Below are 56090 nucleotides of genomic sequence, written 5' to 3'. Positions count from 1 at the left end.
GACTTGATAATCAGCAGTAGAAGGGTGTTGGTGTAAACGTTGGGACGTTTGACTATGTATAGGCTTTTGTTTCATACTTATCTCGCTTAATTGCAAAGCCCCGTCGCCGTCCAAAGTTTCGGGGCTTTTTATTGTCTGCGAGACAACAATACTACTTTAAGTAGAAAATAGTCAATATTTAAAATACAAAAAGTAGAGATTTGCTAAATTAAAAATCCAACATAAAGTTGGATTTTTAATAGAATCTTTTAAATTTCATTTATATATACAGAGTATAAATGCCATTGACGAACTCCTTTTGTCCTATCATCAAGGTTTACAGGGTGATCATAAAGTAAGCTTACGTCTTGATTATAGATATTAGCAAACAAAGCTGTAGCTATAGTGGTTGGCTTAGGACCTAAGGGAGCTATGAATATTTTTTTACCATCTTCAGCAGCTCGCTTATAAAATCCTAGAAGCTCATATGATGAGCTAGGATCAATTGCCGAGCAAAAATTGAGTTCAAAATTTCTATTATCACTTAAAATATTTAAATGAGGAATAATTGACTCTAGTTCCCATCCTGACTGAAAAGCAGGGCTTCCAAAAATGATCTTAACTTTTTTGTTTTGTATCATTTGAAATTCTTCTAAAGCAATCTCCATGCGAGATGGATCAAAACCAACAAAAAAAATTCCATATTCTAGATCGTCACTATGTAAATCTGAAACTGCTCCAGGTATAGGTTTGAAACCGATAGGGTAATGAGAAAGTTGATAAATATCATCTTGATCATCTTTCGTATAAGATTCAGGTTCTATATACAAAATTTTAAAATTAAAAACTTTAGATGCAATTAATGCTTTAATTATAAAGTATAATTCTGCTAATCCTAATGTAGTGGAATCAATAACAAAAAAATCTTCAATATTAATTGTAGGAGAAATACTATTCCAGGCATCTAATGTATTTTTGTTAATTAGTGTCTGCATCTTTTCAGGTAAATATTCTACTAAATGAAAAATGTGATTATCTTGATCATTGAAAATATTTTTTAAAGCAGTACCTCGATCATCAATACACTTCCCATGAAAAATATGAATTTTCTCACCAATAATTTTGGGATCAAAATTTATATAAGTGTCAGTATATAAGTGCGTTCTAAAAGTTATCATTAAATTAGACCTAATTGAATTTGTTCATTATCCTTAGAAAAATTTTGCTTAGTTAATTTATTATGCAACTTACGATAATCACTTTCGTTTCCAGATATAAGGCATTCAAAATCTTCAACAGAAATTTCAATTTTTCGCTTTTTTCTATAGCTAATATTAAAATATGGTGCATAAATTGGATTTAATATAAAATCGCGAATATCTTGGCCTATACCATTTTTTGATTTTGTTTCTACAACTTCTATTAGGATACTATGCTTTTGTGCTTCAGAAATGAAATCTAATTCATAAGTACTAAATGAACGATTGCCAGAATTAATGGTGAATTGATTCTGTTCTGGTTCACTTAATAACGGATTTTCTTGTAATGCCTTAAAGATTCCACCAATACGTAATGTAAAAATCCGCAAATGTTCTCCAAATTTTCCTAGAGTTCGAATCTCTTTTATCAACTCATTTGAAGCTTCATAAGCTGCTTGTGATTGAATTTCTGTAGAAAAATGATCATTTGAAAGTTCAAACATTTCATTTATTTCTAAAGTTTTATAGCAAAGAATCAAAAAGTGTCGTAAATTTCCATTAGCCATTGTATAAAATGTATTGAAACCACTATAAAGAGGACAGATTGTATTATATGGTCGATATAGTTCTAATAATGCGCCAAACAAATTGTTGTGAATCCAGTCATTGAATTTTGAATTTCTGCCATGTAAGAAGTCTATAAATTCACTGATTACACTATCAATGTTATTTGTTCTTCTTGCTAGAATAGATGGAAGAACAATTAAAGCTTCATGGTAATTAGAATACTCTTCAATATAACTAGTAATGTTATATTCTTTATCTTTTAAAGCTTTATTAATCCTTTCTATTAATTTGTCATAAATTCTAGGAATTTTTAATGCATCAATAGAGAGTTGCTTGTAAGTTTTATCAGGAAATTTTTTAGACATTTCTGTTAAAATATATCGCATATAAGCATCATGTTTTCTGGCACTTATCATCCTTTCATTTGTAACAATTTGAACATTATTTGATGCAGGATCACCAAAAGCTAGTATTAAATTAGTTAGAAAAACTTCAGAAAAGAATAGTTTACGCTCATCCTCTTTCATTAATTCATCAAGATTTCTATAAAAGTAATCATGAGTTGCATTAATTGACTCTGAGCCTAATGTCATATTTTCATCAATAAATACTTTAGATGTAAAATTTACAATAAATGGTCTTTGCGAATGTTTTAAAATGGTATTCATAAATCTTCTTTGATATTTAAGAAGATTCTCAATTTCATCAATATAAATGTAGAAATTTACATTTGAAAGCTTCGGATTATTTTTTATATCACTAATTAATGTGTCAATAAAATATCTACCAGGAGGTAGGGTAGGTTGTTGAATTACCTCGATATTAGATATCCAGCTGTTAAAAATTCTTATTTTAGAGTTTAGATACTTCTCAAGTTCAGTTATTGTTGTAGGAATATTTAGTTCAAAATCTTTTAAAGATGTTAATTGAAGATCTAAATAATCTTGAGAGCTAAAATCTTGATAATTACTTGTTGAAATTGTATATAATGCTTTACATATTTCTAAACTGACTACCAAAGTAAAATAATTTTCAAAGATATTGATCCATTCTGCTTCAGTTTTATTTCGTTCATTCATTGCATTACAAAAATGTGTATCAATCCTCCAATATATCCCAATATGTTCGAGTTCATTCTCTGGAATTTCTACACGTTTACGTGAAAATCTAGTCTGGTATGACAAATATTTTAAAAGCATGGTTTTACCACAGCCACGCTTACCGACAAAATACGTTGATTTTGTAGAAGATTTTAATAGAAGTCTTTCATAATATGGGGGAATAAAAAAATTACCCCAAATATCTTCTTCGTGTTCTTCAGCACGAGTTTTTGTTAGCAATATATGATTTGATGTATCCATAATTATCTACTCAAAAGCTGATCCCACGTTGAGGAAGTGTCACGTAGAATTTGTATAGTATTGTCAGGTGTTCCATAGGAGTATGCCAATAATAATGCTTGGTGATTGTGACCTAAATGTTGCTTATTGCTAAAGTCTGCACGTTGTGAAACTCTTTCTAAGATTTCTAAAGGATGTTGATATCTATAATCCCAGAAGCTTGAGCGTATCCATTGTTCACTAAGATAGCTGAAAGAAGAAGTTTTTCTAATAATTTCGCCATAAAAGATTTTAAGATTAGGAAATAAATTTTTTAAATAATCTAATGCTTGTTCATGAGCTAGACCAACTATCAGAGCGGATTGATGATTGGGGTTTATTAACAGACTTTCATATTTTTTTATAATTTCTTCCATTTGATTTCCAGTCAGTATCGCATCATCAACTAATAAATAGCCTTCATTTCCGCTTAATGTATTTCCAAAATATTCAGGGTATTTTAAACGATCTATGGGGAAAAAAGATTTTAACAAATTTGTTATTATTTCACCACTTTTCCCGGGTTTACCTAGTCCTTCATAATGAAAACTTGGGGGGCCTGCATAAAACTTAAGCCCATTAAAATCTTTACAAATGGCATGATTCCAAGTCAACCGTTCTCTATCAAGATTGGTCACAAAATGATTCGCAGCATTTCGAAGGGCTTGCTTTAATAAAAAAATCATTTGCTGGTCATCTTTAAAGATTAAATGTCTTAAGATGAGATGACCAAGTAATATTTCTTCTTCTGTTTGAAACTGTCTAAGCCATATTTTTATCTGATCATAGCTTATACGACCACGGATACCTATATCGCTCAAACCTTGAATTTGTTTTTTTAGTTGATAAAGCTTGGATTGGAATTCCATTTTAATTTAATCTACCTTTAAATTTAATATTTTTTCATAAGTAATAAATTTAGCACTAGTTCCAGAAGCACTATTCTTTAGTTGCATTTTTCCCTCTTCACTTAATAAAAACTTAAGAATAAATTTTTTATTATTAAGTTTTGGTCTAATTAATATAACGCTATCTGATATTTCAATATAATCATTTTCTACTACTGCTATTTTCTCAAAATGATTTCGACCTACTCTTGAAATTAATATGTCACCTTTTTTAGCAAAAGTACCGTTTTGACGACGATTTACTATGAAAGATAAGGGTATGCTGGTGCTGTTTTTATTAAAATCTTTAGTGTGAAATACATTTAAACCTTGTGACTTAATTTGTTTTGAATTTACAACACCCCTTTGTAGCTTTAATATGTAGTCTTTTAATAATTTTTTATTTCCAAAGTTGGTTTCTATTGTCCAATTTTTGTCGATCAATTTCGATGACCGATATTTCTTTTCTAAAATAGATCCACATGGGTTAATTTTTTTCATATTTATTAGATAATTAGTAGATGGCTTAATTTTTTTTATAATTACAATATGTGCAATAGTCTCAGTTTCAGAAAAAGTATGTGGGGGCAATTCTATGATTTTGCTCACTGTGAATTCATTTAGTAAATGATTTCTTATTAATATCCATTTGGAATTTGTTAAAATTCCATTTGGTAAAATTATTGCAATGACTCCATTTGTTTTGGTTGCTTTTAGCATTTTATCTAAGAAAATAAAAGGAGAAGGGATCTTGAGGTTTTTAAATAAATTTTTTTCTAAAAACACATTTTGACTATAATCAAAATCTAGTTTGTAGTAAGTATATGGCGGATTACTTAAAGCAATGTCATAAAAATTTTCCTGTAATTCTAACTCTAATATATCATTTGTAATTAAATTTAGATTTGCTAGATTCTTATCTTTTAGAGTTTTTATAGCAATAGGATCTATATCAACCCCTAAAAAAGTTGAGTTAATAGATTTCTCTAAAGCACTATAAATTAAGTTGCCAGTTCCACAACCTAAATCTAAAATATTTGCATTTTCAATTTTTCCTATCGTACCAATTAATAGGTCGGCAATATGCTTTGGAGTGTAATATCTTCCCCAATAGTCACTTTTTTTTCTAACATGCGATGTCTTTAATGATGAAATTACTTCTTCATTAAAGTTAACATTGCCAAGTAATAGGTTCGGTGCATTCATACTTTACTAAATTCTTTATACTTGTTTGAAAATCAAACTTCTCTATATAAACCAACAACTTTACCAATCAATTTGCATCCTTCACGCAGTTCCATGATTTTTTCTAGCCATTTCGGGTTTAAAGGTTCTAAATACATACCATTGCTTTCTACGATTAGTTTCTTGAAAGTTGCTTCTGTTTCTCCCTCGCATCCAACAATAACTAAATCACCTGTTTTTAAATCATTTATTTGAAAGTCTGGATTTACGTAAATTTTGTCACCAGGACGGAAGTCTGGAAGCATTGATTCACCCACAACAACTAATCCATATCCGTGTTTTCCGCATTTAGGATTGGGTGGCAACCATTCTTGAAAATGTGTGCCTGTTGGAACGCTTTCTACAGATGTCCAAGTACCAGCTTGTACCCATGAAATTACTGGTATTAATCGACCTGCAATTGGGAATGGATTTAAAATATTACTATCTAAGTTTGTACCGTGATCCAAGTAACTAATATCAGTTTGAAATGCATCAGCTAAAGTTTGAAGTTTTTCTTCTCTTGGTTTTGCTGTACCTAGTGTATAGCGACGAGCCATCTCATAGGTTACGCCAATAGTATCTTTTAACTGATTAACAGTTTTGATAGGCGAACCTTCTTTTTCCATCAGTTCCTTTAACCGATTGGCAAAATCCAAGTATTTAGGCTGTTGCATCGGAACTTGTCCATTTTCTACATAAGGTAGAATTTTATCTTGAATTTTAGGTTGCACCAATTCTATTTTAGGTTGTATATTATATTCTACTTTAAGTAGTGATTTCGGTTGCATTATGTCCACTCCAAAAGAAGCATTGATAAAAGCTATCAAAATTGCTGGTAGTAAATCGGCATTAGCTAGAGGAATAGAAATTACCCCTTGGGCTTTAAGCAAATGGAATTTCGAAAAAATTCCTGAAGATCGTTGTCTGCCAATTGAAAAATTTACGAATGGTCGGGTTAAAGCTGAAGAGCTTAGACCAGACATTAATTGGCTATACGTTCGTTCTACTCAAAATAGTAGCCAGATCGACATCTAATAAAAACGTTCAAAAGGACTCGCAATGAACATATTAGATGCGGCTTACCACACGGTTCACGACTTTAAAGGCGGGGCAAATGCGCTTGCATCACGCATGGGCATCAAAAGCCCTGCGGTACTCAACAGCAAGGTCAACCCAAACACTGAAACGCATCACCTGACTTTACTTGAAGCTTCAAAACTGATGGGTATAACAGGGGATTTTCGAATACTCCAAGCGATCTGCGCAGAACATGGCAAAGCAGCCATCGACTTACCAGATATACCTGAAAGCAAAAGAGACAGTTGCCTGATGGATACCTTTCTCAACATCGGAATCAAGAAAGGCAACGTAAGCAAGCAATTTAGAGAAATGCTTGCAGATGGGCGAATAACAAAAGGCGAGGCAATCGACATGGCCAAGGTCATTCATGACATGCATGTATTACTTGCCACGTTGGAACAACAAATTCATGCATGCATTCAGGGCAAATAAAAAACCGCTTCCTGTTATTAGCAGCGGAAGCGGTTTTATGACCTTTTATTCATACTTGCTAAGCGAGACAAAAATATGAACGAACACAATCTAGCAAAACCGTCTGGCAAAGATAAACACAATTCCGATGATTCGACGCAAATCATTTTGATCATGGGCGCAGATCGCCACATCGAAAACCATATTTCTAAAAACTGCCGTGTGATTAGCAATGACGTTTCTAAATTTCTGAGTAGAGCTTTAAACGCTCAAAAGGAGATGACATGAGCCATTACTCAACCTTAAAAGGGCTAGGAAGGGCGATTGCTTACTTTCCACAGCTAGGCCTGTACCTTGGCAGCCCACTCGCAGGCATCTTTCTAAGCCAGCTTGTTTACTGGCACGATAAAACAGACCATGAACTTGGAGTATATAAAACCTCTGAAGAATGGCTGAAAGAAACAGGCATGACCTATAGCCAGCAGAAAACAGCACGTAAATTGCTTAAAGACCTCGGCATTTTGTTTGAAACAGAAAAACGTCTGGAACATAAACTGTATTTCAAACTTGATATTGAAGCCTTCGATGAATGGTTCGAAAACTGTATTTATTCAGAAGAAAATGGCGAACAACAGATCGTAAATCCCCGAACGCGAAATCCTGCATTCGGGGAAGAGCAAAACTTACATTCGGGGGAGAAGAAATCCTGCATCCGCGGTGATAGAAATCCTTCATCCGTTAATACAAAGATTACTACAGAGATTACAGCAAATAATTCTTATGTCCCTCCGCCTGAAAAACCTTCGCCTAAACCAAAAATATTTGATGCCAGCAGTATGGATCTATCCCAATACCCAAACGTCGATCGGGATGCATGGCTCGGATTTGTCGAAATGCGAAAGACCATCAAAAAACCACTGACGGAACGGGCAGCCAAAATCATCCTGAAAAAACTACGGGATGATTTCAAAGATCAGGCCAATGTCATCCTCGACCAGTCGACGGTGAATAATTATCAGGATATTTACCCCCTGAAATCACCAACAGCCAAACAACCGTACTATCACGGGCAGCAACCCTACCAGAAGCGATTTGGCTTGGATGAGCCTGTACCGGCACCGATGCGTGACGTAGGAGATTATCCATGAGCAACATCGAACTTTTTCAAAGTGCATTTGCCGTGAATTTTCCAGTTGAAATTGCGGAAATGGTTCTAACCCGACTCGAAGATATCTACGGCCCCGAGTTCCAGAAAACCTATGGGCATCTGAGCAACGAGAAGCTCCGTAATTTGACTTGTACGGTGCTCAATGGATTGACACCAATCGAATTACAGCGCGGTTTGAACCGGATGAATTCGGAAAAATGGTGCCCCAAGCTGCCTGAATTCCGGAGCTGGTGTGTACAGGCCGGTGAGTGGTGGACAGCAGAACAGGCATGGGCCAAAGCACTGAATTTCAGTAATGACCCTGAATTCAAAATTACCACCTTGGCAAAGCGATGTCTGGAGGAGGTACAGCATGTTCTGGCCAATCAATCACAACGGGCGGCACACAAGGCATTCATCGATATTTATCAGGACTATCTGGTGCAAGCGCAAAAAGCTGGACGGGTTCAGGTGATGTGGATTCCGAAGAAAACGATTGCTGAGCCAAAGGCGCGGAATCACAAAGGGGTGCCATGTCCTGCGGATTTACTCGCACAGGTCAGTGGTGTGAATAAATACAAGACCTCTACGATGTCAACGTAGCGCTCTAAGACTAAGAGCCATGCGCCAAGAGAGTAGCGATCAATGAGATTAAGCATTGCCGAATATAAATCACTGATCAAACCCAAAGCTAGCAGGAAGAGCAAGCCCAGAGTTAAACCTAAGCAGCAAGAACCAAGTGAAGGCGAATTAATCCTGATGCGAGATCTAAGAGCCTTAAGCATCGGCTTTGAACATGAATACAAGTTTCACCAAACACGGAAATGGCGGGCAGATTTTCTGATCAGCAATACCAAGATCCTGATTGAGGTTGAAGGTGGGATCTGGTCGCAGGGCCGCCATACACGTGGCACTGGTTATATCGGTGACATGGAAAAATATAACGCAGCAGCAATTCTAGGATTTCAGGTTTTACGGTTTAGCACACAACAAGTGAAATCAGGTTTAGCGGTTCAACAGATAGAGCAATTGGTAAGAGGTACAAAATGACATTGGTGATTGAAAAGATGCATATCATGCAGGCAATTGATTGGTCACGATTCGATTTAGAAGGCTGGTTATACCAGTTTGGTGCTTGGCTCTATAGTCATACTGGTCCATGTGGAAAGAGTATCAATCCAATTGCCGTGGCAATGGATAATGCAGCTAAGACCCGACGCGCCAAAAAGCTGACAAAGAAGAAAAGTAACCAAGTTATTGCTGATTATATTTCTGATACTTCTTCTGAACTATCACGACCAAAGCGAGGCAAAGTCACTTGTGAAATTAATGACAATGAAGCACGTGCTGTACAGCGTCTCATACTGGATATGTTTGGCCGGAGCGAAATCATGGACGAATGGCTGGATGCTGTGGTTGATCGTTACTTTCGTGGGCAATCATGGTCAGAGATGGCCAATGATGATCGGACTCAAAATGATGCTAGACAAGACGTTAAGTGCGGTTTGGCAGCGTTGCATTGTAAGTATGGGTTTATTGGGTATTGAGCAAAACAGTAAATATTGATGTGTAGAAATATAAGTGAATATAAATTTTTAGCGATAAATTTATAATTTAAGTGATAAAAATTTATATTTTCCTCATAATTTTATAAATATGCTTATAAAATTTATCGTTTAAGCGATAAAATTTAGCAATTGCTAAATAAATTTATCATTTAAGTGATAATTCTGGAGTTTCGGTTTGTATGAATGAAGATTTGGGCGGTGTAAGACTGACACCTGAACAATTGAAGCAAGCTGGTGAGCTACTTTATGGTAATCAATGGCAAAGTGATTTAGCTAGGGCAATCAATGTTGATTCAAGACGGATTAGACAATGGATATCTGGTCAGAGACCAATACCGGTAGGTTTGTGGCAAGAAATAATTGAACTTTTAAAAAATAATAGTCGTGATACAGCAACGTATGCAGATAGCTTAAAAGCTATTCATGATTCATTTAAAGCAGAGACTCAAAAATAGTATAACTTGACATGATCCTAAAATTAGGTACATTGTGTTATTGGAAGCATGCTCACATGGGGCGGCTTATTATCTATGGTGTGATATATGAGTAATCTAATTTTTAGAACAGTACAATTCCATTCAGTCCCAAAAATTGAACTTGTAAACAACATTGCTGAATAAGGGGATACATATGAATATGAAATCCTCGAATCGATCATATGATGCCAGTGATGTTGCAGATGGGTATGCTTTGGCTTATGAGCAGGTTGCAGATCTAGCCGCTATGATTGGTGCTGTTCGTCATCTATGTGACAAGAACATTGAGTATGTGGGTAAAGTCTATGATGTGCCTGAATCTGTGTTCCAAGAACTGAAACGTGTTTTTAATATAACTGAAGGATTGATTCAGGACTCTTTAGAGTTTAGCAAGGCGCAGGAAGATTCTTATAAGTGTTAAAAAATAGAGCCTGTCGAGAGATGGGCTTGAATTTTCTATAGTCTAACAATATTATAATTTAGCTTTTTAATTTTGAATAAAGTTGTAGCTTAAAAGTGGCAAGAGAATTGGCTTTAGTCATTTAGATTTTTCAGTGGATTTGTATTAGTATAAATAGAGCTTTGCAAATAAGCAAAATAGCTTTAAGGTATATACTTTAAAATCAACTAAAAGTTTTAATATGCTTCCAAGGGGGGAGGATGGACATTTATTTAGATCATAATGTGATTTGTGATTATATTTCTAACAAAGATGAAGATAAAGATCTTGTGGAAAAAATAGACAGTTTATTAAATATTCTTACCTTAAATCTTCCTTATAGCCCAGCTCATATGGAAGAGGTCGCAAATATAAATAAGTCGAAAAAATTAAGTAGCGATGATAAACTTAATTTTATTGTTGAAAAATTAGAGGCAATTTCAAAGATAACTCACAATTATACGTACCATCCTGGTAATGATGAAATTAAAAAAACTAGTGAAACTCCATTTGAATGTTTTACTAGAGTTATAAAAGATTATGATCTAACCACAGGAATAGCTGAAAAAAATCAGGAGAACTTGTTTTGTAAAAGGTTTGAAGTCGCAGAAGAGTATAGAATAAAAAACTTATATGATTATGAGGCTGAAGAAATTTTTGAAAGTGAACTAGTGAAAAATTCTTTACTAAAGTTTTGTTTTAATAATTCAGAAATAGTGGAAGATTTAAAAAACCATGATAATAAATTTCATAAACTATTATTTAGAATAGATAATTTAGTAAATTTTCTTGAGTTGATTGGATATTATCCTGATGTTAAGAAAAATAGCAGATCTAATATGCACGATATTTCCCATATGATATATGCTTCTAAAGCTAATTATTTCGTTAGTAATGATAGGAAAATGAGATATAAAGCAAAAGCTATTTATAAATTTTTAAACATAGATATTAAAGTACTAGATAAAGATGAGTTTATTAATCTTAATGTGAAAAAATAATTATTTAGCGGAAATATGATCCACGAATATTAAATTATAATGACCGAAGTGTAATTAATAAATTAAAGTTCATCAAAAGGTGGGCTTTTTTCTTTTCTGTGTTATAAATTTATCTCCAATAATTAAGGGGGTAAAATGGATAATGTTTATGTAGTTTCTAGCTTTGAGTTTGCAAATGGTAAAGTTTTGCATCCACAAAACGCTTATACAATAGCAGTGTACAATGCTGCGGAGAAAAAGCATGTTCGCGATGTAAATCATGTATGCAGAAAACTAGAAGTAAGTAAATGGTGAATCAATTCCATTCTTGGTCGAAGAAGGGCTAACTGATGAAGAAGCTTATGCTTTATTAGATCAGTTTATTTAATTTGATAAAGACCTTCTTCGGGAGGTTTTTTATGCCCTGTCACGGGTGGAGCTCTAGCCCAATTAGATTTTGTTACTTTTGCTTGAGAAGACTGAGCGGATGTTGAGTCTACAAGATGTTGAAGAATTATTTTAAATTAATTACTATAATTTTATTTTTAATAATTTAAAAACGGCATTTAATAGTGAATAGAATAGTTTTTTGCTTAGATGAAACCGCAGAAAAATTACTTTTTGATGAATTAAGAACTGGTAAATATTGGTTCATGAGGGAAGACGAAGCCAAAAGAATGCCTTTTAAGCATTCTACAAGATACACCTTTGATATTATTGCTTTGCCAGCTGATATTATTCCAAAAATTAATACTCTATATTTTATGCTCGAGCTTTTAGAAAATATTAATGTTGTGAAGTATTCACTACGTGTGACTTAACAATGTAGGTGAGGGTGTGAATCAAGCAGTGTTCACCATCAAAGACCACTCAGACAAAACTAAAACTCTATCTTATCTGCACACAAACTACAGCCAGACGAATTTTGAAGGTAAGCTGCTTGTAGTGACGATCAAACCTTTTGAGAAAGACAAGTCAAATGCTCAAAACTTTTATATTGATTTATGGATGACACAATGGATAAAACATCAAGGCACTGATAAAGATTCAGAGCATCTCTACTTCACAAAAGAAATTCTTAGCACGAATCTATGATCGTGATGATGTGGAGCAGTATAGGGCCATATTTACCGCTGTAAAAAAGCTTAGAGAAGATTACCACTCAATACATCAGCAAGTCGCTGATGGGTTGAATGAACTGATTAGCACTTCAGATGCATCAATTGCCCAATTGACTGAAGACCTAAACGCATACATGCATTTTGTTTGAAAGAAAGGTGTTACTTAGAAAGCCCTGATGATTTGAGATAGTGTTACTTAAATTTAAAATTTTGTGTTGTATAAGTCAAAAGATTGTTAAAAATTAGTCTGATATGTAAGATTGATAATTTAATATTTCTTGAAATCGGGGTAATGCATGTGTGATTTTGAACTTTCAGAAATTATTGGCTTAATTCAAATAGCAATTGGAATTATTGCGATAGTTTTAGCTATTTTAGGTTACAGAAAAGTTTTAAAACAAATAGACATATCAAACAAACAAACCAATCTAACTATAGCTCAAGTAAATAGCTTAAATAAAGAACGTCAAGCTGATCTTAAAATTAGCTTGCTTTCAGAGCTAAATTTACAAATTAAGCAACTAATAGAAATCAAGCACAACTATGAAAAATTAACAATAGACCTAGGGAATCTTTTAATTTTACTAAATACCGATCCGGTAAAGTTTGCAAATGTAATATCAAATATGCCAATTTTTGAACAAATATTTGAAAGAACAAAAAGCGAAAGAACTATTGTCGTTGATAATAGATTAAAAGGTTTGGAGGAGCTTTATGATGATATTTATGGAAATGAAGTAGACGTTAGTACTTTAGAGAAAACAATTCAAGATACTTATAAAAACAATAGAGAGATAGATGGAATTACAGTTGAATTAAACCAAATTTTACTTGCAATGGAGAAATTGGAAAATAGTGCAACTCAGCTAAGATAAATACAGAAACCTGCATAGAGCAAGTTTTTTATTGGATAAAATTTATGAACGAAGTCGGATTTGTTATAAAGCAACACACTTATCCACCAGAATGAATCTTAGTTCAAGACACATCAAAATTTGCACCGTTACCATGAATTATGGCGATGGATAAAGTCTATCTTTCTCAATCCTAAACATAAGTTGTTTAACATTGATCATGCGCACTTGGGTTTTTCTACTATCCACAAATCACAGTGTTTTAAGAGTATGTAGCAACGCTCGTTTGCTTGTATATAGTCTATGATTTAAAATTAAACTAGGTAGCATGGTTTGAACATGCTACCTAGAGGTTTACGATCGCTTGATGCCATTGTCAAATGCTAATCCGCAAAGGCTCAACAACCTCTATTTAATGTGTATCTGCCAAGAAGAACTAAATAGAGAGTAGCTGTTTAATTGTGTCTGTATTCAATGTGAGTACAGTCACAAGATAGATGTTTAAAACCAGGTTCTTAAGAATCCGATCCTTTAACTTAACGCTTAAGGTGAGATTGAATTGCATTTTTTTGCTCCTTCTAGGATCAGTTGAATAATGAACTTGATCCTAAACCAATTTTTTCGAAACACAAGACACTGAAAACCAAATAAACAACTGTTTTTTTTGAGTTTTTTTGGATTGTGGGACAGTCGTGTTTTGAGGAAAAGGTATATGATTGAAAAATTAGAATATTTTTTAATCAATTTTATGAAAATTAAATAAAAACAATTGTTTATTGTTGGTTGTGTTATTAATTTTAGCTAATTAAAAACTTTTAGATAAGAGAAGTAAATCAAGCCTTTTTTTATTTTTTTTACAAATAGTTACAACTTGGTTGGTCTATTTCCCGAATTTTAATCATATTCAGGATAAGTCGATTAAATTTTAGATTTGATAACGTTTTATTGGTTATTTCATTGTCAGTAAGAATTCTTCATTTGCAGTTTTAGGCGATCCGCCTCAGCATTCACAATATGCATCTTCTTATGACAATTCGGGCAAAGTGCTACAGTATTCTCTACAGTATCAGCACCGCCGTGTGCTAACCATTCAATGTGGTGAGTCTCCAGGTAGGGTTCGCCATTTGCATCTTTAAACGGTGCAGGCTGCTCACATAGCTGGCAAATACCATTGGCCAAACGTTTTGCTAATTGAGCGATCGAATCTGAACGGATGAAATATTTAGTCTGGGTATTACGATAGCTGACTTCAATCTGTGCTGAGGCTTTGGCATCCGCGATAAGTTGCTCAGTCGATTTTCTTTTATATTTACGTTGTTTCTTCTGACTTGATTTAACGATAGTTTCGGCACTAATTGTGATGCGAGTATCTAATAGTTTAAGAGGGAAGATCCAAACGGTGCGATCTTGCTTATTCGCATCCGGCTGAACTTTCTGATAGGGCTCACTGATAAGGGTAACAGGGCCCTGGTAAATATATTCTTTATCTGTGAATACTTCGAATAGATGAACCGAAACGCCGTTAGTATGACTCTCTGCGAGCGTTTTATTCTGGCTTTTAAGTTCTTGGACCCCAACTTGTCCCATACCTGTGTAATGAAGCTCATCACCAATCCATCTATCTTCATAGATGGATTCAACGTGATTCGAAATGATCACTAAGGTATTTGTCTTAAGAGACCGGCGCATTCCACCTTGTGGCGAACAACCAAAATATTCACAAAGTCCTGCATTGTCTAGAACGGTGCCAGGCTTTAAAGTTTTTAAATCTTTTGTCATGCTTAAATCTTGTTATTTAGTAAATATTGGACAATAGGTAGATCGGCAGCAGCCCAATCTAGTTGTTCTAATTCATCAATTTGACACCAGTTGATATCCTGGTGTTCATGTATTACCAATTCATCAATGCTCTTGGCTTCACATAAATAAGTGGCCAGTTCAATCTGGAAATCTGGATAAGAATGCTCAACAGTAAGAAGATAGCTCTTCACACCAATAGCTAGATTCAGCTCTTCACGGATCTCACGTATTAGCGCTTGTTCTGCTGTTTCATTAAGCTCTACTTTACCACCGGGAAATTCATATTTATGCGACAAATATGGAAACTTATGCTCACCTTTAAGTGCACACAAATATTTTCCTTTATGGAGGATTACTGCCGCTACAACGCTTAATTTTTTCATGGTGCTGATTATAAGCTAATTTCTTGTTTTAACGACACTACTTGACCCTGCGCAGGGCAAATGCTATTTTTACGTTATAGTAGTCGAAGTCTAAGTAGATCATTAGATATAAAGCTCATCGAAAGGTGGGCTTTTTAATTGAACAAAATTCGTTAGAATACGGGCATGAAAAGAAACTGCATCAAACCCGAACTCATTGCCTCAATTTGGACAACTGAACAAGATTGCTTCCTAATCGAGAATAGCTCTTTATCAATTGAAGAACTAATCGAAAATTTGCCTTTCTCAGAAGAAGAGATACGAGTACACAAATCTGTACTTGGACTTATACGAAGACAAAGACAGATGAATAGGATGTAAGTGTAAGATTTAGGATGAGTTAATAATCTTTACATGTTGGTGTTTACATAACTATCTAGCTAAAAACATTAAGCTTTATAAAGCACACTTTTTATAATAATTCCACGTGATATAAAGAATCTCTCAAGAAAGGAGATGCTCATGTTAGTGAAAATTGATTCAGAAAATTATATTAATACGAATCATATCGTTGCTGTTTCAGCATTTAGTTCAAACGATGGGAATGTCAAAATTACAATTGATACTTTAACTGCAGCAAGTGGACATGGTCCATATGTTGTCAATGCAACCAATATTGAAGACGCTAAAAGTTTGATAAATCAATTAATCGAAGCAGTCAAATAATTACATAAATGATCCATGTTAGTTGTTGAAGGTACACATCATTTAATTGAATATTAAATAGTCTAATTTAACTAAGGATAAAAGATCATGATTGATGAAAATAAGCCTTTAAATTTTGATGATGACGATGAGCCATTGGATTTAGACGATGAAGAATTTATCGATGGCAAAAGAGAGGATGAGATGTACAACAGCATCACTAAAGATGGTTCAAGTGTAGATCCAGCTGATGATGGTGAAAGACATATCCGTCCTGAAGATGGTGATCCTATAGAGGTTGAAGAGTAAGTAATCTCAAAGCCCAATGAGAAATAAGAGATTATTCAAGATGCTCACTTAACAGTGGGCATTTTCAATTTTATTCAAATTATTCTATCAAAAACGGAATTACAATGTTTACAAATAATTAAACAATTTTAACTTTAAGTTAATAATTTGATTGAAGATAATTTTCTCGCCATAACAAAACAGAGGGTAGAGGAATGCCTCAATATTTACGTATTGCTGATAATATTTACAGGCGTTTTGAAGCTGAAGGGAAATTCAATTCTCCACTTCAGGAGTACTTAAATTTAATTGTTAAACAATTGCGTAAGGACCTTAGAGATACCAACTTAAAAGTGATGTATCACTACATTGATTTTGTTGATGGGTTCCAAGAACTCCCAACTAAAAATCATATAAATATTGATGTTAGCTTGATCCCTAGTTATAAAAATAAAGAAGAATTTATCCTTTGGTTAGCAGGATTTATTGAAAAAAATACAGAAGGTGGCGTTAAGAAAATTCCACCAAGATTTGAAGATATACCGCCTGATATTAATTTTGATTCGGACATATTGAAAGCTTTGACACGTTCTTCAAAGGCAAAATCCTCAGAAGACATTACTGCATATTTCAATAGTCAAGATTATAAAGACCAATATTCAGTCTAAGTTAAAAGCATACAATCTTCAAAAAACCGCCCAAGTGGCGGTTTTTTAATGGGTGAGATTTATGGACACCACTAAATACTTCGAACTCACAAGAAAGCGTGAGTACAAATCAAAGCTAAGAAATACGCCGTTGCCTAAAGCCAAGCAAGCCTACCTAGACACCTTTGAAGATATGGAGCGAGCTCTACAGATCTTTGAGATTAAGTACGAAAAATTGTTCCAGTTTAAGTCTACAAAACACTGGCGTTATGACTTTCACCTTGTTGAGCACAGGATCTTAATAGAGATTTCTGGAGGCCCTTGGTCAGGTGGTCGTAAGGGCAAATTGGCCAATAAAGCTTGGAGCCTGGATAAATATGACCAGGCTTGGGAAAAGGGGTACACCGTTATCAGGATCGAATCATCTACTCGATACAAGATCGATCAATCAGGACCCACACTAATAGAAGCCAGTCATGCTAACCAGTGGCTTAAAAGTATAAAGAGACATAAATTCAATGAGCCAGATCAGACCATTTCCACCGACGGAATTGATGGATAAAGCAGAAGAGGATGAAGCAATTCTCCTTGCACCAGCAGCAGATCTTATGCAGTGGGTGGTAAAGAACTTTTTAACCATTGGTGGACCACTACATAATCCGGATCATGATCATATTGCTGAACTCATCCATGACAGCGATGAGTTTCTTGCATTTGCTTGGGCATCATCAGCATGTGTGGCAAAAAAGCGTATGATACTTGGCCAATGCGAAAAGGTGATGTTCAATCAAGGCGGTTGGCGTAAAGCACGTCAAGAGCAGCAAATGCGGGATTGGTTCGGTTATGTTCCTATTTACCTGATCACCATTGATGCCAGTTTTTGTGAGCAAGCTTCAGATCGAGACTTTTGTGCATTGATTGAACACGAGCTTTATCACATTGGAGTCGAGAGAGACCCTGAAGATGGTGAGCCGATCTACAGTGATATGACTGGTCTTCCAAAACACTATTTAGCTGGCCATGATGTTGAAGAATTTGTGGGTGTGGTCAAACGATGGGGAGCAAGCGAGAACGTTAAGCGACTTGTTGAAGTAGCGAAGCAAGCGCCGTTTGTAAATGATGTAAATATTTCCAAGTGCTGTGGAACTTGTCTTATTAGTTGAGCCGTTTGGCTCATTTTTTTTGCCATGTTTCCTTGATGAGCCTTGATGGATTTTGAATTATGGCAAAGCTCAAAAAAGCCGAGCAACTCTTTATAGTTCGGTCACTTGCGCAATTCATGACACCCACTGAAGTTGTTAAGGACATCAAGGAAACATTCAATATCGATGTGTCCCCGCAGCAAGTTGAAGCCTATGACCCTAATAAGGTTGCAGGTAGAGATTTAAGGAAAGAATTTAGGGATGTATTTGAGGCAACGAGGAATGACTACCTAAAACAACCACTGGGTAAGATTAGTGGGGCAAATGACATTGTTCAGTTGAAGATTCTGAACGATCTGCTTTGGTCAAAAAAGAATAACGTCAGGATGACACTTCAGATTGTTGAGCAGATGCAAAAGATCATGAAAGGGTTTTATGACAAGAAAGGTGGACAGCCAACTAAAGGTAACGGCAGTGAGGATGGCCAGACAAAAGCCGATGTAGAACTTGAGATTAAAAAGTTAGAACTGCAAAAGCTGCAGCGTGAAGTAAATCCACCAGAGCATAGTCCACCTGATGAGGATTACAAAATTGTTTTGAATCCTGATGAGGAGATACCAGATGAGCCAATTCTTTAATCCTCCTGAGGGTTCAGTTCAATTAACGCCTAAGCAAGCCAATATCTATTTATGGGGCTGGCAAAAAGAAGCACGGTTTCGGGATGCAGTGTGTGGCCGCCGTTTTGGTAAAACCTTCTTGGCCAAAGCTGAAATGCGTAGAGCAGCTAGACTGGCAGCACAATGGAAAGTATCCGTTGAAGATGAGATCTGGTATGCAGCACCTACATTCAAGCAAGCCAAGCGGGTTTTCTGGAAAAGATTAAAACAGGCAATTCCTGCATCATGGCGAGCAGGCAAGCCCAATGAAACCGAGTGTTCAATCACTTTAAGAAGTGGGCATGTTATTCGTGTGGTTGGTCTGGACAACTATGATGACCTACGTGGATCTGGATTATTCTTCTTAATTATTGATGAATGGGCCGACTGTAAGTGGGCAGCATGGGAAGAAGTACTTCGACCAATGCTTTCAACCTGTAAGTATGTGGTCAACGGCGAACAGCGGGTTGGTGGCCATGTATTAAGGATTGGTACACCGAAGGGCTTTAACCATTGCTATGACACTTTCATGGATGGCCAGCCTGGACATGAGCCTGATTGTAGAAGCTTTTCTTACACATCCTTACAGGGTGGCAATATTCCTGAGTCAGAGATCATTGTTGCAAAACGCAAGATGGATCCTAAGACATTTAGCCAGGAATACGAGGCAAGCTTTGAAAGTTATCAGGGTGTTATATTCTATTGCTTTAATCGAACGCTAAGCGCATCTAATGAAACGGTTAAGCCGAATGATGTACTACACATCGGGATGGACTTTAACGTTACTAAGATGGCAGCTGTTGTCTATGTTCGGCGTGGTGAGCAGATGCATGCGGTTGATGAGTTGGTGAATCTGTTTGATACACCCGCAATGATTGAGGCAATACAGGAACGCTATCCTGATCATGAGATTGCTATCTATCCCGATGCTTCAGGTGAAAACCGTAAGTCTAGCAATGCCAGTGAAACGGATCTGGCGTTACTCAGAAAGGCTGGCTTTAAGGTCCACGTCAACAGCAGAAACCCTGCTGTGAAGGATCGCATCAATTCTATGAATGGCATGCTCTGCAATACCTTGTCCGAGCGCCGTTTATTCGTAAATGTAACCAAGTGCCCACACTTCGCTAAATGCTTGGAACGTCAGATCTATGATGATTATGGTCAGCCGGACAAGAAGTCGGGCTTTGACCATATGAATGATGCAGGTACTTATCCAATCGCATATTTATTCCCGATCGACAAAAAGTCAGCAGGAATGCGCAGGATTCGAGGAATGGCTTAACCAACGCACCTTTACAGGTGCTTTTTTTATGGTGTTTTTATGGCAGTTACTGATAAACATCCGCAGTATGTTGCTGCACAAAAAAGCTGGCAGATAATGCGTGATGCTGTTGCTGGCGAAGAAGAGATTAAGCAAGCTACTGTACGTTATTTGCCAAAATCAGCAGGCATGATTGAAGCAGAAAAGCAGGGTGATACTGCAGGTGAGATCTATAAAGCCTATGTAAATCGTGCTCAATATCCGTTATGGGTTCAAGACTCATTACGAACAATGATTGGTTTGGTATCTAAGCTTGAACCGAACATAGTGATAGAGAGCAATCTTCTCACAGGGCTGATTAATAACGCCACTAATGACGGGTTTGGACTTAAACAGCTTTTTATCCGTATTTGTGTAGAACTGCTTGAATGCGGTCGTTGTGGCTTATTGGTGGACGTTGATGCTGACGGTGTACCTTACTTTGCTCTGTACGATGCACTATCAATCATCAACTGGAAAGAGAACAGTATTGGTGGTCGTAAGGATCTCAAGCTATTGGTGCTCGAGGAGCAGTTTGATAATAGCGAGGATGAGTTCGGACATGAAACGAAAACCGTGCACCGAGTTTTATCTATGCAGGATGGATCTTTGACAGTACGGCTTTTTGATGGGGCAATACCTGAAGATAAAACCCCTGATTTGGGTGGTAATCAACTGACCTTTACGCCTTTTGTATTCTGCGGTACCACAGATAATTCACCGCATGTGGGTACGGTACCGCTTTTAACCATGGCAAAAGCTGCACTGAAGTATTACCAGTTGAGTGCTGATTATTTCCAGTCATTACACCACACGGCGCATCCACAACCATGGATCAGCGGTCTGGATGATGAATCTGATATTAGTGTCACAGGTGTAATGGCCGTTTGGGATCTACCTAAGGATTCAACCTGCGGTTATTTGGAAATATCAGGTGATGGGATCGATATGACCAAAAAGGAAATGGATGCCCAAAAAAACTCGGCACTCGAAGCAGGAGCCAAGGTCATTGATACCAATGCTCAGGAATCAGGAGAAGCTCGCCGTGCACGTCAAGATGATCAGCATGCAAGCTTACACAGCATAGTGATGTGTGCTGCCGAAGCCATTGAACAAGCCATTAAATATGCGGCTCAGTGGCTCAAGCTGGATCCATCTAAATATGCATTTACGGTTGAGCCAGAATTTATTGTCCAGCAATACGATATCAACCTGGCCAAGCAACTATATGAAGGTGCTTTGGCAGGCAAAAACTCATTTAAAACCTATTGGGAATATATCGCTACAGGCAAGCTTCCAACGCACGAATATGAAGAAGAACTCGACCGAGTTGAGGATGAGCGAAATAGTTTGCCGTTGTAGAGGTGTTAAATGGCTTCAAATGACCATAAAAATCTGATTGAGGTTCTCACTCAGCATCAAGCTTATTTGTATCGAGTCTCATCTCAATCGGTAAATGAATTAACCAGGTTATTTAACTCTGAAAGTCTCTTGATGCTTTCAAAGCTTCGAGATTTGCTAGATGAATTAAATGAGTCTGAGAAAATTGCACTTGCTGGTGGTCAGTACACCACAAAGAACTTAAAAGAGATCCGCGATCTCATATCACAGTGGTTCGCCAGTATAAGCACATCATTGCCAGAGGCCTTCGCTGTTTCAGCAACTGCTTTGGCGGTATATGAAGCAAATTACACTGCCAAGCTGTACGGCGGCAAGATCAAAAAGCCTAATGGGAATAAACTTTATTCTTCAGCGAGGAAAAGGCCGTTAGTAGGCGGTGCACTGGTTGATGATCTGCTGTTGAAGATTACTGAAAGTGCTAGGCAAAAGGTTGAATATGCGATTCGGGATGGCATCAGCAGCGGAAAGACCAATCAGGAAATCATACAACGCATTCGTGGTACCAAACGTCAGAATTATGAGGATGGGATTCTAACTACTTCCAAAGCTGATATAGAACGTATAGTGAGAACGGTACGCAGCCATGTCGCAAATCAAGCTTACCAAGATAGTTTTAATCAGCTTGGTTTTGAATACATGAAACTGGTTGCTACCTTGGATGGGAGAACATCAAACCTTTGTGCGTCTCTAGATGGTACGGTATGGGCGATCAATGATCCTACAAAGCGCGTACCGCCGTTGCATCCTAATTGCCGTAGTATTTTGGTGCCTGTCGACAAAGATGGTTTGTTGGCTGGCCAACGTCCATTCGTGATGGATGAACGTAAGGTTAAAGACATTCCAAAGGATGAGCGTGACCAGCTCATTGGCCAGATGGATGCAAACACCACTTTCAAAGAGTTTTTTAAGAAAACAGATAACTTCTTCCAAAAAGAGTGGTTAGGGCCGAAACGGTACAAGCTCTATAAAGAAGGAAAGTTTGATTTCGATAAGTTCTTTGATCCTGAGGGACAGCTTTACACACTGGAACATCTTAGGAAGCTAGATGGGCTAAAATTTAAAGAGCTTGGAATTTAACAAACGTAGAGGTACTTACAATGTTAAAGGTATCAATTGCCGAATGTTGTTCGCGAAAGGAAGAGCTTGAAAAGGCTTTGACCAATCAGATTGCTGAATTAGTCAATAAGTTTGAAATTGAGACAGGGGTAAATATTCGTGATATTTACCTGAACTTTACTGATGTGTCTGAGATCGATCGACCAGATAAGTATGTATTTACCAGTGTTACGATTAGAACGCTGGAATCTGATTGACTTTTCAATATGTGAATATTGAATTCAGATCCACTTTTCTTCTTAATAAGTAGTCCAAGCAGTAGATAATTATTTAGAGGGTAAAGTGGATCTTTCATTTATTGAGAAATTTAAAATTATTATTGATATTGTTACAAATAAACAAAATCAGAGAGCTGGAGAGGATATCTTTACTAGATATTTTCAATTTTTAAAAGAGATTAAAGAAATTGAAGGTAATTCTGATATTCAGGACGATGATAAACTTGTACTAAAAAATTTGAGAGTGGGTGCTCTTACGGGTGCAGGGAATGCTAGTTATGAGGATTTTTTGCTGTTTAAGAAATTGTTTTCAAATGATAAATTGATATTAAATTACTGGTCATTTGTAAGAAATAGAATTGTTTTTAAAGTGGATAGTTCAACTCATAAAATCAACATTAAAACATGGCCTTACTTTGGTATTCATTTTTTTTATTTAAGTTTTATTTTCTTGTTTTTAATAATATTTGTATCGTTGGGGTTGTTGATTTTTCAACAATTAACATCAATTGATGGAGAGCTTTCATTAAGTTTAACTATTGCATTGTCTTTGGTAGGTTTAATGATGATGATATACGCTGAATTATCAGGAGACTTTCCCTTGGGAGATTCTAGGCAGCCAACTTATAAAAGTCTTCGGCCATTTGATTTGGTGTCTTAAAACCCAAACCCTTTTGAATTCTTCGATGATTATAAAATAACTCAATGTATTTTATAATATCTGCTTTGGCTTCTTCTCTAGTTTGATAGTTGTAATGATGAACTAACTCATTTTTCAATATTCCCCAAAAGCTTTCAATCGGTGCATTATCGTAACAGTCTCCGCGCTTGCTCATTGAACCTTGAAAACCATATTGCTCAAGTATATTTCGATATTCATGGCTGCAATATTGACTTCCTCTGTCTGAATGCACAATCAGTTCTTTGGTTGGTTTTTGATTGTGAATAGCCATATTTAGCGCATTACAAACAAGCTGTGTTGTCATGCGCTCATTTAAGCTATAGCCAACCACTTGCTTCGTGTAAAGGTCTTTTACCGCTGCTAAATACAGCCATCCTTCAACAGTCCATATGTACGTAATATCACTTGACCATGCTTGATTTGGTCTAGTCATTGAGAATTGTTGCTCCAGCAGGTTTTCATAGATCGCTCGATTATGGTCACTATTCGTAGTCCTTTTAAAACGCTTGTGTCGCTTACAATACAGGTGGTTCAGCGCTTTTATCTGACGTACAGCGTACATACTCATTTTTATACCCTGAGCTTGTAAGTATTTGGTTAATCGAATATAACCATAGCTCTGCCTTGTCTCCTCATGGGCTATTTTCACCAATATCGTCTGTTGATTTCGTTGAATCGTTCTTTTGCTCACGCCTCTCTTGAGCCAATCATAAAAACATGAAACTGAAACATGAAGTAATCGAGCCATTAAGGTAATTGGAAAAGAATATCTTTTTTGTTTCATATAGGCGTACCTTACTGACTTTCTTTGGCAAAGTACGCTGCTGCCTTTTTTAAAAATTCACGTTCCATTTCAGCTATTTTGAGCTGTTGTTTGAGTTTTTTATTTTCTTCGAGTAGAGCGTTTAGATCAGGTGAATACTGTTTTGTACCTGCTAAAGTTCCAGCCTTTGCTTTGGTATTCCAATTTGAAAGAGTTTGCATTGAAATGCTAAGTTGTCTAGCTGTTTCCGAGACATTGCCTTGATTGGCTTCAATTAATTTGATGGCTTCAGCTTTAAATTCTGTGGTGTAAGTCTTGTGTTTCTTGCTCATGGTAAACTCCTGATGAGTGTGTTTAGTTTACCAAGTTAAAACCTCCTGTTTTTTCAGCACACATCAATGGCTTATGGTGCCGTTTAAGCATTATGGGAGGAACTAGTATTATTTCTGGTGTTGCTGATCAGCCATGCACACGGCGTACAGGGAATATCATGATTCAATGCTTTGCTCGGCCGCGTACTGGAGAGAAAGCGATTACAGAGCTCAGCGATGCATTACTCGCTCATTTCGAGTATTTCAATGTGGATCACTTGGAGTGTCTACAGGGGCAATCGATCAATGCTGGTAAAGATAGGGATTTCATCCAGTACAATGTATCGATCGGCTATAAAGTGAATTGAGCAAATCAGAATTAGATTTATTGAGTGGTCGCTTAAGGGCGATTTTAATTTTAACTACCACCTCATGGGTGGTTTTTTTATGTCTATAGGAATCACTTATGAGCAATTTTGTTTTTAAGCGCGGTGACACCTTCAACATGAATTTGCAGCTTGTTGATATGGACGAGGCTTTGCAATTTCCGTCAGATGATGTTCGCCGTGCAATTAACTTGACTGGATATGTTTTTAGCTCGCAAGTTAAAACGCTAAATACTGGTGAGGCAGTAGCTGCTTTAACTTGCGCTGCATTGAATCAGACGAACCAAAAAGGTTGGTTAAATGTGAAATCGAGTGCAAGTACAAGCACATGGCCACTTGGTTTGGTTCAGATGGATCTAAAAGCCGTGGTCGGTGGAGTGACTCAACATTCTGAGACTTTGACGTTTCAAGTAATTGATGGAGTGACATCTTAATGGCTAATCTTGTTTTTAAATTTAACTGGGAGCATCGACCATATCCCTATAATGCGGTTCAAGGAAAGCAACAGTTTATGTTGCCCTTTGCCTCAGGTATTCCAAATTTGACGCCAGATATTTCTCAGGTACAAGGCGCAGGAACAGCTGCAAGAAGGAATATTGGTACAGGACCGTTTGAAGTATTTGAATTACTTGCAACAGGTTTAGGAGGGTATGGTTATGGTACGAAAGTCCCAGCCTTATATGATGCCTTAGAGTCGATTCCGGGTGTTTGCGGATTTTTTGCATGCACTGGGGCTGGATGGCCAGCACCATTTTCCCAGTTTGGAAATGTTATCTCATCCGCTAGAGGTGGAAGTGATTCACTTTTAATTTTTCCTTATGCTGCAGGCGCTCGACCAAATGTGATGGGAGTACGAACAAAATACTCTACCTTTACTGTTGATCAAACAATTTATACAAGCGCAAATCCAATTGTTGCAAATACAATTAATAATGCTTCAAGCGGTAAACTTGTTACTGTTGAGCCATCGGGTGAACTACGTTCAAAAGGATTTACCGTAGATTCAAATGGGGTATTTAAAGCAGCTTCACCCATTGCACGATTGTTTGCCGATTCACTGGAGCTGAATGATGATGCAGCCAAGCAATCCATTACCTTCGAAAAGTTAAATATAGGAGACTATTTAATCCAAGGTTCTTTGGGCTTTGCTCATGAAGGCTGGTACATCGAAATGCCTAAGGATGCCAATGGTAATGTCATTGTTGCCGTAGCTTATGAGCAGTTAGAAAATGGTGACATTTCGGTAAAAACCTATAAGAAAAAGTTTGATATCGAAACTGCATCGATCGTACCTGATTATTCAAAGCCGATTGATATTCCAGAAACACGCTGGATTGATATTCGCTTACATGAAGAGCCTGAACCTGTATCAGATGCTGAATTTGAATCACCTTTAGGTGACCTTCCGACCGAGTTCCAGCCAACTAACTTATCACAGGCAGTGGCCGCTGCATTGGAAGGTGTAGATCCTCCCGAAATCAACGAAGAATCAATTTAACAACCCGCATAAACAGTGGGTTTTTTAATGCCTAAAATTTGGAGAACAATAAATGAGTTCAGGCGCAAAAATCCGATTATATGCTTGTGAAAAGGCAGTGCTCGGTACAACTCCAGCGAACCCAGTCTGGTATACAGTCCGCCGTGTAACAGATGGATTATCTGAAAATATTTCGACAGAACAAAGTAATGAGGTTGTAGATTCTCGCTTCCGCCAGGGTGCAGCCGAAACAGAAGCCGAGGTTACTGGACAATTAGAGTTTGAATTATCACTAGGTACCTTTGACTTATTCTTGAGTGTTTTGGCTTTCAATAACTGGGCTGCAAATGGAATCAGTTTCGGTGGTGGTGTTCGTAAATCTCTAACATTAGTAAAAGTCTTTGAGGATGTTGGTCAAGTCTTCATCTATCGTGGTGTGCAGGTCAATACTGGTGAAATCACCATTCAGACCACAGGCAAGATCACTGGTAACTTTGGTCTGGTTGGTAGTTCATTTACCCGTCAGCAAGTTAATCCAGTGGTAAATCCAGTTGCAGCATCAAGCCGTCCAGTAGTCAGCATGCCAAATGTTGAAAAGTTACTGATTAATGGCCTGTCTATTCAAGGCAAAGCTTGTCTGCAGTCACTCACCATTACCTTTAATAATAATCTTGAGGCGATTCGTTGTATTGGATCTGGTAAATACACGCCTGAGTTTTATTTAGAGAAAATGATGGATATTGATGTAAGTGCGAATTTCATGTTCTCAGCCACATCAGCAGCTTGGATTGATGCAATCAAATCCCGTGATGTATTCACCTTGGGATTTGATATCACTGACAGCAAAGGAAGTAAATATTCTTTGAATTTCCCACAGCTCGAAGTCATGGAAGCTAATCATCCTGACGGCGGTGGTGATGACATCATCACGGTAGACATCAACTTTGCCCAGGTACGTACTAGCCCAACCATTGTGCGTGCGCTAGTGTAATTCAAAACATTCAAATATAGAGCCTATGCAGTGTCATGGGCTTTTTTATTTCCTAAATTGCAGAGGTCCTTATGGCGTTAAAAGTCGGTATCGTAAAAAGTTCAGAAGTTTCTAAATGGTGTCAGTTCAAAAATACTGCAGGTGAAGTTCAGGCAGAGTTTAAGATTCGAGGAATTGCTTATAAACCCTTTCAAGTTGCCATGGAACGTGCTGGGAATCAGATCACATCTAAAGGCTATGATGTTATGTCCATAGATTCCGCTGACAAGCTTTATCATGAGTTATTAATGGATGCTTGTGCAGCTCATCTAATCGAGGACTGGAAAGGAGTGGTGTTTGCCGAAGTCGTTAACGATAAAACTGTAGAGACTGATATGCCATATACAGCCGAGAATGCATCAAAGCTATTTAACCTTGGTGACATCGGCATTTCCCTCTGGCTATTCATTAAAACTGAAGCTCAAAAGATCCAAGAAGATGCCGATAAGGATAAGGCCGTTATTCTGGGAAAGTCATTGTGCTCTACAAATACCAAAAAACCTACGCGACAAAAACGCCGCACGAAATCGAACAGATCAAATTCTTAGGTGGCCATATTCCTGAGCCTCCAGAATATTCATATGCCGCTGAATCTATATTGCTAGCATTCAGAACGATTGCCAGATCCAGACGATATGAGCAGGGTATGCCACTATCGATAGATCAGCAAGCCATCAACGTTTATGCCGAACATAATGATGTGCCTGTTGGTCCACATATCTTTAACGATTGCATCTTTGCTTTAGATGATTTGTTTCTTGAAGAAGCTTATAAAAGAGCAAGCCCAAGAATCAGCAAATAAATTTACCATTTGGTAAAAAAGTGGAATTTTTATGATACTTTAGACTAATTTTTCAAGGGGTTGGAAATGATGAATATGATAAAATTTTTGAAAAGCTTTAATACCGTGGGATTTTATTTAACGCTTGCGAGCCTTCTGCTAGCCACGCTTATTTTGTATTTCTACTTTATTAATCCTTAACTCTAATGATCAGTTCTTAATTGCCTCCTTAGGGAGGTTTTTTAATGACTTCAATTCAACCATTTGATAAATTACCTCCAAACATGGGGGTGTTTATGAATAAAATATTAATAATTTGCATAACAGTATTAATAGCTGGCTGTAATCAGCAATTTAACTTTGGAGAAAGAGTAGCAAAAAAACATTTAGCTGAAGCTAATAGAAAAATTGAATACTTTTTAGTCGTTTTGGATGATCCATTGGCTGACAAGGATGATCAGGAATATATTCTTTGCTTTGACTATCCAAAAATTTATAAGTATGAGTTTGTGCCTGCAATGCTAAAGCTTTCAGATGATGAACCAAAAGAAAAACTAATTGATGAATTTAAAAATACGACTGAGTATTACACTCAGAAGTTAAAAATTGTTTGTGAGTAGTATTTAAAAAAGTTAAGTATCGTCATTGAATTTTTAGGGGTAACTGTGAAGTTTATTTTAGTATTCAGCTTTTTAATAAGTCTAATTGGTTGTGCATCTATTCAGAATAATCAAAATGATGATTCTGCAGAGGTACTGGGCACATTGGATTTGTTTCTAATGAAGTACAAACTTATTGACAGTAATTTCAAATTATATAATTTGAAAGACTACTTAACAGATCCGTTATATCTTAGAGAGATTAATAGTTTCTATTATGATCTTCCAAAAGATATCAGTACTGGCCATAGCTTTGATTCGGTAGATTTTAGTCGGAATCATTTTTATGTACGGCATTCAATTGATACAGAAAAATATAAAGGGCCGATAAGCATGACTAATCGTCCATTATTAAAAAAAATTCTTCTTGAGCAGGAATGCAAAGGTTTGTTTGCTAGCAGTAAAGCAATAAAAAAGAATGGTGGCATAGGTATTACGCAGACTTATTATTTTGTTAAAGAAAATTATAGGGTAGTAGTGGATATGAACACATCGGAATGTTAAACAAACGCTTTCTATGTAAACACATTAAACAATAACCTGCCAATAGCGGGTTTTTTAATTCCATATATTTCTAGATTTTAATTAAAAATTAAAATGAACTAATTTCACACCAAGAATTTATTGCGCCTTTAGGCGCTTTTTTATTGCCTAAAGGAAAGTTGACATGACCCAAGAATCCCGCCTAGTCATCGTGATTGACTCAAAAAATGCTGAACGCAATGCCAAAGCTTTGGCTGATGAAATGTCTAAAATTACTGAGCGAGGTGATTCAGCATCACAATCTACAAAAGACATGGGCAAACAGTTTTCTGTTACCAATAACATAGTTCAAAACTTTAATACCAATGTGAACAATGCCAATTCATCAGTACAAAAAACGGTTGAAGTAACCAAGCAGGCGACTCAACAAAATCAGCAATTCACACAGGAAATTAAAAACACCTCACAAGAATTCGAAAAGCAGGAAAAAGCAATTGGTTCCTATGGGAATTCGATCAAATCATTAGCCGTTTTTATGCTTGGGATGGTGGCTGTGAGTGATGCAGTTTCAAGAGCCGATGGCTTTACACAAATGGCGGCTCGTATTCGTAATGCAACCGATAGTGCTGAAGAATATGACCTTGTACAAGGGCGTTTATTCGAATCAACTAAAAGTACTTATCGCGCTTTGAATGAAGCACAAGAAGTTTACCTCGGACTTGCCGGTGGTATGAAGGCCTTAGGTTATCAAACCAAAGATACACTTGATGTTTCAGATTCACTTTCTTTTTCATTCGTTGCCAATGCCGCACGTGCTGATCAAGCTCAATCTGCAATTGATGCTTTTTCTAAATCCATGGCTAAAGGCAAAATTGATGCAGACGCATGGATTTCAATTGTATCTGCTGCGGATAATGTCATTGCGGATATGGCAAAAACTACAGGGAAATCAGAAGTTGAAATTCGACAACTTGGTGCAACAGGTAAGATTTCTTTAGAGGATCTCATCAAGACGTTAAAAGCGACCAGAGACTCAAATAAAGATCTTGCAGATGCAATGGAAAACAGCCTTGCTGATGGTCTCACCACACTCTCAAATGCCGTAACTAAGTATGTTGGTGAAATGAACATGGCAATGGGTGTAACGAATAATGCTGCAGGTGTGTTGGGTGTATTTGCTGACAATATTGATATTGTCATGAATGCGGCAATGGCGGGTGGTCTTGCCTATTTAACCAAGACAATTATTGCAAAAACCGTTGCGACTGATAGCGGTATGATATCTACACTCGCAAATCGACAAGCCTCAATAACCAATGCCCAAGCACAATTAGCCGAAGCTACTGCAACAGTAAATGCAGCTAAAGCACATTTAGCGAACGTACAAGCGACGAATGCAGCAACGCAAGCCAAGTATGGTGCAACAGCAGCTGCAACTCGATATGCCCAAGCACAAGCTGCTGTAACCGCGGCTACGAATGCACAAACAGCAGCACAAGGGAGACTTGCTGCGACATCGATGAGCGTTGGTAAGTTGGCAAGTGGTGCATTTGCTTTGATTGGTGGACCAATTGGTGCGATCACTTTAGGTGTTGCTGGATTAACAGCTGCTTATTCGTATTTCAAGAATAAAGCGGATGAGGCAAATAAAATACTTGCTGAGCAGGCTGAGGTTGCCAACAGAACTACCGAAGAACTCAAAAGCTTACAAGGTGCTGCAAAAACCAAAGCCATTGATGACTTAACAATCGCTTTTAAAGCACAGAGTGATGAGTTAAAGAAAACTGAACAAGGTGTTGGATCTGCGTTAATTGAGATACAGAATTATGCCCATGGGAATGTAGAAGTTACTCGGATCTCAAATCAGGCACGTTTAGGTACCATCAGCTATAAAGAGGCTGTAGAGCAATTAGCAGCTGTGAAATTGCCGCCTACTTTAAGAGATGCTCTTAAAGAACAGATAGACAAATATAATGAGGCCTATGAGATAGCCAACAAAACCAAAACGGCAGTCAAATTATTTGGTATAGAAGTCCAGTTGACAGGTAACAAGGCTCAAAATGCTGCAATTGAACAGCAGAAACATACCAATGCGATCAATGAAACCAAGAAAGCTGCGGACGAAGCTGTTCAATCTCTTAGAAAAATGTATGACGATAAATTGTGGGATGTGCAATTTATCGAATCATTGATGAAGAAAGGTTTTAGTGAATCTAAAGCAAATGATTTACTGAAACTTTATAAAGAGTCAATTTCAAAAGGGCTTAAGGAAATTGATAAAGAAGCCCTTAACACTCAAGTAAAGACGTGGAAAGCAGAGGATTCAATCAAGTCTATAACAGACAAAAGAACTGAATCATTACGCCAGCAAAATAAGGAGCTAAAACAGCAGGAATCTATTACCAAGCGATTAGTCGGTGTTTCTGGGAATTCAGGTATTGGAACAGGGGCACATCTTGATGTTCGGTATGGTGGTTCAATGTCAGGTCAAAAGGTCAGTAATGAACACCTAGCCCGATTAAAGGCCGCGGATAAACCACTATCCTCCTATAGAGTCAGCTCAGATTATGGACCACGGAAAGCCCCAACTAAAGGGGCTTCTTCTTTTCATAAGGGAATTGATTTTGCAATGCCAGTTGGGACACCAATCACAACCAACGTGGCTGTGAAGGATGTCAAAACGGCTTATGATCCCAAAGGTGGAGGGTATTACAGCACGGTAACTTTTGAGGATGGTGTGGTTCTAAAACTTCTGCACCAATCGCCAAGCATGCAAACTAAGGTGAAAGGTGGCTCAAGTAATGGAAGTGATAAGGCAGGAGTTGATATTCAATCACAGCTTGACCGTCAACTGGATGCTCAACGTTCACTAGAAAATGAAGTGGCCAATGAAGTTCAGCGAATCAAGAATAACTTAACTGTTCGACTAGAGGATGTTGATAAGGCTGGGTTCACTTCAGAACGTTCAACTGAGATCAAAGCTGAATTACAACACCGAGCAGACAATGATATAGCGATCGCTCAACAGGCTTTACGCACCAAACTTGATGATTACAAGGATTTTCAAAAAACTGAGGAGCAGCTATTAAACGAAAGCTTTGCCCGTAAAAAGTTCAATGCCGCCCATGACATTGAATTAAGCAAGGCTGAGCAGAAACAGGCTGTTGAATTACTGGAACAACAATATCAGCAAGAGTTGGGATTGTTGAAGTTGGCACAAGAGCAGCGCTTGTTCCAAGCTAAATTAGCCTTGTTGTCAGAAACTGAGGCTATGCAAGAACGATATCGGCTTGAACGAGAGGAGATCCAGAAGAATACTAAACTCAGTAATGATGAGCGCCAGAAAATGATTTCGTTCTCCAAAGCCAATCAAGAAAAGGAGATCCGCGACAAGATCGTTGGTGCAATCCAGAACTGGGGCGGCATTCAGGCTGATATGAATGGTAGCAGCGATTTCTATAGACAGGATCAGGATCGTTTTAGCCGACTTGGGGCTGCTCAGGATCTATTTGATAGCAAATCAGCTGCAGTTGATTACAACGAGCAAGGCGGTTTGGATGCGATTAAAGCTCAGATGAATCAGCAGCTAATTAGTCAGCAGGAGTTTGAGGATCAGAAAACCGCAATCATGCAGGCCGCACAGGAACAGCGGAAAATTATAGCTGATGAATATGCTCAAAATGCTAAGGCCATTGAGGACCAATATCAGCAAGATCGTTTAAATACTCAGATCCTGCTCGGTCAGCAGATGATGGGATCTGTAACATCGATGTTCGGTTCAATGTTTGGTGAGCAATCCAAAGCCTATAAAGTAATGTTTGCTGCTGACAAAGCTTATGCAATTGCTGCTTCGGGTATAGCGATTCAACAGGGTATATCGAAGGCGATGGCTTTAGGCTGGCCCGCTAACATTGGGGTTATGGCTCAAGTCATTGCACAAGGTGCCAGCATTATCAGCAATATCCGTGCAATCAAAGATCAAGGCTTTGCTGACGGTGGTTATACAGGACCTGGGCGTAAATACGATGTGGCTGGATCTGTACATAAAGGTGAGATCGTATGGTCACAGAATGATATTAAACGATGGGGCGGTGTCAATTTAGTTGAGAGTATGCGTAAGAGTGGGAACCCTGAATCATTCCTCAATAACAACGTCTCAGCGTACAATGTTATGCGCCGTGCAATGATGAGCTCGAATGCATTTATGGAAAGCCAGAAAAAATCTGATATCTTCAATCAACCAGAAGATGACCAGATTATCTACAAGGCTAATCAAACTGCAGTAACTCCTAAGATCTCTACAGGTTCTGATCTGTACCATGATGGAAAAGTTTATTTTTCACCGAATGGGCTGGTTCAGGATCGATCTAATCTTGAGGATGTCTATGATTTCACTCTTGGTAGATCTGCACAACCTCAAGCTGAGGCTATAGCTTCAGTTCAACCAACAGCACCTACCATCAACTTTAAAATTGAAGTGGTGAATCAGGTAAAAGGTGTAGCGGTCGAAGCAGAGCAACTGGATGAGAATACTGTCCGTCTTATCGTTAAAGATGAGTTGGATAAAAAATTGCCACGTGAGGTACCGAAGATCGTTAGTGATCAGATTAAGGAACCTAATTCGCCGATCAGTCGGGCTATTTCAACCAATACGACTGCACGGCGAAACCGTTAACGAGGCGAAGCCACCTCAAGAGGTGGCTCCCATAATAATTTTCATAAGTTAAATGATTGACAAAATTTTTAGCGAAATTAGTAAAAGAATAATTCTGGCTCATAGAGCATCAAAAATGAATTTGGTAAACTTTTTTGAAGGAAAGTTAAGTTAAAAAGGAGTCAGCCTTGTATTCAATTACTGATGAGTACTACGCGATAAGTGTCGAAGCAGCTTTACGCTATGGATTTAAAAGAATTACTAAGGGCAATTACCCATTTTACCGAAATGAATGTTTCGTTCGCAATGGGAAGATATGGATACATGACTTGGATGAACTAATGGAGCATATAGGCATAACTTCCATTGATGATGTAAGACTCAACAAATACAGTTTACGTGACTTTTTTAGATTTGATGCTGAGTTGCAGAATATAGCATATTTGCGTGAAAACTATGAGTGGGAAAACTTGCGCTTTCAAATGATGGAAGAGGAAAGAGAGTATCTTGAAAGAAACCATTGTAATTTTGATGAAATGAGCGAATACGATCAAGATGATATACGCTGAATTATCAGGAGACTTTCCCTTGGGAGATTCTAGGCAGCCAACTTATAAAAGTCTTCGGCCATTTGATTTGGTGTCTTAAAACCCAAACCCTTTTGAATTCTTCGATGATTATAAAATAACTCAATGTATTTTATAATATCTGCTTTGGCTTCTTCTCTAGTTTGATAGTTGTAATGATGAACTAACTCATTTTTCAATATTCCCCAAAAGCTTTCAATCGGTGCATTATCGTAACAGTCTCCGCGCTTGCTCATTGAACCTTGAAAACCATATTGCTCAAGTATATTTCGATATTCATGGCTGCAATATTGACTTCCTCTGTCTGAATGCACAATCAGTTCTTTGGTTGGTTTTTGATTGTGAATAGCCATATTTAGCGCATTACAAACAAGCTGTGTTGTCATGCGCTCATTTAAGCTATAGCCAACCACTTGCTTCGTGTAAAGGTCTTTTACCGCTGCTAAATACAGCCATCCTTCAACAGTCCATATGTACGTAATATCACTTGACCATGCTTGATTTGGTCTAGTCATTGAGAATTGTTGCTCCAGCAGGTTTTCATAGATCGCTCGATTATGGTCACTATTCGTAGTCCTTTTAAAACGCTTGTGTCGCTTACAATACAGGTGGTTCAGCGCTTTTATCTGACGTACAGCGTACATACTCATTTTTATACCCTGAGCTTGTAAGTATTTGGTTAATCGAATATAACCATAGCTCTGCCTTGTCTCCTCATGGGCTATTTTCACCAATATCGTCTGTTGATTTCGTTGAATCGTTCTTTTGCTCACGCCTCTCTTGAGCCAATCATAAAAACATGAAACTGAAACATGAAGTAATCGAGCCATTAAGGTAATTGGAAAAGAATATCTTTTTTGTTTCATATAGGCGTACCTTACTGACTTTCTTTGGCAAAGTACGCTGCTGCCTTTTTTAAAAATTCACGTTCCATTTCAGCTATTTTGAGCTGTTGTTTGAGTTTTTTATTTTCTTCGAGTAGAGCGTTTAGATCAGGTGAATACTGTTTTGTACCTGCTAAAGTTCCAGCCTTTGCTTTGGTATTCCAATTTGAAAGAGTTTGCATTGAAATGCTAAGTTGTCTAGCTGTTTCCGAGACATTGCCTTGATTGGCTTCAATTAATTTGATGGCTTCAGCTTTAAATTCTGTGGTGTAAGTCTTGTGTTTCTTGCTCATGGTAAACTCCTGATGAGTGTGTTTAGTTTACCAAGTTAAAACCTCCTGTTTTTTCAGCACACATCAAGAGTACTTGCGAGAATGCTATAGAGACAAACATTAAAGCCCCCGAGAGGCTCTTTTTGTTTCTACACGGTTGGTGGAAAAATATGTTTTGCAATAGATAAAGGACTGAAACGCAATGGGGGGAGTGATGTAGTATTAAAGTACTTTAAGTCATTTTATTTATAGATTTGGTATAAACCATTTGTTAAATTGTGTTAACAAAATAACAAATGGTTTTTTTAATGAAAAAATTAATTATTAGTTTGATGCTTGGATTTACTTGTATCAGCGCAAATGCTGCTTCTGAGTCTCAAGACAAACAAAAAGTTTTTAATATTGTTAAGGAATATTAAAAATTAGTTTCATGTATGAATTCTTTTGAGAAAAACCCGGAGAACAATAAACCTACTACAATCAAAGATGTTCATACAGTTGAGTATGATGAAGACTCAAAATCATTTTATGTATTATGGTATGGGGATATGGGATGTTCAGCAGGTTCTGGCACTCTATCTGGTTTTGTTAGTGAGGTAGCTGTTTATGGTGGGGAGTGGAAGCCTTATACAATCCAATCTGATAATGCTTTTGGTTCAGACTTAGATCTAAACTTTCGTTTTGTAGAGTCAATCAAGAAAATTAACTCCAATAAGTTTGAAATTATTAGTTGGGACTATGCTGATGACAAGCATGGCGGAAGAGATGGTGGAAATAATTTCCCAGCAAATAAATTTAAATATGTTGTAGAACGGGTGAAGTGGAGTCCTTGGAAGATATCTCAAAAAACACTAATCAAGCAAAATAAGTGACTAATATGATGACTATCTAGAAAAGTGCCTTAGGGCGCTTTGCTTTTATTAAAAATAATACCTTGTAAATCCGATAAGTGACAATTCCTATTTTTTCCTCTAAGAGTAAGATAAAAAAACAAAAATGATAAACATGGTGCCTTCATGAAATCAAAAAAAATATTTATTAGTTTTGTTCTTCTTACTTTTATTAGTACTTTCTCAAATTCCAGTCCTTCAAAGTCACCAATGGAGGCAGTGAATAAATGTTATCTTAACCAAGCAGGCTTTTATTATGACTATATTGGTCATCAAGACACTACATTGATATACGCTGAATTATCAGGAGACTTTCCCTTGGGAGATTCTAGGCAGCCAACTTATAAAAGTCTTCGGCCATTTGATTTGGTGTCTTAAAACCCAAACCCTTTTGAATTCTTCGATGATTATAAAATAACTCAATGTATTTTATAATATCTGCTTTGGCTTCTTCTCTAGTTTGATAGTTGTAATGATGAACTAACTCATTTTTCAATATTCCCCAAAAGCTTTCAATCGGTGCATTATCGTAACAGTCTCCGCGCTTGCTCATTGAACCTTGAAAACCATATTGCTCAAGTATATTTCGATATTCATGGCTGCAATATTGACTTCCTCTGTCTGAATGCACAATCAGTTCTTTGGTTGGTTTTTGATTGTGAATAGCCATATTTAGCGCATTACAAACAAGCTGTGTTGTCATGCGCTCATTTAAGCTATAGCCAACCACTTGCTTCGTGTAAAGGTCTTTTACCGCTGCTAAATACAGCCATCCTTCAACAGTCCATATGTACGTAATATCACTTGACCATGCTTGATTTGGTCTAGTCATTGAGAATTGTTGCTCCAGCAGGTTTTCATAGATCGCTCGATTATGGTCACTATTCGTAGTCCTTTTAAAACGCTTGTGTCGCTTACAATACAGGTGGTTCAGCGCTTTTATCTGACGTACAGCGTACATACTCATTTTTATACCCTGAGCTTGTAAGTATTTGGTTAATCGAATATAACCATAGCTCTGCCTTGTCTCCTCATGGGCTATTTTCACCAATATCGTCTGTTGATTTCGTTGAATCGTTCTTTTGCTCACGCCTCTCTTGAGCCAATCATAAAAACATGAAACTGAAACATGAAGTAATCGAGCCATTAAGGTAATTGGAAAAGAATATCTTTTTTGTTTCATATAGGCGTACCTTACTGACTTTCTTTGGCAAAGTACGCTGCTGCCTTTTTTAAAAATTCACGTTCCATTTCAGCTATTTTGAGCTGTTGTTTGAGTTTTTTATTTTCTTCGAGTAGAGCGTTTAGATCAGGTGAATACTGTTTTGTACCTGCTAAAGTTCCAGCCTTTGCTTTGGTATTCCAATTTGAAAGAGTTTGCATTGAAATGCTAAGTTGTCTAGCTGTTTCCGAGACATTGCCTTGATTGGCTTCAATTAATTTGATGGCTTCAGCTTTAAATTCTGTGGTGTAAGTCTTGTGTTTCTTGCTCATGGTAAACTCCTGATGAGTGTGTTTAGTTTACCAAGTTAAAACCTCCTGTTTTTTCAGCACACATCAGAGCAGGAAAAGAAGAAAGATAAAGACAGTTAGATATCGCAATCTATAAATAGCCGCCTTCGGGCGGTTTTGTTCAAATCTAATTTTCTATCATATTTAATCTTAATATTTGATTCCCATGTTCTGTATTTCACAAAAATCTAATGTTAAAAATAAAGGAGTTATTCAAGTACTAAAGAATAGCTCTTAAGGGCAATTATTTGAATAAACTAAACTTTTAAAGCAACTAAAACATAATTTTAAAGGAGTTTGCTCATGGTAAACAACGCACTAGAAATGCTATTTGAAAATTTAACAGATACTAATATTCCAGAAGGTCATGTCGCACTTGTACGTATTCAAAATGACGTATCTTATGATCAGGTTATGACTAATCTTGAACAGGTAGATGTGCTGCCTGGATTTAGTGTAATTGGGGTTACCAGTATTCCTAACCCTGATACATCTGACTGGACACTAACCAACTGTACTTATGAGAATGGGGTATTGAGTTGGACAGAGGGGCAGCTTGATTTGGGAACTGAAAATTCCCCAGATCTGGCATATGGTTATCATGCTGGCATTACAGCAAATATTGGTGACAAGCTTGAAATGATTGTTCCTAATGTGATGTCTTTAACATCAGGGGTATTGAGTGGAGCACGCCTAGCAGATGTAAATGGTGTCGCAGCAGGCCAAGCCAATATTGGATTTAACTGTATCAATGATGGTTCAGGGAATCCAGGTTTGGGGTTAACTCTTCTTGGCACTTCATATCAAACCACGGACTTGCCTGTAAAATACACAATGACTTATGTATCAGCAACTGCTGTGGAGCATGTTATAACTTCAACTGATGGAACGATCGAGCTTTTCCGTGAAACACAAAGTATCCCCGCATTTGAGGGTACTGCATATTTTAACGTGATTGCTACTGTTAACGACGAAATTGAAATGTTTACGACAACTGTTTCAGTTAGCTAAGGCTTCTATCGTAATAGGTTTTATTGCTGGCTTGATGATCATAGCTCGCAGATTCTTCTTAGATAGTTCAGAACCAAAAAAAGAAAAATATTAGCTAAATTTAATAACCAATAAATAGCCGCCTTCGGGCGGTCTTCTTTTGTTCACAATTTTAAAATAAAGTTTCAAATCACATAAATATCAAAACTTTATTCGAGTTAAAACTTGTTATCTTCTAGGAATAATGAGAAGTATTTTACATTTTTGGGAGGGTGTATGACTGAATTTAATAATCAAACATATGAAAGTACAACGAACACATTAGTTGCTTGGACCGTAATTCTGCTTGGTTTTGTTGCAGGCATTGCATTTATCTTGCTTTTTGGTCAAGTCGAGGCAAGAAATGAAGACTTAGACATCGTTTATGAATGGTCTGGGAAAATTATTGCGATTGGGATAGGCATCATTACTAATGCATTGTTGTTTGGGTATTTATTGTTAAAAATTAGCAGTTTGTTGAAGTATCACGAAAGAAAGTTTGAGCGAAGTTAATACAAAATTCATAAACCAAAGCCGACCGTTAAGGGTCGGTTTTTTATTACCTAGAGGAAAGCAATATGGATCGTAAAGCCTTTTTTGATGCCGCCCGTGAGTTACTAGGCGGCAAAATTACCCAAAAGCAAGTTGATCAATTTAATGAACTTCTTGATGAGTTCCAGTCAGGTGGAATGAAAACCAGCCAAGTGGGTATCAACTTAATCACCAGTTTCGAAGATCTGGTACTTACAGCTTATGATGATGGTGTGGGTGTCTGGACCATTGGCTTTGGTACCACGGTGTATCCAAGTGGCGTTAAAGTGAAAAGAGGCGATAGCTGTACCAAAGCGCAAGCAGTGTCCTTTTTTCAACATGATTTGCGGCGTTTTGAGGCGGCAGTAAATCAAGCTGTCAAAGTAGTTATTAATCAAAATCAGTTTGATGCGCTGGCGAGCTTGGCTTACAACATTGGTGAAAAAGCTTTTAATGGATCTACATTGGTAAAACTACTGAATGCTGGCAATTATAAAGCTGCAGCTGATGAATTTCCGAAATGGAATAGAGGCGGTGGTAAAGTCATGAAAGGCTTGGTTCGTCGCCGTGCAGCAGAACGAGAGTTGTTCTTAAAAAAGTAATTTATCACTGCAGGCGCTCAGTGATTACATTGATCATAAGCGCCTGCATTCTTGTTCTTTTACCTGGTTGTACAGCACATACGATTAACAACAATATTCATGTCGGCATATGTGTAAAAGCCCTTTGATTTGCATTATGTGCCAACTAAAGTTTATGGCCAACTTATCTGCAGCTGAGATCATGGTTAATTGCCCATAACCTGAGTTATTGAAAAATATAAGACTCATTAAAAAATGCCAATTTTTACGATTGGCATTTTTTTACACTTTGGTAATCTTACTTCAATGATTCAGGTACATAGTCTGGTGAATCGGTGCCGTAAAATGATTCGATGTTAGAATCATATAAAGATTTATACTTATCTCTTAAAGATACATCTTTAGTTTCGCCTATGAAATTCTGTAATTTGGCTTTATAGTCAGCATGTCCTGCTTTATACATCTCAGTTAAATAAACAAATTCTACTTCTTTATACTGTAGGTCATTTTTGTTAACTGACTTGGTTAACTCTGTTTGTATAAGCTGTGCAGATGCTTCATGACATTGTTGAATTTTCACTTTGGATTCATTGAGCTTTTCTAACAGCGTGCACCTAAACATTGTTCTTTGCGGCAATGGTTTCTCCTGAATCTGTTGCTCATTTAACTCATAAGCTTCCTTATACATGCTTGATAGCATGTATATATTCATCAATGCCATTTCTCTTTGCTTTTTGGCTGTAACTTGTTTAATTTCAGGAATCAGGGGGACTAAGGTTTCCTTTATCTCCTGATCATCACCAGAGATCACGACTTCATTTGTAATAGATTCATACTTATCTAGAATCTTTTTATCACTCGTTGACAGCTCAGTTTTGACGCTTTGAGGGCTGTCTTGTACATTGGCTGTGTGCTCGTTTGATGCCTTACTGCAAGCAGTCACCCCTAATACAGAAATAAGTACAAAAGTACTGATTAAACTTCTATTCATGATTTACTTCTTGCTGCTGAATTTAGAATAAAGGAGAAGCGAGTATGGGGAGGGTTTGGTCGTACTGTGCCCCCATCAAATTTTGCGCTATAGCCCATAGTTAGAGTTGCTTCTATTGTTGACAGATCTGGTTTAGGAAGTGTTACCTTGCACTGACCTACAGGCTGCTGACCATTATCTGTAGACCACACGCCTTTTCCTTGCTCTAGGCGCGTTTTTCCTAAGCTTTGACTGTTATGTATAAGCTCAAGTGTTGCGTAAGGGAAAATTGTAGCATCGCGACTTAATGTCGGAGAGACCATAGAGACCGTAACAAAAAGCTCTTGACCTTTTACAATGTAGGTGAGGACGAATGTACATACACCTGAGACAGCTTGGCTAAGCGATCCCCAAAGGTTTTTCTTATCTTCATCATAAGGAAAGATGACGTTTTTGAATTTTACATACTTCGTTGTGTTTTGCTCGATGTAGTAGTTTTCGTACTCATCTTTAATAAAACTGTCTTTGGTTGACTGTTGTTGTGTCAACGGGGCTGATGATGCTTTAGCAGCAGAAGATGCTGATCCACCACCGTTGTCTTGAACAACTAGATTCTGTTTAGGTAGCAGCTTACAACCACAAGATAACGCATCATTAACTCTTGCAGCTGATTTACCAAAAATCTGCATGTAAGGATCACCGGTAATGATTGTAGCAACCGTCTTATGCTTTGGGCATGTAGCTTTGTCACCGACACAAGCGACTGGAACACCTTCAATCTGAAACATGCTGTTGCCTGAAATAACTTGTCCGCCGCCAGTAGTGGGGCAGCCGACCACAATATAAGGTGTCGCCATAACACTATTACCCTCTATTTAATTTTTGTGAGGGGATGATAGCAGTGCATATACAGAACATACTGTTTAGTTTTTTTAATAGTTGTGCAGCAAAAGTGGATGCATGGATTGAAATAAGGAAAGCCCTCTGATTAGGGCTTTCCCTATACATATAAACATCTCAAATTATAGATTTTATATAATTAAAGTGCCTATAAAGTTAGTAACCATTATCGAGCTGTGGTAATAGAGTCAAGAATTTTTTCTACCTGTTGTCGATTAAAGTTTTCAGTAGACATGGAGTAGTACCTGTTATTGTGGTTGAAATGAACGTTATATAGTTCTTTGCCATTTTCTGACTTTAATGTTTCGATGGTCATTGGAACATTATTGACATTATAATTTAAACTTTCTTCAAACACCTCAATAATTGAGCTATTGTCTGGGTTCAAATACATTTCAGTAATTTCAAACTTTCTGCCATCCTGACTCTCATACAGGCGATAGAGGGAGTTATATTTTCCATCATTAATAGCCCCTGAATACCATTTTCCAGTTAATTCCATATTTTTAACTAGCAGATCAGTATTCGTGGGTTTAAAGTCTAAAGGCTTGTCCTCCTTCAGGGCTGCTCGTTTTTTATCTAAATGAGAGAATTCATTTGTAACTTTCCCCCCACTAAAGCTGCCGTAACGATTTAAATTGTCAAAATCCTTAGCAAGTGCTTCTTTTTGGACCTTACTTAATTTTGATTCGCTTAATTTCGTATACATTACTCCGTCGGGATATTTTTCACGTAATGATTTCAAATCTGAATCAAAAGCTAAAATTGAAGATCCATCAGAAGAACTACCCTCAATTTTACTTTTGGATATAGCCTTTTCATTGCTTAATTCCTCAAAATTTGATGCTAAAGGTTTTTCTGAAATGCTTGTTTCCGCCGACTCATTATTCCCAAGTCGTTTTGTTTCTGTGACGCTTTGAGATTTCAAAAAAAGAGCAATGCATATAATTACGAAAATTATTAATCCAAGAGTTATAGTGATTTTTTGTTTATTCATAATAATCTACAAGAATTGTCCAATTTTTCCGTTACAGTCTTTTGCAGAAGAATATTGTGAAACAGCACGCCCACTATCTAAAGTTTCGTAATGAGTCCCTGAAACATTCCAAAATCTTGTATCTGCTGTGGGATCTACGAAACCTGCGCGTACACGGTAGCCACTAGGATTACTCGAGTTATCAGTGCGAGTATTTCCGTTCGTTGCTTTTTGATCTGTTTTCGCATACATGTTTTTATGTTGGCCAGTTAAAGCATCATAAGATATCGATTCGTTATACCAGCCATAGCCAAAACCAGGAACAAAGAATTTACAGTTAGCTCGGCTAAATGCTTCCGCAGGAACTGTCGCAGAAAAAACAGAGCTTGCAGAAAAAACTAAACAAGTTGTAAAAAGAATTTTTTTTAAAGTCATTTATTTATACCTTATATTTTACCAAATGGTATATATCTTATACTAAAAAAATATTTTTATTTCATCTTATATGTTTATATAAAATGTAAACACTGATGTGTGCTGAAAAAACAGGAGGTTTTAACTTGGTAAACTAAACACACTCATCAGGAGTTTACCATGAGCAAGAAACACAAGACTTACACCACAGAATTTAAAGCTGAAGCCATCAAATTAATTGAAGCCAATCAAGGCAATGTCTCGGAAACAGCTAGACAACTTAGCATTTCAATGCAAACTCTTTCAAATTGGAATACCAAAGCAAAGGCTGGAACTTTAGCAGGTACAAAACAGTATTCACCTGATCTAAACGCTCTACTCGAAGAAAATAAAAAACTCAAACAACAGCTCAAAATAGCTGAAATGGAACGTGAATTTTTAAAAAAGGCAGCAGCGTACTTTGCCAAAGAAAGTCAGTAAGGTACGCCTATATGAAACAAAAAAGATATTCTTTTCCAATTACCTTAATGGCTCGATTACTTCATGTTTCAGTTTCATGTTTTTATGATTGGCTCAAGAGAGGCGTGAGCAAAAGAACGATTCAACGAAATCAACAGACGATATTGGTGAAAATAGCCCATGAGGAGACAAGGCAGAGCTATGGTTATATTCGATTAACCAAATACTTACAAGCTCAGGGTATAAAAATGAGTATGTACGCTGTACGTCAGATAAAAGCGCTGAACCACCTGTATTGTAAGCGACACAAGCGTTTTAAAAGGACTACGAATAGTGACCATAATCGAGCGATCTATGAAAACCTGCTGGAGCAACAATTCTCAATGACTAGACCAAATCAAGCATGGTCAAGTGATATTACGTACATATGGACTGTTGAAGGATGGCTGTATTTAGCAGCGGTAAAAGACCTTTACACGAAGCAAGTGGTTGGCTATAGCTTAAATGAGCGCATGACAACACAGCTTGTTTGTAATGCGCTAAATATGGCTATTCACAATCAAAAACCAACCAAAGAACTGATTGTGCATTCAGACAGAGGAAGTCAATATTGCAGCCATGAATATCGAAATATACTTGAGCAATATGGTTTTCAAGGTTCAATGAGCAAGCGCGGAGACTGTTACGATAATGCACCGATTGAAAGCTTTTGGGGAATATTGAAAAATGAGTTAGTTCATCATTACAACTATCAAACTAGAGAAGAAGCCAAAGCAGATATTATAAAATACATTGAGTTATTTTATAATCATCGAAGAATTCAAAAGGGTTTGGGTTTTAAGACACCAAATCAAATGGCCGAAGACTTTTATAAGTTGGCTGCCTAGAATCTCCCAAGGGAAAGTCTCCTGATAATTCAGCGTATATCACACTATGAATTTTAAAATTGTTCGATAGATAAATATATGAAAAATAAAAGATCATATAAGTTAAGATTTATAATAATTATATTTCTCTCAAAAAATTACCTCTAAATAACTTTCTTGATTGTTGGGAATAACTTTTATTGAGGGTCTATTCTCTTTTTTAAATTAATGCTTTAGTCAGTAATTCATCCCATCTAAAGGGATTTTTGCTTAATTTATTCTGCTCATTGACCAGTTCCGATTAGGAGCAAAGCAGGGGCCAATTCCTATTTCCTTTCCAAATCTCTGATAAACACAATCTAATTCTTCGGAATATCATAATCCTTGGGCTTTCTCACATCCTTAACAAATCGTTTTTCCATTGCCCCATACTTTTTAAAGTTTTCACGAGCTTGGTTTAACGAAGGTATGTTTGCACCACCACACCAATCATGGTCTTCTGCTTGTACAGGATCATCCTCCCAGAAGCATACAGAGCAGATAATATAATCGCCGTTTGATGGTTCGTCTCTGGTTAAGTAGCCACAGCATAAACATGGATAGAGCATTTTATTTCTCCAGTAGTTCCTATCAGCTCTTTTTCTCGAGCTTTTCAGCAAAATTAGAACTCAAATACACAACATTTTTCGGCTCAACTAAAGAGACATTTTTCTCTTCATCTATCACAGCACAAAGAGTAGAGCCACATAAAATACGGGTGGTGTTTCAAAAAGTATGCTGAAAAAAAGCAGGTTGGATTTTGATAAAATAGAGAAATGCGAATAACTCTAGAAATCAAGTGTCCAGCCTGCCTAAGTGACAGTATAAAGAAAAATGGCACAAAAGTAGATGGTAAGCAAAATTACCAATGTAAAATATGCAGACGTCAATTTATTGGTGATCATGCTCTCAGTTATCAAGGCTGTCACTCAGGTATCAAAACCAAAATATTACACCTCATGGTGCGAGGCAGTGGTGTCAGGGATATAGCAGAAATTGAAAGAGTAAGTATCGGTAAAGTTCTACGGACACTTAGCCAATCAAAATATCAACTTCGAGCACAGCAAAGTCATTATGAAACCCTTGAAGTAGATGAGTTTTGGACTTTTGTTGGTCATAAGCAAAATAAACAATGGCTAATTTATGCCTATCATCGAGAAACAGGTGAAATTGTTGCTTATGTATGGGGTAACCGAGATTTAGCCACTGCAAAACGACTTAAATTAAAATTGAAGCAGTTAGGTGTAAGCTATACATGTATATCAAGTGACCATTGGGATAGCTTTGTTACGACCTTTAAAGAATGCAAACAGTTGATTGGTAAATTTTTCACTGTGGGTATAGAAGGCAATAATTGTCGATTACGGCATCGAATCAGGCGAGGCTTTAGGAGAAGCTGCAACTTCTCCAAAAAGCTTGAAAATCATTTCAAAGCCTTTGATTTAGTGTTCTTTTATATCAATAATGGATTCGTTTAATGCCAGCATACTTTTTGAAACACCACCAAAATACGATATTGTTTTAGGTCTGTATCTGCACCAGTTATTCTTACTAAGGGCTGTATTTTCATATCAGTAAGTATTGTTTGGCCAATTGCTTTGCCTTTTTGTTCAATATGGCTAAGAGAAAAAAGCGCCCCAACAAATAGTGTATAAATTATGAGTGTTGTCAAAGTAAAAACTGAATAATTTCTATCTCTGATATACGCTGAATTATCAGGAGACTTTCCCTTGGGAGATTCTAGGCAGCCAACTTATAAAAGTCTTCGGCCATTTGATTTGGTGTCTTAAAACCCAAACCCTTTTGAATTCTTCGATGATTATAAAATAACTCAATGTATTTTATAATATCTGCTTTGGCTTCTTCTCTAGTTTGATAGTTGTAATGATGAACTAACTCATTTTTCAATATTCCCCAAAAGCTTTCAATCGGTGCATTATCGTAACAGTCTCCGCGCTTGCTCATTGAACCTTGAAAACCATATTGCTCAAGTATATTTCGATATTCATGGCTGCAATATTGACTTCCTCTGTCTGAATGCACAATCAGTTCTTTGGTTGGTTTTTGATTGTGAATAGCCATATTTAGCGCATTACAAACAAGCTGTGTTGTCATGCGCTCATTTAAGCTATAGCCAACCACTTGCTTCGTGTAAAGGTCTTTTACCGCTGCTAAATACAGCCATCCTTCAACAGTCCATATGTACGTAATATCACTTGACCATGCTTGATTTGGTCTAGTCATTGAGAATTGTTGCTCCAGCAGGTTTTCATAGATCGCTCGATTATGGTCACTATTCGTAGTCCTTTTAAAACGCTTGTGTCGCTTACAATACAGGTGGTTCAGCGCTTTTATCTGACGTACAGCGTACATACTCATTTTTATACCCTGAGCTTGTAAGTATTTGGTTAATCGAATATAACCATAGCTCTGCCTTGTCTCCTCATGGGCTATTTTCACCAATATCGTCTGTTGATTTCGTTGAATCGTTCTTTTGCTCACGCCTCTCTTGAGCCAATCATAAAAACATGAAACTGAAACATGAAGTAATCGAGCCATTAAGGTAATTGGAAAAGAATATCTTTTTTGTTTCATATAGGCGTACCTTACTGACTTTCTTTGGCAAAGTACGCTGCTGCCTTTTTTAAAAATTCACGTTCCATTTCAGCTATTTTGAGCTGTTGTTTGAGTTTTTTATTTTCTTCGAGTAGAGCGTTTAGATCAGGTGAATACTGTTTTGTACCTGCTAAAGTTCCAGCCTTTGCTTTGGTATTCCAATTTGAAAGAGTTTGCATTGAAATGCTAAGTTGTCTAGCTGTTTCCGAGACATTGCCTTGATTGGCTTCAATTAATTTGATGGCTTCAGCTTTAAATTCTGTGGTGTAAGTCTTGTGTTTCTTGCTCATGGTAAACTCCTGATGAGTGTGTTTAGTTTACCAAGTTAAAACCTCCTGTTTTTTCAGCACACATCACTCTTTCATCAGTCAGACTTATGTTATGTGGTTTAACTTCATGTGGAAGTCTAAAATTAATTTTACTTCTCAAAAAACTAACGATTTTTTGATCTAATTCTGCTGTAACAAAAACATATCTTGAGACATAGAAAAGGGTAGTGATAATAAAAAAGTATATTAAAGGTGCTTGTCCTTTTATGAACCCCCAGTAAATTTTATCTTGGATACTAAAATTCAATGCAACAGGATCAACATAAAATGGCTGTAGTAACCCCCCTAAGTATGCTTGTCCCAAAGCAAATAAGAAAATAGCTGTTAAAGTAACAATGATTGCTGTATCCAATGAAAAATTAAACTTCATGTGCTTTCCTTATTTTTTGTTCTTCGGGCAATTTTTGCCATTTCCACCCGGCAAGCAATCACATGCTTTACCATCTCCATCGCGGTCTAAGCTTTTCCAGCCAGTTTGCCCAGATTTCTTTCGCTGTTCATACCAAGCTTGCGCTTCTTTTTGAGTTCCAAAGTCAGCACATTTCTTTGCATAGCTTTGCAATGAAAGCAGCCCCATTAGAATAAAAATTATATATTTCATAAATTTGTTTTGAGTATAAGTTTAAATAGATTGTAACAGTGGCTTATAAAGTACTGCAAATCACAAAGGTTAAAAGAAGTTTTTAATTTAGTGTCATTTTTTTCTATTAGTTGACAAATTAGGAGAATAGTCCGAAATTTTGGTTGACAAATCATCGTATTAGTCCTAAAAGGTGAAAAGAGTTAATATTGCTGCTAAGTTATTAGTACTCAAAGAAGATTAAATTCCTTCTATAAACTTACAAGCTAAGAGTTATAAAATAATATGAAAAGACAAAATAGAAAATTTGAGAAGTTTGATGCATTTGAGCTTTTTTCTGCTTATACAAGTAAATATTCAATTAATATTCAGGATAAAGATTCACTAAAAATTTTTTTGAAAGAAATAAGAAAAAGTATAGAGGGCTCACAAAAAACACCTATAACAATACATGGTAAAAGAATTGAAATGCTTTTTGCTTATGTTGCTGGTGCTTTAGGTTCAGTAAAGCTTGTTAAGCAAGAAGATGCTGGAAATTTGTTTACAGCAAATTCAGAGATAGAAATGCCTGATTATCGAATTATACTTAATGATAATGAGCAAATATTAGTTGAAGTGAAAAGTTTTAATAATCAAGACTTACATAAAAAATTTGAATTGCAGAAAAAATATTTTAACAAACTAAAAAATTATGCCGATGTTATGAATGTAAAACTTTACATTTCAGTTTATTTTAGGCTCTTTAATCATTGGGTTTTATTACCAATCGAAGCATTTAACGATGAAGATACCAAATATACAATAGATTTTACTCAAGCAATGGCACGATCAGAAATGTATAAAATTGGAGATTGTATGCTGGCTACAACTCCAGATATAGAAATTAGAATTCTTACTGATGAAGAAAATGCTCATCAATTACCCAGTGATAATAGTAATAAGGTTCTTTTTTTACCTAAAAAGACAGAAATTTTTTGCAATGGAAAGATGCTAAATACCGAACTTGAGAGTCAATTAGCCTTTTATTTTATGCGATATTCCTCTTGGCGTGAGAGTGTTCATGATTTAATCATTAAGAATAATAAAGTATACGGTGTTCGATTTGTCTATACAAGTGAAAAACATGATGGGCAGCTTTTTGCAAACTTAGGGTGGAGAAGTTCTATGATATCCGAATTTTTTAAAACATTAACAATTAAAGATGATAAAGTGATTGCCACAGAATCTTTTTTAAATCCATCAGAGTTCAGCGTTCAGATCCCTGATGATTATGCCGAAAATTATAATGACTTACCTTTGTGGATTTTTATTCAAGAACCAAATTATGAGCCACTGAAGAAAGTGAAAATATAATAAAAGTATTAATTCTAAAGTTTAATAAGGTTTTGATTTATTACTGAAAATACTAATATTAGGGAAGAGATCATCTTCAATTGCTTTTAACGATCGAGATTTTTTAAATCTTTCTAAATCTTTTTCTATAGTTTCAAGCATATGCTTATTTTGACTCTCTGAAATCTTGTCAGTTATATTCTCTTTTATAAATTTTAATCTATTGTCTAGGTAGTAATACATGTCAATAGGTAATACATATTCTTTTGGAATAATATTTCCTTGTTTTAATGCGACTCGACTAGATCTAGATTTTGCAATTTCATTGTGGTTTACATTTGAAATTACAATGAAATTTGGTAATTTTGTATAAATTAAAATTCCATTTTTTGTACTAATTATATCTGTGTCTATGGCTCTGGTGAAATATGAGTTTACATTTGAATGCTTTTTATGCAGAGGAGAGTCTCCGCCTCCTTCTAATGGGATAATATGTTGTTCATATTGATATAAATTATCAGACTTATTTAAAAGGAATAATTGCAATTGCATTTTTGCTTTTTCAAGTTCGGCGTTTTTAACTTTATTCAAATGTTCAGTTATATAAACTAATACTCTCCATGATACTGAAGCACAAAATCTACTTAATTGATCGTTATATGAATAATTGTAAGAGAAATTATCTCTATTCATGTAGGGGTGAAATATTTTTTCAGCAAAATATGTTTCATGATCTGAAAAAATATCTTCACATTTTTTACACAGTAGTTTTATTGTAAATATGTCCTGACGCCTTAAATTGGGTTTGTCTATCGATCTAAGATAACCAGTAGCAGAAGTTTTTTTGATCCACTTTCCAATGAATTTAGGGATAATATGGCTGTCTTGGAGTTTCACTATACTGTTGCAGAGTCTACATGAGTTCATTTTATGTTTACGAAATATTATTAGGTTAAATATTACATAAAACAATACAGCACCTTACCTCTAAATTCTACCCCATAACACCCCCAAGTTGAGGTATATTTAGGATGAAATAAGTTAGAGATTTATGTTTAATGAAAAAGATCATTAGGACTACAAAAGAGTTACCGAGTGAGTTTGATCTTGATAGATATAAAAATATAGATAGGTTAAACCCTTTTGAGTGGTTGCGTTTGATACAAAATAGACAGTTTTTCTTTACTTTTACCTGTTACGCTTTAGAGTCAAATAATACTAACAGACTCAATGCAATTAAAAATGATATTTTGAAATGGTTCGAAGAGCCATTCGAAATCTATGATCCTACTGGAGGATTTAATTATGAAGATGATATAGAAAAGTGCATTGCACATAATAAAAAAGAAATGACTGTAAGAGATATGAGCCTTCAAGATTTTTTTATAATGCAAAATGAATATGATAAAGCAAATTGTTTTTTTGAAATTGATGGGAATTCAGGATCATTAGAACTAAATAATATTAATTTTATGGATTATTGCAATGAATACTATAAAAAAACCTATAATATTAGTGAAACATTTGGAAGTGATATTTTGAATCAGATATACAGAGGCTACTACTATCCAGTAATGATAAATCCTTACTCTAATAAGGATCAATTAGTTAATGATATTCTCGTTTATGTTGAAAATCTAAGGGAAAAGTTAAACATTAACCCTGATAAGTATATAAAAGTAGATAATCAAACATTACAAAAATGGGCAAGTTATAATCTATTGGCATTAATGGATTTACAAATTTGGGCAAAGGTAAATAATTTTAAGATCACCAATACTGTTTTATGTGTAAGTGCATTTCCTACTGGGGTGTATGGGGAAAGTAACTTAGCAAAAAGTATACAGCCGATAATTAATGATTTTTTTGATTTCGATGGGAACTCCAAGTTCGAAATTGCACTAAGTAGATTTGTTGCTCATGAAATTTGGAAAGATACTGACAAATACTTTCCGGAAAATATTTTTAATAATTCCGAATGGAAAGAATTTGCAAACAAATTTGTTGAACGCTGGTTACCTAAAAAAGACTAATAAATTCCTATCAACTGGATTCCTTTAAATAGTTAAAAAACAAACTCATACTAGCCTCATTCAAACGACGAGGCTTTTTTATGAAGATATTTACTCGAAAGTCCCCCATGACTTACTTTTTAGAATTTTTTGCAAGTTCTTCCCCCCGTTTAATTTCCTCAACAGTAAGAGCTAGACCGCGAGAGTTTAACTTATTAAAAATAAAGTATATAAGCTCATCTGCTGATAAATCCTCAAGTTTTTTATTGCTTAGGTCAAAGCTCTTTTCAAGCCGATCAACAATTTCAGCATTCATTGAACGATTGTTTTCTTTTGCAGTATCAACAAGTTTTTCCCTAAATTCAGGGCTGACACGTACTTTTAAAGTCACAACTTTATTGTCATCTTCATTCATAGAGAAAGGCTTAGAAAAAAGAATTTATAGTAACCCCATTTTGGGGCTTGACCAATAACCCCAAAATGGGTACATTGAATTAACACCCCAAAATGGGGTCGTTGGAGAGAGTATGAAACCTAAAGAATTCATCTATGTCAAAGTCCGCTTGGAAATTGATTCTCACAAACAGCTTAAGGCTAAAGGTGAGTCTGACGAGCGATCTATGAATTATCTGATTAATAAAGCGGTCAAATTATTGATCATTCAAGAAGGAGCTAAAACATGAATGCGATTGTTCCATCATTACACGTAAAATCCATGAATCATATTGAGATTGCTGAACTTGTTAATAAGCGATCTGATAACGTAAAACGGACTATTGAAACTCTTGTTGATAAAGGTGTAATTCGGCTTCCTCAAATTGAGGACATCGATAAAATCAACAACTTAGGGTTAAATATTAAAGTTAAGACTTACATTTTCACTGGTGAGCAAGGTAAACGAGACAGCATCATTGTCGTCGCTCAACTTTGTCCAGAGTTTACCGCTCGCTTAGTAGATCGTTGGCAGGAGCTAGAAGCTCAAGTTGCTAAACCAGTTGATCCAATGAAACTACTAGCAGACCCACATGCTTTGCGAAATGCCTTACTTACGTATTCAGAAAAAGTAATTGAACTAGAGCAGCAAGTAGAAGTGATGCAGCCAACTGTTAAGGCCTTTGATCGTATTGCTAAAGCGGATGGGAGCTTTTGCCTGCGTGACACAGCAAATAACTTACAAATGCGCCAAAGTGATCTAATCAAATGGCTCCAGTTAAATGGTTGGATTTACAAACGTCCCGGCAATGTCGCATGGCATGGTTATAGCGATAAGCTACAGGCAGGTTATCTGGAACATAAAACCGAAGTGATTACTCGCCCTGATGGCTCAGAAAAGATCACAGAGCAGGTGAGAGTGACACCAAAGGGATTGACCAAGCTTTCAAAGCTATTAGGAAACCACAATGCATAATTCAGGCAATAAAAAAGCCCTTGATAATTTCTTGGCGGAAAACAAAGGGCTTAGTGTTGTCATCGCATGGAGCAATAAACTACATGAACAGTATGACCCAGTTAGTTGCTGAAAATCAAGTCTATGACGCAAGTGACGTTGCAGAAGGCTTTGCATTAGCATATGAGCAAGTTGCCGATATTGCTGCAATGTTGGATGCTATCCAGTACAAGCAAGAGCGAACCATTGAATATCTGGCCAAGGTCTACAACGTACCTGAATCCGTATTTAAAGAAATGATTAGGCTTTTTCGAATCACTGAAAGCATGATTCAAGATTCCATGACTTTCAGTAAAGAGCAGGAGGACTCCTATAAAAGCTTAGATGAAGAGAAGGCTTCTTAACTTATTGACCTCAACTCAAACCGCTTCTTTAAGCGGTTTTTTATGTTTTTAGAGCAGATTTTCACTCAATCTATCGCTGTCAGATAGGCAAACTCAAAGCTCACTGAAAAAAATGATATTGCGAATATTTTGTGAAAATTTTGTGAAGGTGAAATTTTCACCAACAAAAGACCCAAGCAAAAAACAGGAATATTCTATAAAATAAATGAAATTTTTCGTTCAATTTAAAATTTGGCTCTTTGTATAAATGACTGATATAGAAATAGAAACACATCCATTACAACCATTTTTACCTGCGACTGCTAAGCTATTGATGCTCGGTAGTTTTCCGCCGCCACAAACTCGCTGGAAGATGGATTTTTACTATCCGAATTATCAAAATGATATGTGGCGAATCTTCGGTCTGATTTTCTTTAAAGATAAAGAACATTTTTTAGATTTGGCCAATAAAAACTTCAAAGAACAGCATATCCGTGAGTTTTTAACTCAAATAGGCATTGGTATCTTTGATACGGCCTATCAAGTGAAGCGCTTACAAGGCAATGCATCAGATAAATTTTTAGAGATTGTCACACCGACAGATTTATCAAAATTACTTGAGCAGATTCCGTTGTGCCACACCATTATGACCACAGGAGATAAAGCAACAGATACGCTGATGCAGCATTTCCCTGATCACATCGCCAAGCCAATGATTGGTCAATCTGTACAGGTCAATTATGCTGATCGGGTGCTGAATTTATATCGCTTACCATCATCATCCCGTGCCTATCCGTTAGCACTGGAAAAGAAAGCAGAAGTCTATCAACAATTTTTTGAGCAAATTGGCTTGGTATAGTTATATAAAACGATAAGAGGTGTAAAGATGATTCGAAGTAATATTTTTGAGAGTATAAAGGACGAAAGAGGCGTCAGAAGAATTGATAATATTTATTTATATAAAGATGAAAATATCACAGAGAATTCATTTTCTATAGAACAATTAATGATTGAAATTGACTATAAGTTTTGGGTGTTTCAAGTAAATCGTGAATTTGATGAAATTGAATTAATCCTTAAAACTCAATTAGAGATAAATTTTGATGAATATGAAGAGTTTAATAGCCTTTCTAATTTAAAAGGCTTAGAAATAGGAACATTATTTGCCATTATCAATGATAGGGGTTACACCGATGGAGTTAAATTAAAATTATTTAGTGGAAAACTGACCGATGAAAATCACTCGTTTCATGCAACACTAACTTTGATTGCTTTAGCTTCTGGTTTGCAGTATGAATTAAGTTCGACAGGAATTGATACCTATTTAATTTAATCTACATCATCCATTCAATAGGAAGATAGGACACAAGTTTCATAGTGAATCGCTGAAACTTGGTACTTTCAGGATCACGGTGATGCTCCACAATCTCACCGTTTTCTTTATGTTCATACCACACAATATTGCCTTTTTCATCAAGTTTGAGTTTATACGCAACTTGAAGTAAACGCTGATCAAGCATGGCCGTAATTTGATCCTGCAATTGATCCGATTCCACCACTAGGCCGACTTCTGTATTTAAGTGTGCAGAGCGAGGGTCGAAATTGAATGAGCCGATAAATACTTTGCCATCCATGTCGAAGAATTTGGCATGTAAGCTTGAACGGTTTTTACCTTTGGCAGGAATGACACTACCTGTTGCGATTTCATACCAAAAACGTTTTTTTCTTTCAATATTTGGTTTGAATTCATAAAGTTGTACGCCATTTTGCAAGAGTGGTTTACGGTATAGACTATAAAATGAATGAACCACAGCGACATCATTGGCAACTAGGCTATTGGTTAGAACCCGAACTTTGACACCATCTTTAGATAATTTACTGAGATAGTCCGTCCCTTGTTGCGTTGGCACAAAATAAGCAGAAACCAGTTCCATATGTTTCTCTGGTTTACCCTTGAGCCGCATCACTTGCCAGAATAAAAGATCTTCTTGTTTGGCTTGTCCCAATACTTTAGTTGGTGGATCAGCGACAAAATGTGCTTTTGCCCATTGGATCGGGTAGTTCTGTAAGCGTAATTTTAAATAATCCTGTGCTGTTTCAAGTTTTTCTTCTGTTGGCGTATCAATTTTGTCTATGGCTTTAAAAGTCTGTCTTAAGCTTTCAAGTTGTTGAGGTTGACCCGTTCCAATCAATTGCTCAGTTGAGTAACTCAGATCGCTATTCCAAAATTCATTAAAGACTTGTTCCGCGTGATCCACCGCTTTGCCATAAAATACAATATCCATATCGCTAAACTGGAATTGATCACTTGCTTCAAAATATTCACTGCTGATGTTTCTGCCACCCGTGACGGCAATTGATGCATC

At 36.5% G+C, this 56090-nt stretch carries 68 protein-coding genes and 2 pseudogenes (2 of these 70 running past the window's edge); 48 read left to right on the top strand and 22 right to left on the bottom strand.

Annotated elements, in window-relative coordinates; all coding sequences use genetic code 11:
• The 6 genes from F909_RS04280 to F909_RS04305 form a co-directional block, all read right to left on the bottom strand.
• Positions 1-75, bottom strand: partial view of a hypothetical protein gene (locus tag F909_RS04280; protein ID WP_005153255.1) — the 5' portion only. 123 nt of this gene lie to the left of the window's left edge; 75 of the gene's 198 nt are visible here — the first part of the coding sequence; the start codon lies at positions 73-75; the stop codon falls past the left edge of the window.
• Positions 76-248: 173 nt separating this feature from the next.
• Positions 249-1157 carry a hypothetical protein gene (locus tag F909_RS04285; protein ID WP_005153252.1) on the bottom strand — a complete coding sequence of 303 codons (909 nt, stop codon included), beginning with the start codon at positions 1155-1157 and terminating at the stop codon, positions 249-251.
• Positions 1157-3106: an ORC-CDC6 family AAA ATPase gene (locus tag F909_RS04290; RefSeq protein ID WP_005153251.1), complete on the bottom strand. Its 1950-nt coding sequence runs from the start codon at positions 3104-3106 to the stop codon at positions 1157-1159. Before F909_RS04290 ends, F909_RS04285 begins: the two co-directional genes overlap by 1 nt.
• A 2-nt stretch (positions 3107-3108) precedes the next feature.
• Entirely contained in the window at positions 3109-3993 is an 885-nt protein-coding gene (locus tag F909_RS04295) for a phosphoribosyltransferase-like protein (RefSeq protein ID WP_005153250.1), read from the bottom strand.
• A gap of 6 nt (positions 3994-3999) precedes the next feature.
• On the bottom strand, positions 4000-5217 hold the full coding sequence (locus F909_RS04300) for an N-6 DNA methylase (RefSeq protein WP_005153249.1): 1218 nt from the start codon (positions 5215-5217) through the stop codon (positions 4000-4002).
• Positions 5218-5249: 32 nt separating this feature from the next.
• Positions 5250-6026, bottom strand: coding sequence for a LexA family protein (locus tag F909_RS04305; RefSeq protein WP_005153248.1), 777 nt, complete (start codon positions 6024-6026; stop codon positions 5250-5252).
• Position 6027: 1 nt separating this feature from the next.
• On the opposite strand from F909_RS04305, the gene F909_RS04310 reads away from it, so the two are divergent.
• From F909_RS04310 to F909_RS04365, 13 genes and pseudogenes are all read left to right on the top strand, one after another.
• Positions 6028-6273 carry a transcriptional regulator gene (locus tag F909_RS04310; RefSeq protein ID WP_005153247.1) on the top strand — a complete coding sequence of 82 codons (246 nt, stop codon included), beginning with the start codon at positions 6028-6030 and terminating at the stop codon, positions 6271-6273.
• A gap of 24 nt (positions 6274-6297) precedes the next feature.
• Positions 6298-6750, top strand: coding sequence for a phage regulatory CII family protein (locus F909_RS04315; RefSeq protein ID WP_005153246.1), 453 nt, complete (start codon positions 6298-6300; stop codon positions 6748-6750).
• Between the two features lie 263 nt (positions 6751-7013).
• Positions 7014-7877: a hypothetical protein gene (locus F909_RS04325; RefSeq protein ID WP_005153242.1), complete on the top strand. Its 864-nt coding sequence runs from the start codon at positions 7014-7016 to the stop codon at positions 7875-7877.
• Complete coding sequence (locus F909_RS04330) at positions 7874-8479, top strand: hypothetical protein (RefSeq protein ID WP_005153240.1); 606 nt, start codon at positions 7874-7876, stop codon at positions 8477-8479. Before F909_RS04325 ends, F909_RS04330 begins: the two co-directional genes overlap by 4 nt.
• A 42-nt stretch (positions 8480-8521) precedes the next feature.
• Positions 8522-8926, top strand: a complete 405-nt coding sequence (locus F909_RS04335; protein ID WP_005153238.1) for a DUF559 domain-containing protein — start codon at positions 8522-8524, stop codon at positions 8924-8926.
• A complete protein-coding gene (locus F909_RS04340) occupies positions 8923-9423 on the top strand; it encodes a hypothetical protein (RefSeq protein ID WP_005153228.1) in 501 nt (166 codons plus the stop codon). Before F909_RS04335 ends, F909_RS04340 begins: the two co-directional genes overlap by 4 nt.
• Before the next feature lie 200 nt (positions 9424-9623).
• Positions 9624-9899: a helix-turn-helix domain-containing protein gene (locus F909_RS04345; protein ID WP_005153226.1), complete on the top strand. Its 276-nt coding sequence runs from the start codon at positions 9624-9626 to the stop codon at positions 9897-9899.
• Positions 9900-10080: 181 nt separating this feature from the next.
• On the top strand, positions 10081-10341 hold the full coding sequence (locus F909_RS04350) for a hypothetical protein (protein ID WP_157407611.1): 261 nt from the start codon (positions 10081-10083) through the stop codon (positions 10339-10341).
• Between the two features lie 239 nt (positions 10342-10580).
• A complete protein-coding gene (locus F909_RS04355; protein ID WP_005153223.1) occupies positions 10581-11360 on the top strand; it encodes a hypothetical protein in 780 nt (259 codons plus the stop codon).
• Between the two features lie 135 nt (positions 11361-11495).
• The gene (locus tag F909_RS21160; RefSeq protein WP_005153222.1) at positions 11496-11654 is read left to right on the top strand and encodes a hypothetical protein; all 159 of its coding nucleotides are present in this window, start codon (positions 11496-11498) and stop codon (positions 11652-11654) included.
• Positions 11655-11911: 257 nt separating this feature from the next.
• Complete coding sequence (locus F909_RS04360) at positions 11912-12160, top strand: hypothetical protein (protein WP_005153220.1); 249 nt, start codon at positions 11912-11914, stop codon at positions 12158-12160.
• A gap of 16 nt (positions 12161-12176) precedes the next feature.
• Positions 12177-12650 (top strand): annotated as a pseudogene (locus F909_RS0120365) (hypothetical protein).
• 106 nt (positions 12651-12756) lie between these two features.
• Positions 12757-13335, top strand: a complete 579-nt coding sequence (locus F909_RS04365) for a hypothetical protein (protein ID WP_005153214.1) — start codon at positions 12757-12759, stop codon at positions 13333-13335.
• A gap of 939 nt (positions 13336-14274) precedes the next feature.
• On the opposite strand, the gene F909_RS04370 is transcribed toward F909_RS04365, so the two are convergent.
• Both F909_RS04370 and F909_RS04375 read right to left on the bottom strand, forming a co-directional pair.
• Positions 14275-15093 (bottom strand): HNH endonuclease, encoded by an 819-nt coding sequence (locus F909_RS04370; RefSeq protein ID WP_005153209.1) that lies wholly within the window; start codon positions 15091-15093, stop codon positions 14275-14277.
• Between the two features lie 2 nt (positions 15094-15095).
• Complete coding sequence (locus F909_RS04375) at positions 15096-15497, bottom strand: (deoxy)nucleoside triphosphate pyrophosphohydrolase (protein WP_005153205.1); 402 nt, start codon at positions 15495-15497, stop codon at positions 15096-15098.
• A 165-nt stretch (positions 15498-15662) separates the two neighbouring features.
• On the opposite strand from F909_RS04375, the gene F909_RS21610 reads away from it, so the two are divergent.
• From F909_RS21610 to F909_RS04430, 12 genes are all read left to right on the top strand, one after another.
• Positions 15663-15857, top strand: a complete 195-nt coding sequence (locus F909_RS21610; protein ID WP_081401919.1) for a hypothetical protein — start codon at positions 15663-15665, stop codon at positions 15855-15857.
• Positions 15858-15998: 141 nt separating this feature from the next.
• Complete coding sequence (locus tag F909_RS04380; RefSeq protein WP_005153203.1) at positions 15999-16202, top strand: hypothetical protein; 204 nt, start codon at positions 15999-16001, stop codon at positions 16200-16202.
• Between the two features lie 87 nt (positions 16203-16289).
• Complete coding sequence (locus tag F909_RS04385) at positions 16290-16490, top strand: hypothetical protein (RefSeq protein WP_005153200.1); 201 nt, start codon at positions 16290-16292, stop codon at positions 16488-16490.
• A gap of 194 nt (positions 16491-16684) precedes the next feature.
• Positions 16685-17137 (top strand): hypothetical protein, encoded by a 453-nt coding sequence (locus F909_RS04390; protein WP_005153192.1) that lies wholly within the window; start codon positions 16685-16687, stop codon positions 17135-17137.
• A gap of 61 nt (positions 17138-17198) precedes the next feature.
• Complete coding sequence (locus tag F909_RS04395; protein ID WP_005153188.1) at positions 17199-17678, top strand: hypothetical protein; 480 nt, start codon at positions 17199-17201, stop codon at positions 17676-17678.
• Positions 17635-18279, top strand: a complete 645-nt coding sequence (locus tag F909_RS04400) for a putative metallopeptidase (protein ID WP_005153185.1) — start codon at positions 17635-17637, stop codon at positions 18277-18279. The genes F909_RS04395 and F909_RS04400 overlap by 44 nt, the downstream gene beginning before the upstream one ends.
• A 59-nt stretch (positions 18280-18338) precedes the next feature.
• Positions 18339-18896: a DUF2280 domain-containing protein gene (locus F909_RS04405; RefSeq protein ID WP_005153183.1), complete on the top strand. Its 558-nt coding sequence runs from the start codon at positions 18339-18341 to the stop codon at positions 18894-18896.
• A complete protein-coding gene (locus F909_RS04410) occupies positions 18880-20196 on the top strand; it encodes a phage terminase large subunit family protein (protein WP_005153180.1) in 1317 nt (438 codons plus the stop codon). The genes F909_RS04405 and F909_RS04410 overlap by 17 nt, the downstream gene beginning before the upstream one ends.
• Positions 20197-20235: 39 nt before the next feature.
• Positions 20236-21576 (top strand): DUF4055 domain-containing protein, encoded by a 1341-nt coding sequence (locus F909_RS04415; RefSeq protein ID WP_005153178.1) that lies wholly within the window; start codon positions 20236-20238, stop codon positions 21574-21576.
• A gap of 9 nt (positions 21577-21585) precedes the next feature.
• Positions 21586-22692 (top strand): minor capsid protein, encoded by a 1107-nt coding sequence (locus F909_RS04420; RefSeq protein WP_005153177.1) that lies wholly within the window; start codon positions 21586-21588, stop codon positions 22690-22692.
• A gap of 20 nt (positions 22693-22712) precedes the next feature.
• Positions 22713-22928 (top strand): hypothetical protein, encoded by a 216-nt coding sequence (locus F909_RS04425; RefSeq protein ID WP_004653663.1) that lies wholly within the window; start codon positions 22713-22715, stop codon positions 22926-22928.
• 85 nt (positions 22929-23013) lie between these two features.
• Positions 23014-23610: a hypothetical protein gene (locus tag F909_RS04430; protein WP_005153176.1), complete on the top strand. Its 597-nt coding sequence runs from the start codon at positions 23014-23016 to the stop codon at positions 23608-23610.
• Here F909_RS04430 and F909_RS04435 read toward each other — a convergent pair.
• Positions 23561-24726, bottom strand: a protein-coding gene (locus F909_RS04435) for an IS3-like element ISAba22 family transposase (RefSeq protein ID WP_085940844.1) whose coding sequence is annotated in 2 segments (ribosomal slippage) — positions 23561-24468 and positions 24468-24726 — 1167 coding nt in all. Because the reading frame shifts where the segments join, the coding sequence is not laid out codon by codon here. The genes F909_RS04430 and F909_RS04435 overlap by 50 nt on opposite strands.
• Positions 24727-24794: 68 nt before the next feature.
• Here F909_RS04435 and F909_RS04445 point away from each other — a divergent pair.
• The 10 genes and pseudogenes from F909_RS04445 to F909_RS04485 all read left to right on the top strand — a co-directional run.
• Positions 24795-25073, top strand: a pseudogene (locus tag F909_RS04445) (hypothetical protein); the annotation flags it as partial.
• Between the two features lie 98 nt (positions 25074-25171).
• Positions 25172-25525: a hypothetical protein gene (locus F909_RS04450; protein ID WP_005153165.1), complete on the top strand. Its 354-nt coding sequence runs from the start codon at positions 25172-25174 to the stop codon at positions 25523-25525.
• The gene (locus F909_RS04455) at positions 25525-26589 is read left to right on the top strand and encodes a phage tail fiber protein (protein WP_005153164.1); all 1065 of its coding nucleotides are present in this window, start codon (positions 25525-25527) and stop codon (positions 26587-26589) included. The genes F909_RS04450 and F909_RS04455 overlap by 1 nt, the downstream gene beginning before the upstream one ends.
• A gap of 52 nt (positions 26590-26641) precedes the next feature.
• The gene (locus F909_RS04460) at positions 26642-27559 is read left to right on the top strand and encodes a phage tail tube protein (RefSeq protein WP_005153162.1); all 918 of its coding nucleotides are present in this window, start codon (positions 26642-26644) and stop codon (positions 27557-27559) included.
• A 71-nt stretch (positions 27560-27630) separates the two neighbouring features.
• The gene (locus F909_RS04465; protein ID WP_005153161.1) at positions 27631-28146 is read left to right on the top strand and encodes a hypothetical protein; all 516 of its coding nucleotides are present in this window, start codon (positions 27631-27633) and stop codon (positions 28144-28146) included.
• Positions 28147-28244: 98 nt separating this feature from the next.
• Positions 28245-28400: a hypothetical protein gene (locus F909_RS21310; RefSeq protein WP_171067323.1), complete on the top strand. Its 156-nt coding sequence runs from the start codon at positions 28245-28247 to the stop codon at positions 28398-28400.
• 224 nt (positions 28401-28624) lie between these two features.
• Positions 28625-28999, top strand: a complete 375-nt coding sequence (locus tag F909_RS04470) for a hypothetical protein (RefSeq protein ID WP_005153160.1) — start codon at positions 28625-28627, stop codon at positions 28997-28999.
• 45 nt (positions 29000-29044) lie between these two features.
• A complete protein-coding gene (locus F909_RS04475) occupies positions 29045-29542 on the top strand; it encodes a hypothetical protein (RefSeq protein ID WP_005153159.1) in 498 nt (165 codons plus the stop codon).
• 163 nt (positions 29543-29705) lie between these two features.
• Positions 29706-34196 carry a tape measure protein gene (locus tag F909_RS04480; RefSeq protein ID WP_005153156.1) on the top strand — a complete coding sequence of 1497 codons (4491 nt, stop codon included), beginning with the start codon at positions 29706-29708 and terminating at the stop codon, positions 34194-34196.
• Positions 34197-34363: 167 nt separating this feature from the next.
• Entirely contained in the window at positions 34364-34744 is a 381-nt protein-coding gene (locus tag F909_RS04485) for a hypothetical protein (protein ID WP_005153154.1), read from the top strand.
• Positions 34745-34773: 29 nt separating this feature from the next.
• Here the strand turns inward: F909_RS04485 and F909_RS04490 are convergent.
• A protein-coding gene (locus F909_RS04490) for an IS3-like element ISAba22 family transposase (protein ID WP_085940844.1) occupies positions 34774-35939 on the bottom strand; the annotation gives its coding sequence in 2 pieces (ribosomal slippage) (positions 34774-35681 and positions 35681-35939; 1167 coding nt in all).
• Between the two features lie 413 nt (positions 35940-36352).
• On the opposite strand from F909_RS04490, the gene F909_RS0120360 reads away from it, so the two are divergent.
• Positions 36353-36790 carry a hypothetical protein gene (locus F909_RS0120360; protein ID WP_005153150.1) on the top strand — a complete coding sequence of 146 codons (438 nt, stop codon included), beginning with the start codon at positions 36353-36355 and terminating at the stop codon, positions 36788-36790.
• A gap of 346 nt (positions 36791-37136) precedes the next feature.
• Here the strand turns inward: F909_RS0120360 and F909_RS04500 are convergent.
• Positions 37137-38302, bottom strand: a protein-coding gene (locus F909_RS04500) for an IS3-like element ISAba22 family transposase (RefSeq protein WP_085940844.1) whose coding sequence is annotated in 2 segments (ribosomal slippage) — positions 37137-38044 and positions 38044-38302 — 1167 coding nt in all. Because the reading frame shifts where the segments join, the coding sequence is not laid out codon by codon here.
• A 321-nt stretch (positions 38303-38623) separates the two neighbouring features.
• On the opposite strand from F909_RS04500, the gene F909_RS04510 reads away from it, so the two are divergent.
• The 3 genes from F909_RS04510 (at position 38624) to F909_RS04520 (ending at position 40482) form a co-directional block, all read left to right on the top strand.
• Entirely contained in the window at positions 38624-39331 is a 708-nt protein-coding gene (locus F909_RS04510; protein WP_005153143.1) for a hypothetical protein, read from the top strand.
• Between the two features lie 255 nt (positions 39332-39586).
• Positions 39587-39862: a hypothetical protein gene (locus F909_RS04515; protein ID WP_005153141.1), complete on the top strand. Its 276-nt coding sequence runs from the start codon at positions 39587-39589 to the stop codon at positions 39860-39862.
• A gap of 65 nt (positions 39863-39927) precedes the next feature.
• Positions 39928-40482 (top strand): lysozyme, encoded by a 555-nt coding sequence (locus F909_RS04520; protein ID WP_005153138.1) that lies wholly within the window; start codon positions 39928-39930, stop codon positions 40480-40482.
• Positions 40483-40759: 277 nt separating this feature from the next.
• On the opposite strand, the gene F909_RS04525 is transcribed toward F909_RS04520, so the two are convergent.
• The 4 genes from F909_RS04525 to F909_RS04540 all read right to left on the bottom strand — a co-directional run bounded on the left by F909_RS04525 (position 40760) and on the right by F909_RS04540 (position 43742).
• On the bottom strand, positions 40760-41452 hold the full coding sequence (locus F909_RS04525; protein WP_005153136.1) for a hypothetical protein: 693 nt from the start codon (positions 41450-41452) through the stop codon (positions 40760-40762).
• Positions 41449-42288 (bottom strand): PAAR domain-containing protein, encoded by an 840-nt coding sequence (locus F909_RS04530; RefSeq protein ID WP_005153130.1) that lies wholly within the window; start codon positions 42286-42288, stop codon positions 41449-41451. The genes F909_RS04525 and F909_RS04530 overlap by 4 nt, the downstream gene beginning before the upstream one ends.
• A gap of 209 nt (positions 42289-42497) precedes the next feature.
• Positions 42498-43328: a hypothetical protein gene (locus F909_RS04535; protein WP_005153128.1), complete on the bottom strand. Its 831-nt coding sequence runs from the start codon at positions 43326-43328 to the stop codon at positions 42498-42500.
• A 6-nt stretch (positions 43329-43334) separates the two neighbouring features.
• On the bottom strand, positions 43335-43742 hold the full coding sequence (locus F909_RS04540; protein ID WP_005153126.1) for a hypothetical protein: 408 nt from the start codon (positions 43740-43742) through the stop codon (positions 43335-43337).
• 159 nt (positions 43743-43901) lie between these two features.
• On the opposite strand from F909_RS04540, the gene F909_RS04550 reads away from it, so the two are divergent.
• Positions 43902-45067, top strand: a protein-coding gene (locus F909_RS04550) for an IS3-like element ISAba22 family transposase (protein WP_085940844.1) whose coding sequence is annotated in 2 segments (ribosomal slippage) — positions 43902-44160 and positions 44160-45067 — 1167 coding nt in all. Because the reading frame shifts where the segments join, the coding sequence is not laid out codon by codon here.
• Between the two features lie 338 nt (positions 45068-45405).
• Here the strand turns inward: F909_RS04550 and F909_RS04555 are convergent.
• Positions 45406-45654, bottom strand: coding sequence for a CPCC family cysteine-rich protein (locus F909_RS04555; RefSeq protein WP_005153125.1), 249 nt, complete (start codon positions 45652-45654; stop codon positions 45406-45408).
• Between the two features lie 207 nt (positions 45655-45861).
• Between F909_RS04555 and F909_RS04560 the strand changes: the two genes are divergently transcribed.
• Complete coding sequence (locus tag F909_RS04560) at positions 45862-46563, top strand: IS1 family transposase (protein ID WP_004282341.1); 702 nt, start codon at positions 45862-45864, stop codon at positions 46561-46563.
• A 262-nt stretch (positions 46564-46825) separates the two neighbouring features.
• Here F909_RS04560 and F909_RS04565 read toward each other — a convergent pair.
• The 3 genes from F909_RS04565 to F909_RS04575 all read right to left on the bottom strand — a co-directional run bounded on the left by F909_RS04565 (position 46826) and on the right by F909_RS04575 (position 48631).
• Positions 46826-47991 (bottom strand): IS3-like element ISAba22 family transposase gene (locus F909_RS04565; protein WP_085940844.1). Its coding sequence is split into 2 segments (ribosomal slippage): positions 46826-47733 and positions 47733-47991, totalling 1167 coding nucleotides; the frame shifts between segments, so codons are not numbered across the junction.
• Between the two features lie 22 nt (positions 47992-48013).
• Positions 48014-48400, bottom strand: coding sequence for a hypothetical protein (locus F909_RS20535; protein ID WP_005153120.1), 387 nt, complete (start codon positions 48398-48400; stop codon positions 48014-48016).
• 9 nt (positions 48401-48409) lie between these two features.
• Positions 48410-48631, bottom strand: coding sequence for an excalibur calcium-binding domain-containing protein (locus F909_RS04575; protein WP_005153114.1), 222 nt, complete (start codon positions 48629-48631; stop codon positions 48410-48412).
• Positions 48632-48895: 264 nt separating this feature from the next.
• Here F909_RS04575 and F909_RS04580 point away from each other — a divergent pair, with 264 nt between their 5' ends.
• Complete coding sequence (locus F909_RS04580; RefSeq protein WP_005153112.1) at positions 48896-49963, top strand: hypothetical protein; 1068 nt, start codon at positions 48896-48898, stop codon at positions 49961-49963.
• Between the two features lie 21 nt (positions 49964-49984).
• On the opposite strand, the gene F909_RS0120345 is transcribed toward F909_RS04580, so the two are convergent.
• The gene (locus tag F909_RS0120345; protein WP_050559996.1) at positions 49985-50839 is read right to left on the bottom strand and encodes a hypothetical protein; all 855 of its coding nucleotides are present in this window, start codon (positions 50837-50839) and stop codon (positions 49985-49987) included.
• A 161-nt stretch (positions 50840-51000) separates the two neighbouring features.
• Here F909_RS0120345 and F909_RS04585 point away from each other — a divergent pair, with 161 nt between their 5' ends.
• Complete coding sequence (locus F909_RS04585; RefSeq protein WP_005153107.1) at positions 51001-51975, top strand: DUF6387 family protein; 975 nt, start codon at positions 51001-51003, stop codon at positions 51973-51975.
• Positions 51976-52087: 112 nt separating this feature from the next.
• On the opposite strand, the gene F909_RS04590 is transcribed toward F909_RS04585, so the two are convergent.
• Entirely contained in the window at positions 52088-52369 is a 282-nt protein-coding gene (locus F909_RS04590; protein WP_005153103.1) for an Arc family DNA-binding protein, read from the bottom strand.
• Positions 52370-52481: 112 nt separating this feature from the next.
• Between F909_RS04590 and F909_RS21065 the strand changes: the two genes are divergently transcribed.
• From F909_RS21065 to F909_RS04610, 5 genes are all read left to right on the top strand, one after another.
• Entirely contained in the window at positions 52482-52637 is a 156-nt protein-coding gene (locus F909_RS21065; protein ID WP_005153100.1) for a hypothetical protein, read from the top strand.
• Positions 52634-53362, top strand: a complete 729-nt coding sequence (locus F909_RS04595) for a phage antirepressor KilAC domain-containing protein (protein WP_005153096.1) — start codon at positions 52634-52636, stop codon at positions 53360-53362. Before F909_RS21065 ends, F909_RS04595 begins: the two co-directional genes overlap by 4 nt.
• 83 nt (positions 53363-53445) lie before the next feature.
• Positions 53446-53745: a hypothetical protein gene (locus tag F909_RS04600; RefSeq protein WP_005153092.1), complete on the top strand. Its 300-nt coding sequence runs from the start codon at positions 53446-53448 to the stop codon at positions 53743-53745.
• Between the two features lie 247 nt (positions 53746-53992).
• Positions 53993-54583, top strand: coding sequence for a uracil-DNA glycosylase family protein (locus F909_RS04605; protein ID WP_005153091.1), 591 nt, complete (start codon positions 53993-53995; stop codon positions 54581-54583).
• A gap of 27 nt (positions 54584-54610) precedes the next feature.
• Positions 54611-55057 carry a DUF6334 family protein gene (locus F909_RS04610; RefSeq protein WP_005153090.1) on the top strand — a complete coding sequence of 149 codons (447 nt, stop codon included), beginning with the start codon at positions 54611-54613 and terminating at the stop codon, positions 55055-55057.
• A gap of 1 nt (position 55058) precedes the next feature.
• On the opposite strand, the gene F909_RS04615 is transcribed toward F909_RS04610, so the two are convergent.
• Positions 55059-56090, bottom strand: partial view of a phospholipase D family protein gene (locus F909_RS04615; protein WP_005153086.1) — the 3' portion only. It continues 492 nt past the right edge of the window; only the last 1032 of its 1524 coding nucleotides appear in the window; its start codon lies beyond the right edge, outside the window — the gene reads right to left on this strand; its stop codon occupies positions 55059-55061.

Source organism: Acinetobacter sp. ANC 3929 (assembly GCF_000369405.1).
Taxonomy (GTDB): Bacteria; Pseudomonadota; Gammaproteobacteria; order Pseudomonadales; family Moraxellaceae; genus Acinetobacter.
This window is presented reverse-complemented; position numbering and strand designations above follow the sequence as displayed.

What these genes read in the sequence shown, in the direction of transcription:
- F909_RS04285 (WP_005153252.1), bottom strand. Translation starts at nt 1,157, where the DNA reads ATGATAACTTTTAGAACGCACTTATATACTGACACTTATATAAATTTT.
- F909_RS04290 (WP_005153251.1), bottom strand. Translation starts at nt 3,106, where the DNA reads ATGGATACATCAAATCATATATTGCTAACAAAAACTCGTGCTGAAGAA.
- F909_RS04295 (WP_005153250.1), bottom strand. Translation starts at nt 3,993, where the DNA reads ATGGAATTCCAATCCAAGCTTTATCAACTAAAAAAACAAATTCAAGGT.
- F909_RS04300 (WP_005153249.1), bottom strand. Translation starts at nt 5,217, where the DNA reads ATGAATGCACCGAACCTATTACTTGGCAATGTTAACTTTAATGAAGAA.
- F909_RS04305 (WP_005153248.1), bottom strand. Translation starts at nt 6,026, where the DNA reads ATGCAACCGAAATCACTACTTAAAGTAGAATATAATATACAACCTAAA.
- F909_RS04310 (WP_005153247.1), top strand. Translation starts at nt 6,028, where the DNA reads ATGTCCACTCCAAAAGAAGCATTGATAAAAGCTATCAAAATTGCTGGT.
- F909_RS04315 (WP_005153246.1), top strand. Translation starts at nt 6,298, where the DNA reads ATGAACATATTAGATGCGGCTTACCACACGGTTCACGACTTTAAAGGC.
- F909_RS04325 (WP_005153242.1), top strand. Translation starts at nt 7,014, where the DNA reads ATGAGCCATTACTCAACCTTAAAAGGGCTAGGAAGGGCGATTGCTTAC.
- F909_RS04330 (WP_005153240.1), top strand. Translation starts at nt 7,874, where the DNA reads ATGAGCAACATCGAACTTTTTCAAAGTGCATTTGCCGTGAATTTTCCA.
- F909_RS04335 (WP_005153238.1), top strand. Translation starts at nt 8,522, where the DNA reads ATGAGATTAAGCATTGCCGAATATAAATCACTGATCAAACCCAAAGCT.
- F909_RS04340 (WP_005153228.1), top strand. Translation starts at nt 8,923, where the DNA reads ATGACATTGGTGATTGAAAAGATGCATATCATGCAGGCAATTGATTGG.
- F909_RS04345 (WP_005153226.1), top strand. Translation starts at nt 9,624, where the DNA reads ATGAATGAAGATTTGGGCGGTGTAAGACTGACACCTGAACAATTGAAG.
- F909_RS04350 (WP_157407611.1), top strand. Translation starts at nt 10,081, where the DNA reads ATGAAATCCTCGAATCGATCATATGATGCCAGTGATGTTGCAGATGGG.
- F909_RS04355 (WP_005153223.1), top strand. Translation starts at nt 10,581, where the DNA reads ATGGACATTTATTTAGATCATAATGTGATTTGTGATTATATTTCTAAC.
- F909_RS21160 (WP_005153222.1), top strand. Translation starts at nt 11,496, where the DNA reads ATGGATAATGTTTATGTAGTTTCTAGCTTTGAGTTTGCAAATGGTAAA.
- F909_RS04365 (WP_005153214.1), top strand. Translation starts at nt 12,757, where the DNA reads ATGTGTGATTTTGAACTTTCAGAAATTATTGGCTTAATTCAAATAGCA.
- F909_RS04370 (WP_005153209.1), bottom strand. Translation starts at nt 15,093, where the DNA reads ATGACAAAAGATTTAAAAACTTTAAAGCCTGGCACCGTTCTAGACAAT.
- F909_RS04375 (WP_005153205.1), bottom strand. Translation starts at nt 15,497, where the DNA reads ATGAAAAAATTAAGCGTTGTAGCGGCAGTAATCCTCCATAAAGGAAAA.
- F909_RS21610 (WP_081401919.1), top strand. Translation starts at nt 15,663, where the DNA reads ATGAAAAGAAACTGCATCAAACCCGAACTCATTGCCTCAATTTGGACA.
- F909_RS04380 (WP_005153203.1), top strand. Translation starts at nt 15,999, where the DNA reads ATGTTAGTGAAAATTGATTCAGAAAATTATATTAATACGAATCATATC.
- F909_RS04385 (WP_005153200.1), top strand. Translation starts at nt 16,290, where the DNA reads ATGATTGATGAAAATAAGCCTTTAAATTTTGATGATGACGATGAGCCA.
- F909_RS04390 (WP_005153192.1), top strand. Translation starts at nt 16,685, where the DNA reads ATGCCTCAATATTTACGTATTGCTGATAATATTTACAGGCGTTTTGAA.
- F909_RS04395 (WP_005153188.1), top strand. Translation starts at nt 17,199, where the DNA reads ATGGACACCACTAAATACTTCGAACTCACAAGAAAGCGTGAGTACAAA.
- F909_RS04400 (WP_005153185.1), top strand. Translation starts at nt 17,635, where the DNA reads ATGAGCCAGATCAGACCATTTCCACCGACGGAATTGATGGATAAAGCA.
- F909_RS04405 (WP_005153183.1), top strand. Translation starts at nt 18,339, where the DNA reads ATGGCAAAGCTCAAAAAAGCCGAGCAACTCTTTATAGTTCGGTCACTT.
- F909_RS04410 (WP_005153180.1), top strand. Translation starts at nt 18,880, where the DNA reads ATGAGCCAATTCTTTAATCCTCCTGAGGGTTCAGTTCAATTAACGCCT.
- F909_RS04415 (WP_005153178.1), top strand. Translation starts at nt 20,236, where the DNA reads ATGGCAGTTACTGATAAACATCCGCAGTATGTTGCTGCACAAAAAAGC.
- F909_RS04420 (WP_005153177.1), top strand. Translation starts at nt 21,586, where the DNA reads ATGGCTTCAAATGACCATAAAAATCTGATTGAGGTTCTCACTCAGCAT.
- F909_RS04425 (WP_004653663.1), top strand. Translation starts at nt 22,713, where the DNA reads ATGTTAAAGGTATCAATTGCCGAATGTTGTTCGCGAAAGGAAGAGCTT.
- F909_RS04450 (WP_005153165.1), top strand. Translation starts at nt 25,172, where the DNA reads ATGAGCAATTTTGTTTTTAAGCGCGGTGACACCTTCAACATGAATTTG.
- F909_RS04455 (WP_005153164.1), top strand. Translation starts at nt 25,525, where the DNA reads ATGGCTAATCTTGTTTTTAAATTTAACTGGGAGCATCGACCATATCCC.
- F909_RS04460 (WP_005153162.1), top strand. Translation starts at nt 26,642, where the DNA reads ATGAGTTCAGGCGCAAAAATCCGATTATATGCTTGTGAAAAGGCAGTG.
- F909_RS04465 (WP_005153161.1), top strand. Translation starts at nt 27,631, where the DNA reads ATGGCGTTAAAAGTCGGTATCGTAAAAAGTTCAGAAGTTTCTAAATGG.
- F909_RS21310 (WP_171067323.1), top strand. Translation starts at nt 28,245, where the DNA reads ATGCCACTATCGATAGATCAGCAAGCCATCAACGTTTATGCCGAACAT.
- F909_RS04470 (WP_005153160.1), top strand. Translation starts at nt 28,625, where the DNA reads ATGACTTCAATTCAACCATTTGATAAATTACCTCCAAACATGGGGGTG.
- F909_RS04480 (WP_005153156.1), top strand. Translation starts at nt 29,706, where the DNA reads ATGACCCAAGAATCCCGCCTAGTCATCGTGATTGACTCAAAAAATGCT.
- F909_RS0120360 (WP_005153150.1), top strand. Translation starts at nt 36,353, where the DNA reads ATGAATTCTTTTGAGAAAAACCCGGAGAACAATAAACCTACTACAATC.
- F909_RS04510 (WP_005153143.1), top strand. Translation starts at nt 38,624, where the DNA reads ATGGTAAACAACGCACTAGAAATGCTATTTGAAAATTTAACAGATACT.
- F909_RS04515 (WP_005153141.1), top strand. Translation starts at nt 39,587, where the DNA reads ATGACTGAATTTAATAATCAAACATATGAAAGTACAACGAACACATTA.
- F909_RS04520 (WP_005153138.1), top strand. Translation starts at nt 39,928, where the DNA reads ATGGATCGTAAAGCCTTTTTTGATGCCGCCCGTGAGTTACTAGGCGGC.
- F909_RS04525 (WP_005153136.1), bottom strand. Translation starts at nt 41,452, where the DNA reads ATGAATAGAAGTTTAATCAGTACTTTTGTACTTATTTCTGTATTAGGG.
- F909_RS04530 (WP_005153130.1), bottom strand. Translation starts at nt 42,288, where the DNA reads ATGGCGACACCTTATATTGTGGTCGGCTGCCCCACTACTGGCGGCGGA.
- F909_RS04535 (WP_005153128.1), bottom strand. Translation starts at nt 43,328, where the DNA reads ATGAATAAACAAAAAATCACTATAACTCTTGGATTAATAATTTTCGTA.
- F909_RS04540 (WP_005153126.1), bottom strand. Translation starts at nt 43,742, where the DNA reads ATGACTTTAAAAAAAATTCTTTTTACAACTTGTTTAGTTTTTTCTGCA.
- F909_RS04555 (WP_005153125.1), bottom strand. Translation starts at nt 45,654, where the DNA reads ATGCTCTATCCATGTTTATGCTGTGGCTACTTAACCAGAGACGAACCA.
- F909_RS04560 (WP_004282341.1), top strand. Translation starts at nt 45,862, where the DNA reads ATGCGAATAACTCTAGAAATCAAGTGTCCAGCCTGCCTAAGTGACAGT.
- F909_RS20535 (WP_005153120.1), bottom strand. Translation starts at nt 48,400, where the DNA reads ATGAAGTTTAATTTTTCATTGGATACAGCAATCATTGTTACTTTAACA.
- F909_RS04575 (WP_005153114.1), bottom strand. Translation starts at nt 48,631, where the DNA reads ATGAAATATATAATTTTTATTCTAATGGGGCTGCTTTCATTGCAAAGC.
- F909_RS04580 (WP_005153112.1), top strand. Translation starts at nt 48,896, where the DNA reads ATGAAAAGACAAAATAGAAAATTTGAGAAGTTTGATGCATTTGAGCTT.
- F909_RS04585 (WP_005153107.1), top strand. Translation starts at nt 51,001, where the DNA reads ATGAAAAAGATCATTAGGACTACAAAAGAGTTACCGAGTGAGTTTGAT.
- F909_RS04590 (WP_005153103.1), bottom strand. Translation starts at nt 52,369, where the DNA reads ATGAATGAAGATGACAATAAAGTTGTGACTTTAAAAGTACGTGTCAGC.
- F909_RS21065 (WP_005153100.1), top strand. Translation starts at nt 52,482, where the DNA reads ATGAAACCTAAAGAATTCATCTATGTCAAAGTCCGCTTGGAAATTGAT.
- F909_RS04595 (WP_005153096.1), top strand. Translation starts at nt 52,634, where the DNA reads ATGAATGCGATTGTTCCATCATTACACGTAAAATCCATGAATCATATT.
- F909_RS04600 (WP_005153092.1), top strand. Translation starts at nt 53,446, where the DNA reads ATGAACAGTATGACCCAGTTAGTTGCTGAAAATCAAGTCTATGACGCA.
- F909_RS04605 (WP_005153091.1), top strand. Translation starts at nt 53,993, where the DNA reads ATGACTGATATAGAAATAGAAACACATCCATTACAACCATTTTTACCT.
- F909_RS04610 (WP_005153090.1), top strand. Translation starts at nt 54,611, where the DNA reads ATGATTCGAAGTAATATTTTTGAGAGTATAAAGGACGAAAGAGGCGTC.